Source organism: Candidatus Melainabacteria bacterium RIFOXYA2_FULL_32_9 (assembly GCA_001784615.1).
Classification (GTDB): domain Bacteria; phylum Cyanobacteriota; class Vampirovibrionia; order Gastranaerophilales; family UBA9579; genus UBA9579.
The window spans coordinates 1-57,671 of the sequence record MFRQ01000025.1 but is presented as its reverse complement, the minus strand read 5'-3'; the positions used below and the strand labels follow the sequence as shown (position 1 = coordinate 57,671).

The following is a 57,671-nucleotide window of genomic DNA, read 5'->3' as shown; positions in this document are numbered from 1 at the left end:
CATTCTTTTAAAACAAAAATGTTATTTATTTGAAACAAAATAGACTTAATCATTTTCGTATTATAGAATCAAACATACACAAAGGAAGTTATAAGGTTTTATCACATGTTAGAAGAAAGTCAGAAAAAAGTCTGGGAACAGATTCTGGTTAATTTATCGGGTAATATTGATTATCCGGCTTTTGAATCATGGATTAAACCTGCAAAATTTGTCTCTATTGATGAAAAAAGCCTTACTATATCAACCGTCAGTAATTTAAATAAAGAATGGATTAATAAAAACTATTCAGATTTAATCAAAAAAACCTTAAAAGAAGTTACAGGAAAAAAGCTAAATTTAAAAATAATTATTGATAAAACCACAGAAGAAACACTACAACAAAAACTACCTTTAGCTACAGCTCAACAAGAAAATAAAAATATCCCGTTAAACGAATTTCAAATAAACGCACTCAGAAGCACTTCTAACAACCTTAATTTAAAATACACATTTGATACTTTCGTAATAGGTTCACACAACAAATTTTGCCACGCAGCGGCTTTAGCTGTTGCAAAAAATCCTGGTAAAGCTCACAACCCTCTTTTTATATATGGAGGGGTGGGGCTTGGAAAAACCCATTTAATGCAGGCAATAGGGCATTATATCCTGGCTCATAATTCCAGTTTAAAGATTAAATATACTAATACAGAAACTTTCGCCAATGATTTGATTAATTCTATTAGAAATAACAATACTTCTGCTTTTAGAATGAAATATCGTCAAATAGATGTTCTTTTAATTGATGATATTCAATTTATTGAAGGAAAAGAAACTACTCAGGAAGAAATTTTTCATACATTTAACACTCTTTACGAATCTGGAAAACAAATTGTTTTAACAAGTGATAGACCTCCTAAAAATATATCAACACTGACAGAAAGACTTAGAAGTCGTTTTGAATGGGGACTTTTAGCTGATATTCAGGTTCCTGATATTGAGACAAGAATAGCTATTTTAAGAAATAAAGTTGAAAGAGACAAAATGTCCGTTCCAGATGAGGTATTAGCACTAATCGCTACAGCTTATCAAAATAACATTAGAGAACTGGAAGGGGCCTTAAATAGAGTTGTTGCTTATGTCAGTATAAATGATTGTCCAATGACTGTTGATGTAGTCAGAAATATAATCAATTTTTCAGGTGCAGGAAGTAATCTAACAATAGATAAAATAATAGAAACAACAGCAAGTTATTTCTCAATAGAACCAGCTGAGATAAAAGGGCAAAGTAGATCAAAAGAAATATCTCAGGCAAGACAAGTTGCTATATACCTGACAAGAGACATGACAGGATCCAGTTTTCCTACAATAGGTGATGCTTTTGGTGGTAGAAAACATACTACCATTCTCTATTCTTTTGAAAAAATGAAAGAAGAAATGCAGGTAAATAAAACGCTTTATGAAACTATAAGCGAAATCTCAAAAAGAATAACTTCTAATTGCTTATAATAACAAGTTTTTTATGAATTAATACCCAATAAAAAACGAACCGGTTAGGTTCGTACTGTCTGGAATTAAGAATAGCTGGAAGTATGAAAAAGATTACTATTATAAAACCAGATTCATACTTTGCTCACAATTCTCTATATGGATATAAAAAAATTGGACACCTGGGTTATTTTCTAAAAAAGGGTACTGTTATAGAATCCCGTATACCTAGTCTAGTATTGAATTACATGAATTGTTGGAGACGAAAAAACTATATATGATAAATATATTCATTGCAACAGCCTGATAATAAATAAAATCTTATATGTAATGTGCAAATTTGTTTTACACAAAACACAATAAAAATTTTATATTTTCTTAAGATCTTAGGGTTTTACATGGGTTGACAAATGAAGAATTTTGATAAATACTAGGAGTGTAAATAAAAAGTGTAGCGAGAACACTATTTAAAACGAGGCAGAAAAAATAGATCATGTTAGTACAAAAAATAAATCCAAATACCATACTCTCTAATAATAAAACTCAGCCAAAGCTTGACGTATCATTTGGTTATCGTGAAACTTATAATCCAATAGATGTAATAAATGCCGATGAATATGCAAGAAATAAATTTATAAAAGCTAGTCAGCCAATAAGCGGACCTGATTATGTTCAAGGTGAAAGATCAATAATCCCTTACCTATTAGATATGGTAAGAGGAACAATACGTGCAATGTCCAGTAATAGTTTATCTCCAGAAGCAAGAAAAGTTAGAGAAGGCTTGGACATTATTGCATAATTCCTAAAAGAGATCATAAGGCAGAATAAATTCTATAATCCCCCTTTAATTCTTTAATTAACTATAAAAAAGAGTTTAAAACTCTTTTTTATAGTTTGAATATAATTCGTAAGTGAAAATATTAATTTAATATGCCAGCTATGGTTGCTGACATATAAGAAGCCATAGTTCCACAAATTAAAGCTTTTATACCCAATCTTGCTAAATCTTTCTTTCTATTGGGAGCTAATTCTCCGATACCACCAATTTGTATTGCAATTGAGCTAAAATTTGCAAATCCGCATAAAGCAAAACTTGCTATAACTATAGATTTTGGAGAAAGAGCAGATTCTTTAATAAGAGGAATAAGATCTGTATAAGCTACGAATTCATTTATAACCATTTTAGTACCCATCAAAGCTCCAACAGAGTGTGCTTCATTCCAGGGGACACCCATTAACCATGCAAATACAGAAAATACAGTACCAAAAATATCTTTAATACCCAAATGTTGTAAATCAAGTCCAATAAAATCAAGAGAAAGGCCAATAATTGCCAGATGTTTACCTGCAAACCCGGTAAAAGCATCTAACATTGCAATTAATGCAATAAAACCTACTAACATTGCAACCACGTTTATTGAAATTTTCATTCCGTCACTTGCACCATGAGCTGCCGCATCTATTAAGTTGATACTTGTTTTTTTAATATCTAATTTAACCTCACCTTTGGTTTCAGATTCTTCTGTTTCAGGATAAACAATTTTTGAAACTACAAGAGCTCCTGGAGCAGCCATAATACTAGCGGCAAGTAAATACTCAGCAGGAACACCCATAGATATATAAACAGCCATTACACCACCTGCTATACAAGCCATGCTTCCTGCCATAGAAGCAAGTAACTCTGACATAGTCATGCCAGATACATATGGTTTAATCATAATCTGTGCTTCTACTTGTCCAACAAAAGCGCTAGCTGCGTTTGATAGGGCTTCACTACCACTTACTCCCATTAATTTGTGTACAAGTTTAGCTACAACGGAAATAATCCTTTGCATTAAACCTATATGATAAGAAATACTCACAAGAACAGCGATAAAAATCACTGATATTGTCAGCTGAAATACAAATAAATATCCCTGTCCCGGTCCAAAAGTTTGCTCAACTAAAGGTACATTAACTAGTGGCCCAAAAACAAATTCTCCACCTTCCAAAGCATAATCAAGCAGTTTTTTTACCACATATCCTAGAAAAGCAAATATTTTTTGACCAAGAGGAACTTTAAGAATAAATACAGCAAGGGATATCTGAATTAATAATCCTGAAATTACTAATCTCCAGTTAATAGCCTTTTTATTATTAGATAAAAGATAAGCAATCCCTAATATTGCGATAATTCCAAAAATTCCAAAAAATCTATCCACACCAAGCCCCTAACTTTACTTTGTAATTTAACAATATTGTACTGGAAAAGGGCTGAAAAATTACACGATAATCTAGAAAATATTAATTTTTAAAAATATTAGGTGATTTATATCACTTAACTTAAGTTAACGCTTAATGTCTTTGTAGTTGATAAACTTAGCTTAAAATTATCAGTTAGCGTTGGAACGCTACTAAAACATTATTTAAAATGCTTCGGAAACGGGATCTCTGTTAATGCAGTCCATTGCTATACCGGCTGTTTCAGCTAATTGTTTTGGGACATTAGGCAGGTTAGCTAATTGTCTTAAGAGATCTATAGAACGCTTAAACGTTCTTACAAGGTCTCCTTCACCAATTTCAAGATTTTTAATAAGTTCTTCCCATTCTCCTCCGTTAGCCCAAAATTCAATTAATGGTGAAAAATGTGGATTCAAAAGTATAGGAGTATTAACATCATGCTTCTTTTGAGCTTTCCATACTTTTTTTACTACTTCTCTGGATTCTATAATTGCTTTTCTAGCTTTTCCACTTAATTGGAATCTTGTATATAACTGAGTTCTCGGTTCTTCAGTAACAATAGCACAAATAACAGATGCTAATTCAGCATGAGATAAACCATCCAAAATTCCACTTAAGATAAGTTCTGCAAAGAATAATTCATTTTCTGATCTTATAGATGCAGTCATGACACCTTTTTCAGTAGGATATTTATCAACAAGATATTCTAAATCTTCTAAAACACTCATTAAATTAACAAATTGTCTCCAATAAATATCTCTTTCATATTCTATTTGTTCATTTACTTTTTTACTGCGACGTTCAAATCTTTCTGAAATATCAAGATTTCTAATATGTTTTTTATATTGTTTACACTGATTACATTTAGTTTTTTCTAGCTGCCTTAAAAGATCTTTAGTTTTGTTTTCATATTCAATAACTTCAGGAGATCCTTTTCTTCCGGCTTCTTTTGCTTGTTTTCTCAGGGTATTTGTAATTTTTCTATATTGTATATAAGTGTTCTTAAGTTTGTTATAGCTTATTAAATCTTCTTCTGTTAAACGATAAGGACAATTAATGTTTTTTAGCTCATCAATTGTTTCATTAATTTTTTCTTGTTCTCGAATCAAGAGTTTTAATCTTTCAGTAGAACTGTAATATCCGAAACTCTTAAGAATCAATTCTCTGGCATCTTCTACAGTAAATCTTTGAAGAAGATTTAAAACCATAGAATAGCTTGGAGTGAATTTGCTTTCAAGAGGATCAGAAGCAGATGAAGCTAAAATACCAACTTCCTCAGGTGATTGAAATGGAGTTCCAACAACAGTAACATAGCCAACTTCATCCATGCCACGTCTTCCGGCTCTTCCTGACATCTGTAAAAACTCACTAGCTGTTAAAATTCTATGACCTTCATCAGTTCTTTTACTGATAGAACTTATTACAGTACTTCTTGCTGGCATATTTATACCGGCAGCAAGTGTTTCTGTTGCAAATACAACCTTAATTAAGCCATGTTGGAATAGTTTTTCAATTAGAACTTTCCAGCCCGGAAGTAATCCGGCATGATGGCTTGCTACTCCTGAATAAATATATTCTAAATACTTATGTTTGCCTAAATAAGGATTATCTAGAATATATTCATCTATAATCTGTAAAAGTCTTTTCTCTTCAAACTTATTCAGAAGTCTTAATTTTGAACATTCAGCCATATTTTCATCACATTTTTTTCTGCTAAAAGTGAAATATATGGCAGGAAGCATATCTTTTTCGTGTAAAATTTCTACTAATTGAGAAACAGGAGCTTCTTTAACTCTTTTAACAAACTTTGGTTTAGGTTTTTCGGCCTTTATTTTTGAATTTAATTTGCCCCCTGGTGAGAAAAGAGGTAGAATATCATCCAATTTTGATGGTGAATAATAAAAATGTCTTAACGGTACAGGTCTAAAATCACTATTTACAAGCGCTGTCTTTCCATGAACAGTATTAATCCATTCTGTAAGTTTGTCTGCATTTGCAATAGTGGCAGAAAGGGCAACTATTTGAATATTATTGGGGCTATAAATTATGCTTTCTTCCCAAACAGTACCCCTTTGTTCATCATTCATATAATGGACTTCGTCTAAGACAACATATTGAACATTTCTAAGATTTTCCTCGATACGTCCCAGATTTGTTCCATAAAGCATATTTCTAAAGACTTCAGTTGTCATTACAACAATCTGAGCATCTCTGTTGATAGAAATATCTCCTGTTAGCAGGCCGACTTTACTTTCACCGTAAGTTCTTGAAAAGTCATTGAATTTTTGGTTACTAAGGGCTTTAAGAGGAGTTGTATAAAATATTCTTTTATTTGTTCCTAAAACTTTTTTAACTGCATATTCAGCTATAACTGTTTTACCGGCACCTGTTGGAGCACAAACAACCACGCTTTTACCAGTATTAATATGCTTAATAGCTTCAAGCTGAAAATCATCCAACTTAAAACCAAACTCTTTTTCAATCTGTTTTATTTCATTCTCATTCATTCTTCTAATTTTAGCACTTATCCTTTCTAAATACATAGAATAAATAATAAAAGAACGTAACAAGAAGCTGGATTTAGCTAAAATAATATTTTAACTACTTTTTATGCTTATAACCATTGCTATTTATACTTCATAAAAAATCTTAAAAAATTAAATTAAATATGCAATTTTTGTTTTATTTTGTTTTTATTAATAAAGATTATAAAAACAAGGATAAAACAAAGTGATTCTACAGGATTTTTCCAACAACAAATATATATATCCAAAAAATAATTTAAAAAATAACAGTCAAAATATTAATATTTCAAAAAATATTAATACAAATCAGACTTATCCAGTTAGTTTTGAAGGTTATATTTATGTACGTAGAAAAAACACTCCTTTTTTTCCTGAAACACTAACAAAACTTTATCCAGATAAAGAAATAAATTTTCAAATAAAAGAAACACACAATCGTTTTTATACGACCCAGCACGCTGAAGAAAGAATGAAAGAGAGAAACGTTTCAGTAAAAGACATACAAGATACGATAACCTGTGGACAAATTTATGAAGATAGAAAAAATCCTGGACAAATTGATTATAGTTATAAGCAACCAGATAAAAATAGAACTTTACTTATTCCTACGTATAAATCAACAGTTATAACAGTTATCCCTAAAGATCAAGATTATATGCGTCATAATACGAGAAGGTATAATAGAATAACGAATCTTGAAGAGGCTAGAAATAATAGATTTGAAAAAACAGGATAAAACTATACTTTCAAAATTTGGAACAATGTTGAGAAAAATCCTATTGTCCAGTAAAAAGTCAGAAAACCTCCAAGAGAGGGAATAATAAGTAAAGTTAGAGTTTTTCCAAAAGATAATTGATATGTTTTGATAATAGCTTTAATAACTAAAACCACAACCCATAACCAAACAAGTAATCCTAAAAATATAGCAAATATATCAGCTAATAATCCAGCTGTTTTTAATAATTCTATCGGGCCAAGAAATACCCAGGGAATTAAAGCAAAAGCTGAAAGAGTTAAAAATATCTTGATTTTGCCTGATTGGCCAAAAATACTTGCTACCAAATCAAGGAAAAAAGCAAAGAATAACCAGCTTAATAAGCCAAAAAGTAAAGCTCCAAATATACTGAGACTTAACCATATTAAAGTAGCAGTCCCATCAAAAGTTTTAAAATTTAAAACAGGATTTAATATACTAATGAATAAAACTATTAAAAATCCTTGAAAAAGAGGCGGATTTTCACGTAAATTATCAAAAGTCTTATCAGGTGAGAATAAAAGTCCATAAAAGCTGTCTAAAAAGTTGTTCATAGTTTAAGTAGTGCTCCTAAAACATCAAACGTTAACTTTAAAAATAGGTGATATTGTCACCCATGGTTTACTCCCATACAAATAAAGGTTGATGAGGATATTTTGAGCTTAAAGGAATTAATGATGAGGTTAAATCTTTTTTAGGCATAATAGATTCTGAAACCCCAAAAAGAAGTCCGCCAAATCCTGAAGGTACGTTATATTGTACAAGAGGAATTTCATCACGTAATCCTTTAAATTTTGCTTTTGCCATTTTTGTTACAGCTTCATGAGATTCGTGTAAACCTCCTAATTGATCAACAAAACCTAATTTTTGAGCTTGCTCTCCTGTAAGAATTCTTCCATCAGCATATTTTCTTAATGTATCAACAGTTAAAACAGCTTTCTTTACATCATAATTATCTGTTCTTTTTACTCTCCCTTGAATTATGGCATTTACAAATTGTTGATAAGTAGAGTTAATTATATTTTGAAGTAAATTTCTTTCATCGGGTAATATTGGCCTATAAGGAGAAGCCAGGTCTTTATATTTACCACTTTTTACAACGTTTGCTTGAATTCCAAGCTTTTGATTTAAAAGTTCTTGAACATTAAAAGTATTTATAATAACGCCAATACTGCCTGTTAAAGTTCCAGGTTCTGCAAAAATTCTATCAGCAGCGCTGGCTATGTAATAACCGCCACTTGCAGCTAAATCTACCATTGATACTACGACAGGTTTTTTCTTTCTTAATCTTAATATAGTATTATAAACTTCCTGAGACATAGCTACGGTACCACCGGGGCTGTCAATTCTAAGAAGAACTCCTTTTACAGAATCATCATTAATAGCCCTTCTTAAAGACTTTAAAACACTTTCTGCTGAAGTCATATCTCCTAATACTCCACCGGATGATTCATAAGAAATAGGACCTTGTAAAGTTATCAATGCTATTTTATTGCCTCCAGGCATGCCAAAGAAGTTAGAACTTTCTTGAGCGTTTTCTACTTTAGCTTTTTTAGGAGCGACAATTGTATTAACAGTTCCTACAAGAATACTGAATAAACATAAACCTATTATTATAAGTGCAAGAATTCTGGTATTCATATATTATTCCTTTTCCTCAGCTTATTAAGCAATTAGTTTTTCAAATTTTGAAAGTTGAGAATTTGTTCCGAGTGTAATTAAATAGTCTCCTGCTGTCATTACAGTATCTGGCGTTGGATTAGTTATAAACTCACCGTCTCTCCTTATTGCAATTATGATAACACCGGTTCTTTGTCTGAGTTCAGAAGATATAATAGTTTGATTTTCCAAAGGGGAACCGTGTTTTAATTTGAACTGTTCCATTTTTAATTCTAGTTCATGACCTTTAGTATGCATTACCACATCTAAAAAATCAACAACCAGGGGCTTAATTACAGAAGATACCATTCTTCTTGCGCTAATTTCGTATGGAAGTATTATAGTTGTTGCTCCAGCTTTCTTAAATTTATGTTCATTAGAAGCTTTGATACATCTTGATACTATTGTAAGTTTAGGATTTAAGCTTTTTGCTGATACTGTTAGATACAAATTATCAACATCATCACTTAAAGCACAAAATAAACCCTTTGCCTTTGTTATTTCAGCCTTTTCTAAAACACTGTCTTCTGTTGCATCACCAACAATGTAATTAATATTTAAGCCTTGAGCTGTTGTTTCAAAGTCAGGATCTTTATCAATAACCACGAACTCAAGTTTGCAGTTTTTTAACTGATTAACTATTTCAGATCCTGTTCTTCCATAGCCGCAAACAATGTAGTGATCTTTCAATTTTTTTAATCTTGTTTCCATTTTTCTCTTACTCAATACTTTTCCAAAATTAACAAAGAGAATGTATTCTGCGAATTCAGCAACAATATATAAGAATAACATTACTCCAAATAATATGTATATTATAGTGAATATTTTACCTGTTGTTGAAAGTGGGCCTATAAGACCATAACCAACCGTAGTCAATGTTTCAACACTCATAAAAAGAGCATCTAAAGGTTCCCATCCCTCTATTTTCATATAACTAACAGTTCCAAAAATAATTAGAACAATTAAAATTCCAATAGGCCTTAAAACAAGAGAAATTAAAGATATTCCTTTATTATTTTGTGAATTCATGAATTATTTATCCAAAATATAAATTTCTTATGAAATACTGCCGGTTTTTAATTTTTCCAGGTTTTCTTTAAGGATTTTTAGCATAGTGTTTTGATAGTTATCACAATTTTCCTGAGTTGAACCTTCAAATCTTAAAGTAAAAGTAGGTTCAGTGTTACTCTGCCTGATTAAAGCAAAACCACCGTTAAATACAATCCTTAAACCATCTATAGTTATAATTTTTTCAATTTTTGAACCAAACATATCTGGATTATTGTCTATTTCTTTTGCTAAGTTCTCAAGAACCTTTGTTTTTAATTCGTTAGGACATGGATTTCTTACTTCCCTTGAAGTATAAGCCTTAGGTAAGTTATCAATTAATTCAGATACTTTAAAATTAGGGTTTTTAGCTTTATTTTTAGCAGCTATTTCAATAAATCTGCAACCTGCATAAACGGCGTCATCATGCCCAAAGAAACGGTCTTTAAAGAATATATGGCCACTCATTTCTCCTGCGAGAATTGCGTTTTCTTCTTTCATTTTGGTTTTTATGTAGGCATGGCCTGTTTTCCACATTATTGCCTGTCCGTTATTTCTATTTATTTCATCAAATAATATTTGTGAGCATTTAACTTCTGAGATGAATACAGGTTTTTTATCTGTTTGTTGAGAATTTTCTAAAATATCAAGAGCAAAAAGAAGCAACAACTGATCTCCAGGTATGCTATATCCGGTATTATCAATTATTCCGACTCTATCAGAATCACCATCAAAAGCAATTCCAAAATCTGCATCAACTTCAGCAATTTTTTCTTTTAACAAAACAAGATTTTTTTCGTTAGATGGATCAGGATGGTGATTTGGGAAATTACCATCTGGTTTTGAGTAAATATCAATAACCTCACAGCCCAGTTTTCTGTATAACTCAGGTGCAACAACTCCACCTGTTCCATTTCCACTGTCTACGACAACTTTTACCCCTTTTCCGATTTCACCAAAAGAGTTAAAAACAAAGTTTATATAATCAGGCACCAGATTGTATTTTTTGTATATTCCTGGTCTGGAATTGTTTGAAAATTGACCTTTTTTTGTAATTTCTCTTAATTCAACAATTTCTTCTTCTGATAAAGATTGTTTATTGCAGGTCATTTTAAGACCGTTATATTCTGGCGGGTTATGGCTTGCAGTTACTATAAGAGAGCCTACTAAACCAGAAACCCCTTCTTTGTTAAAGTCATTATACTCGGAAAAATAACCAAAAGGAGTGGGTGCTATTCCTATATCAATAACATTCACACCACTTGATAATAGTCCTTTTATAAGCGCATCTGTTAGTTCAGGAGAATGTAATCTTGCATCCTGTGCTACGCTTACCCAAAAATTTACATCACCAGATAAAGACAGTTTTTTTCTTACATACTCAGCATATGCTTTGCCAACCTGTTCAAATAGTTCAGGTGTAATAGCACTTCCAACAAGGCCCCTTAAATCATTTTTTCCAAAAGCTTGGTCGTTAAATTGCATACCCACTTTAAAAACCTTTCCCACAAAGTCAATTTAATTTAATGATAAACAATAAAACAGTAAAAATCCAGAAAAGTTTTTCTCGTATTTTAGATCAATAATATAAAAAATTATATAATGATAATGTAGCTGATTTTTTAGAGTTTTTTATAAAAAGAGAATTAAGAAGATTGTTGGAAGTAATTAAAAATAAAATATCGGAAATTTCATCTAAAGATTTATTCTGGGCATGGTTGTTTATTTTACCTGCCTTTATTGGGACTTTGATTTTTATTATTATTCCTGTTTTTGGGTCTTTTGGAATAAGTTTAACAAAATGGAATCTTATTGGAAGCCCGAAATTTGTTGGTTTAGATAATTATATAGAGTTATTTCAGAATCCCGTTTTTTATGAAGTACTCTGGAATACTTTTTATTATGCTTTTATAACAACTATATTTGGAATAATACTTCCTCTTATTATTGCAGTAGCTATTGATAGAAAAATAAAAGGTACAACTTTCTTTAAAACAGCATACTTTTTACCGTTTATTACACCTATGATTGTTGTTGCAATTGTATGGGCATGGATTTTTGATCCTAATTACGGGATTCTAAACTGGATTTTAGGGGTTGGTGACAAGATAACCTGGCTTTATGATAAGAATTTTGCCATGCCGGCTATTATTTTAGTCAGTATCTGGAAAAATATTGGCTATAATATGGTAATTTTCCTTGCAGGTTTGCAGGCAATACCTGAATCTGTAAATGAAGCTGCTGAGATTGATGGAGCGGTTGGGGTAAAGAGATTTTTTACAATAACATTGCCCATGTTGAGTCCGACAATATTCTTTGTTTCAATTATGACAACCATATCTTCTTTTCAAGTCTTTGATTTAATATACCTGATGACAGAAGGTGGGCCTGAAAATTCGACCATGGTAATGGTTTACTGGCTTTATAAAAATGCCTTTGAATATTTTAAATTAGGTACAGCTTCAGCTATAGCGTATATTCTATTTATGATTATACTGGTATTGACTTTAATTCAATGGGTTACAAGAAAAAGATGGGTAATGAATGAGTAATTGTAAATATAAAAGTTCTATTGTCATTGCGAGGAACGCAGTGACGAAGCAATCTTACCTATTGGGTATTATTGCTATAAGTTGTAATCTAGAAAGATTGCCACGTCGGAGCTTCGCTCCTCCTCGCAATGACAAGGGATAAATAGGAAAGATTGATGATTAATAAACTAAAAAAACTTAATATAAAAGAAATTATTGCATATTTGATACTAACAATTGGTGCGGTGTCAATGCTTGTGCCATTTTTATGGATGGTGGCTACGTCTTTTATGGGACAAAAGCAGATTTTTAGCTATCCACCTGCTTTAATGCCAAATCCATTTATCATAAGCAATTATTATAATGTTACAAAAGTAATCCCTGTTGCTCAATACTTCTTTAATAGTGCTTTTGTTGCGATTTTAACTACTGTAGGACAAGTTATAATTGCCTCTATGGCTGCTTATGCTTTTGCAAGATTAAAATTTAAAGGCAGAGATGCTTTATTCTTAATATTACTTGCTACTATGATGATTCCTCCCCAGGTTAATATCGTCCCATTATTTTTTGTAATGAGAGAATTGCATTGGATAAATACTTATCAGGCTCTTATAGTACCAGGTTTATTTGGTGGTTTTGGGATTTTCCTATTAAGACAGTGGTTTAAAGGTTTACCTGCTGATTTAGAAGATGCAGCGAAAATTGATGGATGCAATCCTCTTCAAACTTACTGGAAAATAGCCATGCCGCTTGCACTTCCTGCCATTGCTACTTTAGGAATTTTTACTTTTATTACTACCTGGAACAGTTTTATGTGGCCATTAATTGTGACTAATTCAGACACAATGAGAACACTGCCAGTTGGACTTGCTGTATTTAAGGGAAGTTTTAGAGAAACAACCGAGTGGGGACAATTGATGGCATGTGCTCTTATTGCTGTAATACCTGTTGTTGGAGTATTTTTACTTGGTCAAAAATACTTTATTAAAGGTATTATGATGGGTGGGGTCAAAGAGTAAAGAAAGTAAATTACTAAATAAGAAGAGAGAAGAAAATTCTGATAAAAATAGCTTACGGATGCCGAAGCGTCAATAATATCTTGTAGGACTTTTGTTTGAGCCTGCTTTGCAGGCGAGTTAAGTCCGGCGTAGGTATTATTTAACAATCGAGCTTCGAGCAGCCGTTACTGTAAGTGGGTTTTTGTTTCTTTTTGGTACTTTTTCTTTATTTTTGTTATAGGTAAAAATAAAGAAAAAGTACATGAATAGTGCTCTACAATATTATAAATAAAAGAATTACTTTAAAAAGAGAACTTCTTAGGCCATCTATTTCCATGAACTCTAATGTTATTTAGAATTTTCTCTATCAATGAGTTCGATTTTGTAGCCTAAAATTTCTGCAATAACTTCAAATTCCTCAAAACGTAACGTTCTTTTTGATAATTTATTAGAAAGGTTTTGCCTGGAATATTTTTTACCGGTAAATTCAGTCATTCTTGAGGCTAATTCTGTTATTGTCATATTTCTTTTTAATAGAAGAATTTTTACTTGTTCTCTTGCAGGCATTTCGAACCTCAAAAATATTATATATAGATAATTAATATGATAATATGGGTTTTTCAGTTATTTTGAATTTTTTCAAATTGTATTTTATAGCCTAAAATTTTTGCTATAAGTCTAGCTTCTTCAAATTTAAGCGTTTTTCTTGATAATTTTTGAGAAAGATTATGCATAGAATAATTTCTGCCTGTTTCTGCTGTCATTTTTCGAGCAATATCAGTCAATGTAGAGTTCTCTATAGCTAATAAAACTTTTATTTGTTCCCTTATATTCATAATTTTATATTGACACAATTTAAAGGGAAAGATAATATAATCATTATAAAGCTGATTAATTATACAGAAAGCTGATATTATGCAACAAAACTTAACTGATAAAATATATCAGGAATTAGATATGATTCGCCTTTTATCAAAGATGTCCCATTTTGCCATACAAAGTGAAGCAGAGAATATTGATCAGGATAGTTTTATGCTGGTTTTTGAAGATATAGAGAAACGATGCTGGCAAGTATCAGAACTTATAGAGATTTTAAAAGTAAATTAAAATCTCTTTAGAATCTATCCGAAAATTCAAAAAATGATGCTTAGAGATTGCTTCACAAGATCGATTTTTACAAATATCCCAGCTGAAAGGTTCGCAATGACAGCAAAAATTTATTTGTCCGATAGGTTCTTAATACATAATCCCAGCAGCGCCGATTTGATGTAGTCTTATAAAATTAGTTTTACCTGCAGCTAAATATGGTAATCCTCCGGTGATAATAACCTTGTCGCCGGCATTTAAAAAGGTCTCTTTTATGAGCATTTTATCCAAGTTTTTAAGTGTTTCCTCTGTAAAGCTTTTTCCAAAGTCCATTTTATAAGGAAAGACACCCCAAAAAAGATTTAATCTCCTGCAAATTTTTTCATTATCTGATAAAGCAATTATCGGAACAGATGGTTTTTCTTTTGATAAAAGTCTTCCTGTAAAACCTGATCTTGTAAAAGCAATAATTGCACTAATTTCTATTTCTGATAACATTCTTACTACTGCTGTTGCAATAGCTTGAGATTCTACTTCGTAAACTTCTCCTTGTCCCCAGAGAGAAACATTATGTTTGTAAATATTACTTTTTTCTGTGTCTTTTGCTATTGAACTCATCATATTTACAGTTTCTACAGGATATTTTCCAATAGCTGTTTCACCTGATAACATAATTGCATCTGAACCATCAAGAATAGCATTAGCAACATCACTTGCTTCAGCTCTTGTTGGAGTAAGCTGTGTTATCATAGATTCAAGCATTTGAGTTGCTGTAATTACAGCTTTTCGTCTGCAATTTGCTGTACATATTAATCGTTTCTGGACCAAAGGCACATATTCAGGTGATATCTCTATTCCTAAATCGCCCCTTGCGACCATAATTCCGTCTGATGCTGAAATTATATCTTCAAGATTATCAAGGGCTTGAGGCTTTTCTATTTTTGCAATAACAGGGATATCCCCACCAAATTTATGTATATAATCTTTTGCTGTAGTTATATCAGCTTTTGATCTGACAAAAGATAAAGCAAAGTAGTCAACATCGTGTTCTATTCCAAATTTTATGTAATCAATATCTTTATCTGTGATAGCAGGTAAGTTTATTGACTCTTCTGGGATATTTACCCCTTTTCTAGAGATTAATGTTCCGCCATGAATAACATTGGCTTTTATCGAATCAATTGAGGTTGATAGGACTTTAAGGTGTATTTTTCCATCGTCGAGAAGAATTCTGTCATTTTTTTTAACATCATTTACTATGCCAGGATAATCAACAGGAATTACATCAAGTTTATCCGTTTCCATAGATGGAATTATAGTTATTTCCTGATTATCCTTAAGTTCAATTGGTTCTTTTAAATTCCCAACTCTAATTTTAGGTCCCTGAAGGTCAAGAATTATAGCTATATATTCATCTAGAGATTTAGAAACTTTCCTGATTATTTCAATACTGCTGGCATGTTCTTCTTTTGTACCGTGAGAAGAGTTTATTCTAAATACTTTTGTCCCTGCTTTAATAAGATCGTTAATTTTATCTTCTGTATTAGAAGCAGGTCCAATAGTTGCAATTATTTTAGTTCTTGTTGAATATTCCATTATAACCTCAGATATAAATATCGATAGAAACTTATTATCAGTATATGATATATTAGTCGATCATTTTAAAAAAGTTATAAAAATTTATGGGTGATAATATCACCTAACTCAAGTTAACATTTGATGTTTTAGGAGCATTAATAAAGAATGTTTAAGCTTTATAAAGCTGATTGGATTTTGCCTGCAAATGGGCAAATAATTGAAAAGGGTGCTGTTTTAGTTAAAGATAGCAAGATTTTTGATGTAATTAATCAGAATGATCCAAGAAATTTTGAAAATACTGATGAAATCATAGACTATGGAAAAGCTGTAATTACACCGGGCTTTATTAATCTGCATACACATTTACAATTTACCAATTTAACAACAAATATTGATCAAATTAGTAATTATAATATACAAAATCAATCCCCAGGTGTTTTTATAAACTGGATAACAGAGTTAATAAGCCAGTATTCAAAATGGAATATGTCTCAAAAAATCAATTCTCTCCAAAAAGGGATAGAAGAGGCTCTTTTATCAGGGACAACCTGTGTTGCACAAATATCTAAAGAGCCTGAATTCTTTGATATATTTAATACCAGCAAAATTAGAACATATCTTTTTTTGGAAACGTTCTCGAATAATGAAGAATCAAGTAATGTAGAATTCAAAAGCTTAAAAGAAAAAATCAATATAATTCAACAAAATAAGTCTGAATTAGTAAATTTTGGAATTTTTCCACATTCAATTTATAATGTTCATCCTGTGTTATGGAAAAAAATATCAGAATTTGCTTGTGAGAATGATGTTTTAATTCAGACACATTTAGCAGAATCACAAGCAGAAATGGATTGGCTTAAATATGGTTATTCTGATATTGATTTAATTCATAAACTTGTTGGCTGGGATAAAATAACTCCAAGTAAAATCAATATAAATCCGGTTCAATATCTTGAGAAATTGGGTATATTAGAAATTTTAAACGGTAATTTAATTCTTGCGCATCTAAATCAACTTCAAGAAGAATTTTTTGAAAAGCTATCAGAATTCGATATTAAAATAGCTCATTGTCCTAGAAGTAATATAATTTTACACAATAAAACAATTGATATTGATAAAATCCTGAAATTACACAACTTATTCGATAAAATAGGGGTTGGAACTGACAGCAAATTCAGTAATTATGATTTAAGTTTAATTAACGAGGCTAGATTTATTAAAAATAGTACAGGTTTGGATTCATTAAAACTGCTTGATATGTTAACAATAAATGCAGCTAAAATATTAAAGCTTGATGATAAAATAGGTAGCCTAGAAAAAGATAAAGAAGCAGATTTTCTGGTTTTTGAGCTTGATAATAATGAAACATACATGGATTTTATAGAAAAAAAGGGCCCTAATATGGTTTATATCCAAGGAAATCAAATAACTAAAAGTAAAAGATTAGTTTAATATTTTAAAACGGTATTTATAATGGTTTTTAGTCATAAAACAACTGAATATAAACTGGATAATGGTTTGAAAGTTTTATTTCAAAACCATCCTTGTTCTCCTTCAGCTACTTTCATGGTCTGGTATAAAGTTGGATCCAGAAATGAAACACCTGGTAAAACAGGTATCTCTCACTTTTTAGAACATTTGAGCTTTAAGAAAACAGAATTTTTTGACAATGGGCAGGTTGTAGCTGAAATAACCAGGAATGGCGGAGCTTTTAATGCCTTTACCTCAAGGGATTTTACCAGTTATTATGAATCTTTTGCTACAAATAAGCTTGAACTTGCAATGATTATTGAATCACAAAGAATGCACAAACTGATTTTACAGGAAGATGATAGGGAAAAAGAAGTTGGCGTGATTTTATCAGAGTTAGAAAAAAATCTTGATAACCCCTATAGTGTACTCGAAGTTGGTTTAAGGGAAAAAGCTTACATCCATCATCCGTATAAGAACCCTATTATAGGCTGGGAAGAAGATATAAAGTCTATTACACTTGATGATTTAAACGAGTATTATAATAATTTTTATGCCCCAAATAACGCTACGATAGTAGTTGTAGGAAATTTTGATCAAAAACAAACTCTTGAGTTGATTAAAAAACATTTTGGCTCAATTCCTCCAAAAGAAATCAACTATAAAATTACAAAAGAGTCTCCTCAAAAAAGCACAAGAAGAACAATAATCAAAAAGCCAGGAAGCAGCCCTATAGTTAAGCTGGCTTACCATATTCCATCAGCTCAAAATAAAGATATCTTCCCCCTTATAGTCTTTAGTGAAATGTTAAATATTGGTGTTAGCGGTAGAACATACCAATCTTTAGTCGAAACACAAATTGCTACTGATATAAGTGTGAGTGCTGAAGTATCAAAAGATCCGGGGTTATTTACTATAATAGCTACATTATTTCCCGGTATCAGCCATAAAGAAGCAGAAAAAAGAATTTTAAACGAGATAAATAGCATTATAGATAGTAGACCACCAACAAAAGATGAAATAGAAAAAACTAAAAGGCGTATTACTTCAAGTTTTGAATTTAATAGAGACGGTACTTATAAGCTTGCGTATTTATTAGGGTATTATGATACCGTAGATACGTATAAATTTGTTGATAATTACGTTGACAATATCCAAAAAGTAACTATCGATGAGATTAAAGATGCTGTTAAAAATTATCTTGATATATCAAATGCAACAATAGCGGATTTTATTCCTTCTCATGCAGAACCTAAAAAGTTCGTTGCTACTTACGATTACACTCCACATGAGACAATACATCATATATATAAAACCCCTCCAATATTAATAGAGGATAAGATTACGGCTGCTCCTATAAGTTTTTCTAAAAAGACGCTAAATAATGGTATGAAAGTTCTGTTTACTGAAAATAAAACTAGCAATACAGTAAAATTATACGGAACAATCTATGCCGGGAATATGTTTTCTTCTCTGGTTAATCCTGCTTTACCTTCTGTATGCGGTGGCATGTTAAATAGAGGATCAAAAGGAAAATCTAAGTTTGAAATAGCAGATGAAGTTGAAAGTAGAGGAGCTTCAGTTGGCATTAGTAATATAGGGGAAGCTGTTAATTTTTCTTTATCTTCTACAACTAACGATTTTCCTTTTATTTTAGATATTTTGGCAAAGATTTTGATGGAGCCTTCTTTTCCTGAGGATGAATTTGATAAATATAAACATCTTTCAATAGCTGGAATGAGGCAGAAAAAATATATTCCAGCCTATCTTGCAAGGTTAGCATTCAGTCAAATGGTGTATCCAAGACATCATGTGCTTTATTCTTATGCTTTTAGTACTCAAGAAAAACAGATTAAGCAAATTACACTTGATGATGTCAGGAGTTTTTATGAGACTTTTTATTCATCAAATACTGTAATACTTGGAATAGCAGGAAACTTCAAAGCTGAAGAAGTTTTTAAGTTGGTCGAGGAAAGATTTGGGCACTGGGAACCCAAGAAAATGCCCGAACCACAAATTAAAAGAATATCTTTACAGAAAAAATATAAAGAAAAAGCAATCTTTGTAGAAGGCAAAACAGAAGCAGAAGTGATTTTTGGTCACTTTGGAAATTTGGCTAGAAAAGATCCTGATTTTCATAAAGCTACAGTTATGAACTTTATTCTTGGAGGAAGTGGAGCACTATCTAGCAGAATAGGTAAAAGAATCAGAGAGGATTTAGGGCTTGTTTATAGTATTTCCTCAGGATTTAATGCTCTTATGATTCCAGGTTCCTGGTCAGTTAGATTTGGTGTTGATACGCATTATGCAGATATAACCATACAGGCTTTAAAAGAAGAACTAGTGAGATTTATTGAGGAAGGTATTACAGATAGTGAGCTCGATCTTGCCAAATCCTGTTTAATAGGATCATATCCGTTAAGGTTTGCAAATAACAGCGGAATAGCAAAGTCTTTATTAATAAATGAATTCTATGAACTTGGGGACAATTATTTAAATGAATATCCGTCTATAATAGGTGAAATTACTAAGGAAGATGTAAATCAAGCTGCAAAAAAATACATACATCCTGAAGTTGCATCTGTGGTTAAAGCCGGAAATTTTAAATAAAAAGGTTTGAAATAGATATATAGTTTTAAGAATTAGATCAGTATTAAAATTATAAAAGACTAATATTTCATTATAAATTATTAAAGTGTTAGATTGGGTTATTCTTTGCGTTGTTATATAAATATTTTGTGATCGAGCACTAGAAGTAAGATTTGTAAATAATATGTTAGGAACAATCCCTGTCATTGCGAGGAGGCAAAGCCACAGTGACATTGTCAACAATCTTTCTTTAATATACAAAATCATTGATAATATGTTTGTGCCTCTGGCACCGTGGCAATCTATACAGTGCGCTATTTAAGATTAAAGTTATACATTGGCAAGATCCTCACGTCGCTTCGCTCCTTAGGATGACAGTTTGGGAGATTTTAGCATATTATTTGTCGATATACACACTAGTTTTCACCAATTATACAATTATAACCAAGTACTTATTAGTTTAGTCATATGGTTATACCTATATCAGTTATTGTTGGTTGTTTATCCGTTATGATACTGTTATTACAGGCAATAGAGCCATTTTGCCCGCAAAACGTTCTAATGGAGTTGTAGAATGAATATTACTGATAATTCTAGAAAAACAAAGGTATTACTGATTCAACCTTCCCAAATAGATGATGATGGAAGTATAAGAAAAAATACCAAAGGTTTATTTCCAAGGTTAGCCTTGCCACAACTTGCAGCAATAACCCCAAATGAGTTTGAAACCAGCATTATAGATGAATTTATTGAAGATATAAATTTTGATGCAGACATTGATTTAGTAGGTATTTCTACAACTACAGCTCAAGTTCCAAGAGCTTATCAAATTGCTGAAGAATTCAGAAAAAGAGGTAAAAAAGTTATTTTTGGAGGAATGCATCCTTCCTTATTACCTGATGAAGTTCAATTATATGCTGATAGCATTCTTATAGGTGAAGCTGAATACTTGTGGAAAGAAGTTCTAAGTGATTTTAATCAGGGAATATTAAAACCAAGGTATGAAAATACAACAAGCATAGACTTAACAAATATACCGTCTCCAAATTTAAATAAACTTTCTTTAGATAAATATGCTGTTCTATTTAAACCCATACAAACAACCAGAGGTTGTCCTTATAATTGTGATTATTGTTCAGTTACAAACTTTTTTGGAAAAACTTACAGGCATAGATCTATAGATGATGTAGTCAGAGAAGTTGAAGCTCTTGATTCAAAATACATTTTTTTCGTTGATGATAATATAGCTGCAAACCCTAAAAGAGCTAAACAGTTGTTTAAAGCGCTTACTCCCTTGAAAATAAAATGGACTTCACAATGCTGCATGAGTATTATATATGATGATGAAATGCTTGAGCTTGCAAGAGATAGCGGTTGTATCAATTTAATGATGGGGTTAGAGAGTTTATCTCCTCAAAGCCTTGAAACAGTGAATAAAAAATCCATTAATAAAGTAGATGATTACTTCTATATGGTGGATAAGCTTCATAAATACGGCATTACCTTAATGGCTTTTATGATTTTTGGCTTTGACTTTGATGATGAAACTGTTTTTGATAAAACATGTAAATTCGCTGAAGATGCAAAAATTGATTTTCCCTGCTTCTGGATTTTAACCCCTTATCCTAATACACCTCTTTTTGACAGAATGGAGTCAGAAGGAAGAATTATTCAGCGAGACTGGTCTAAATACGATTGTAATCACGTTGTATTTCAACCCAAACTAATGTCTCCTAAAACATTACAAGATGGTTATAATTATGCCTGTAAAAGGGTTTATTCCATTCCTAGTATTATGAAAAGATTTATTCTCCCTTCTTCATTTACCCCAACATTCAATAGAGCAAAAAGTCTTTTAGGTATAATGCCGCCTTTACTTACACAATTAAAGTTATTTAGGGAAGGCAGTATTAGAAAATGCTTCCTGGCAGCAAAATATAGTTCACATCTAAATTAAAATAGTAGTGCTATAACGTAAATTGATAGCTTTAAATTAAGTCTATCTGTTTCAAAGACTACAATCTGTAACTTAAATTAGGTGATATTATCACCAAAAAATAAGCTTCCTTATTAAGGAAGCTTATTTCAAACATTTTAAAAATTTATGCAAGTAAATTTAATTTTTTATCTTCTGATAAATTTTCTTTTCTCAAAGTTAAACCAGCAATAATTTCTGATGCTACACGTAATTGATTTTCTTTTTTGTCTAAATGTTCTTTAACAGTGTTTACACTCTTGTCTTGCAGCCATTTTTGAACCTTGCCTGAATCCTGATTTTCTACAAGTAATTCTTTTGTTCCAGGGTCATAATCTAACAACCTGGCAACTTCCACATTGTGATCTTTGTTTTCTTTCACAATAGTAGTGTTTTTAGGTAAAAAATAAGCCTGATTTCCCCTAATAGCTTCCATTCTTACTTTAACTCCAATAACCCTCGTTTATAGTTACCTATCTATTCTACACTAATTTTAAAAAAAATTAAGTATATGAATGTACTACTTTTTATAATTTTTACAAAAGTCTACATAGTGTAAAAAATTAATCAGGTATAAATTATTAGAAGAATAGGCTTTTTTCGCTTAAAATAAGCTTAATAATTTAGCTGATAGATGAATTTTAAAATATTTTAATTTGTTTATAATTTAAAATAGTTGGGAGGTACCGAAATTAGTAGTAGGCGCCTCCCAATGCTTTATGTAAAATTTATTCTGTCAGGTAATAGCCAGATGTATAAATTATTATAGACTCTTTACCTATTTGGTTTTTAAAATTATTTGAACATGGGATAACTTCATAATATGATCATAAAACTAATTAATAGTATAAGGAGTTTGAAAGAATGAAGGGTAAAAGATTAAAAATTCAATTATTATTGCTATTGCTTATGAATTATTTCACTTTTGCCTTGATTACTAATATTCCTGGTATTTTACTGCCATTTTGGAAAGAAGATTTTGCATTAAGCAGTACTTTGGTTAGTTTTCTGGGATCAGCATTCTTTTTAGCATATGGTTTAACCTCATTACCCCAGGGAATATTGCACGATAATATTGGAAGTAAGAAAACCTTGTTATGGGCAGTTTCACTTGTGCTAGTTGGTTCTATGATATTTGCATTTATGCCGAAATACGAAGTTGGATTAATTTCATTATTTATAATTGGAATTGGGGTAACAGCCCTTCAAATAGTTGGAAATTTATTAGTAAAAAAAGTGGATGATAATCCTGCTAAATACTCTCGTAATTTAACATTAGCTCAAGTTTTTTGCGGAATAGGCGGGGCTGGTGGTGGATTCCTTATTGGTTATTTAATTAAAGACCTTGGATTTCAGTGGACATCCATATATTTTATTTTCGGAGGTTTAGCTCTGTTACTTGCGGTATTTGCATTAACCATTAAAATTCCTGAAACAGCTGTAGAAGCGGGTTATTCTAAACCTACTAAAGAAGATTATTTAAAACTTCTTTCAAATCCCTTAATGTTTCTTTTTGCTTTAGGAATTTTTATTTACGTGGGTATTGAAGTAGGCATTGCAACCTGGATTTCAACATTTTTAATGGAAAATCGAGCCGTTGATATCTTGTTAGCTGCTAAAATAGTATCTTTATATTGGATTTTTCAATCAGTTGGTCGTCTTATTGGTGGTTTTGTTTTAAATTATTTGCCAGCACCAAAAGCTTTAATAGAATATGCTTTAGCAGCTTTAGCCTGCTTAATAATTGCTGTAGTAGCTCCAACAGCAAATCTCTCTATGATAGGATTTATAGCTGTTGGTTTTTTCACTTCAATTATGTTTCCAAGTATATTCTCATTAGCCGTTAATTCCTTTGATAAAAGACAGGAAGGAACAGTGGCAGGAATACTTTGTTCAGCTATAGCGGGTGGTGCAATAACTACACCGGTTATTGGTTTTATTTCAGCATTAACTAATTCATTGACATTGGGTTTATTGGTAGCAGGTACAGTATCCTTCTTGTATATTGCCCTTGTTGGAATAACAACTCTAAGAAAGCCTGTTTTAATTCCTGTGGATTCAGGGATTACAGAATCAAACATTAATCCTGAGGTTAAAGAAGAAATCACAGCATAGTTCAGCAAAGAATTTGAAGAATTTTCATCAAGAAAGATAATTTTTCTTACATAAAACTATAAAGATCTTCATAAAATAGCAACAAATTATATTAATGGGTTTTCATGCGAAGTAAGATAAAGAATAATTACTAAATATTAAATTAAACGAGGTAATAGAAATGAATATAAGCTCATTTCTCTCCACAGCTAAAAACACATCTCTTGGAATTTCAACAGCTTGTATGATTGGAAGGCCTATAATTACTATGTCTAATAATAAAGTTCCTATTGAAACCAGGAAATATACAGCAACAAGAGAGTTTTTCACGGAGCTTTTTAATATACCTATTATATATTTATTTGTATCAGCTGCAGAAAATCTCGTTTCTAAGCTTGTAGCCAACCAACAAGGAATAAAAGATTTTTCTAAAGAAATGCTGGATAAAATAAGATTAACTGAAATGACTAAATTGGGAGTTCAAGATCAAAAAGTGAAAACAGCTCTATTGCTTACTTCATTTGTTGGAACAGCTGCAACAGTAGCTGTTATTACGCCATTATTAAATAATGCCTTGTTAGGTAAAATTATTGATCGTTTACCAATGGGCAAAAGTAAAAAGCAAGAACAACCTTCTCAAGTAAATGCAAATGTTTTTGAAAAGTTTAATAAGTTAAAGCTAAATGGATAATTAAAATAAATAAAAAGAGCCTTGATTTAATCAAGGCTCTTTTTGTATTTTAGAATATTAAGTATCGATATTTTTAACGTAAACAGCATTTGATTCAATAAACTCTCTTCTTGGTTCAACTCTTTCACCCATAAGAATATCAAATAATCTGTCACATACAATAGCATCTTCGACAGTAACCTTTAAGAGAGTTCTGTTTTCAGGATTCATTGTAGTTTCCCAGAGCTGCTCAGGCATCATTTCTCCAAGACCTTTAAATCTCTGGATATTAAGACCTTTTTTACCTCTTTCCTCAACTATTCTTCTTAGTTCATCAAACGAATTAATAGCTATTTCTGCTTTATCATCTAATACAAGATTTAAACTCTTTTCTTCTTCTAAGAGGAAAGATCTAATTACAGGATATGCTTCTTTAATTCTATTAAATTCAATACTGTTTATAAGTAAAGAAGTAATAGAACCAGGCTCTTCAAAATTAGAAGAATCTATAAATATACTATTTTTGCTTGTTTCAGTATCAACTTTAACACCAGCTTTATAGTCTAATTTAGCAACATTATAATTTGCTTCATGATCACGGAAGTAATGATTAAGATATTGTGCAATTTCTTCAAGTTTTTCAGCTGATTCGAAGTCAGCTACTGTAATACCAGAACCTATTAAACCTCTTATTACAATTTCAGGCGTGCCATTAATAACTGGATTTCTAAATGAATTATAATAATTAGACATATTGGCAAGCAATTTAGCCAAATCATCACCCTGACAAGATTTGTTTTTCTTGGAATCAAATAAGAATAAACCTGATATTCCACGATCTCTTAAAAGCTTGTCTAATGCTCTGTCATCGTATAAATATTGTGATTGCTTACCAACAGTAACTTTATAAAGAGGTGGTTGTGCAATATATACATATCCATTTTCAACTAATGGTCTGGCATATCTAAAGAAGAATGTTAGAAGTAATGTTCTAATATGTGCTCCATCAACATCAGCGTCTGTCATGATGATGACTTTATGATAACGGAGTTTCTCCATATCAAATTCTTCTTCATCTTTACTAATACTTATTCCAAGTGCTTGAATTAAAGATTGAATCTCATTATTGTTATAAATTTTATCTATTCTTGCTCTTTCTACGTTAAGTATTTTACCTCTAAGAGGAAGAATAGCCTGGAACATTCTATTTCTTCCTTGTTTAGCGCTTCCTCCAGCGGAATCACCCTCAACTATATATATTTCGCACTTATCAGCTTCTCTGCTACTACAATCAGCAAGTTTTCCCGGTAATGTGGAGTTTTCAAGAACACTTTTTCTTCTTGTAAGCTCTCTGGCTTTTCTTGCTGCTTCTCTTGCACGTGATGCTTGAACTGCTTTTTCTATAATAGCTTTTCCACATTTTGGATTAAACTCAAACCATTCTTGGAGTTTTTCTATTATGACTCCTTGAACAATGCTTTGAACCTCACTATTACCAAGCTTTTCCTTAGTCTGTCCTTCAAACTGAGGTTCAGGAACTTTAACACTGACTATAGCTGTCAAACCTTCTCTAACATCATCACCAGATAAATTATCATCATTTTCTTTAAGGATGTTATTTTTTCTTGCGTAGTCATTTAAAGATCTTGTAAGAGCATTCCTAAGTCCGGTAAGGTGTGTTCCACCGTGATGGGTATTAATATTGTTAGCAAAGCTTAAAATTGTTTCACTATAAGCATCAGTATATTGAAATGCTACTTCAACATAAACATCATCTTCAGACTTTTCAATATATATTTCAGGATGAAGAGTTACTCTATTATTGTTTAAATACTCTACATAACTAGCTATACCACCTTCAAAATGATATATCTCTTCTGATTCTGTTTCTTCATCAAAAAATATAATTTTCAAACCTTTATTTAAGAAAGCCATCTCTCTTAAACGACTTGAGATTACATCTCTATCTATGCTTGTAGTTTCTTTAAATATTTCCGGATCTGGCCAGAAGGTTGTTTTTGTACCTTTTTTATCTGTCTCTTTTGTTTTTGTGACAGGTGTATTAGGTTCCCCTCTTAAATATGTTTGTTTATAAACCCAGCCGTTTCTGGAAACTTCAACGACCATTTTTTCAGAAAGTGCGTTTACAACCGATGCACCAACACCATGAAGTCCGCCAGAAACTTTATAACCGCCATCGCCAAATTTTCCTCCGGCGTGGAGTACAGTATGTACAATTTCAAGAGCGGATTTTCCGGAATCCGGTTTTATTTCTGTTGGAATACCTCTACCATTATCTTCTACAGTTACACTTTCATCTTTATGTACAATTACTTTAACTTCTGTACAATAACCGGCAAGAGCTTCGTCTATAGAATTGTCTACGATTTCGTAAACTAAATGATGTAAACCTCTTTGACTTGTTGACCCGATATACATGCCAGGTCTTAATCTAACAGCCTCTAAACCCTCTAATACACGTATATTACTGGCATCATAAGTCTGAGATGTTTTTTCAACCATTGTTTATAGCCTCTGTTTTCTTAAATTCCGTATAACTGATTTATAAAAAAATCTATTACCCTACACTTAATTTTAACATACATCGTTGTTTTGGGCCAATGTAACTTTACATATCACTCAACAAAGTCTGCAAAATCGAGAAAAACGTATTTATATGGAATACTTTAAACCTCTAATTAATTCACAATTAGTGTATAACGAAAAAAGACCCTCTACAAGCTTTTTATCGTTAGTATATGTTTTTACGATATTACAATTCATTATAAAGACAGTGGAAAAATACTTATTTCTTAAATAAGGATATTAATAAAGTTTTATCCACGAAGTTCCTGGTGATACCAGATTTAAGGAAGGTAATATAAAAGCAGTTTTATATTCATCATTATTAATTCTTTTTAACTGATTTAATAATCTTGTAGCTTTGCGTTGATATTTTAAATTTTTCAGCTCTTCTTTCTTTTTTTGAATATCTTCTTTTAATTGAGCATATTTTTTCTTACATTCATCAGACCATTCTTGGTAGGCACATCCAGGAGCAAGAACAAGAAAAGGAGAATCAGGAAAATCTCTGCATAGTGAGGGTCTATCTTCGTAAATCATACAACTGTTATTATCAGCAAGAAATCTACAATAATAAAAAACTATATTATCTGCATTAACTTTGCCGCATTTCTGTTTTTGAAGAACTTCGAGATTTTTCTCAACAACTCTCTCATTTAACTTTCTCACATCTTCAAGACTTGAATAAGGAATAAATATGGACAAATAATCTCTTGCAAATTCATCATTTTCAGCAGCTTTTTTTAGTAAAAGTACTCCTGGGGTTGAAGGCGAAGAAAATCTGCAACAATTGCCTGTTTTTTTACATTCAGGAGAAGTAACATCTAATAATTTTGACCATTTATTCATAAATATCTCTAATATTTATTATATTGCTGAATTTTTGTACTACTGATTGGAATATAACCTGGAATAATTACTATTTTTTTCCCTCCGGGAAGTTGAAATTCCAGTCCAAATAAAACAGTTTTATATTGATAAGATAATTGTGTAATAACCCCCCTTGTTAAAGGGTTCCTATAATCAATAACAAACCTAATTAGTGGTTCTCCGTTTGGTGCAGCACCACTTTTATATTCATATGCAGCAAAAGGTTCTTCGGATTCATTATCTAGAATGATTTTTGAAGATGTTGATAAAATGTCTGAACTTAATCCCAATGATGATAAACGAGATGCAACATAATCAGCTGCTTTATCAGCTGCGGTATTTTGACCTCCTGAAAGAGGAATATATTCATCAGTAGCAATAACAGCTGATTCAAGAGCTATTTGTTGAACAGCTTGAACATTTCTCCAGAATAAAGCATATTCTATTATTCCAAATAATAAAACCAGTAAAATAGGTATTACTATTACAAATTCTATTAAACTTTGCCCTTTTGTTCTCATTTTTTCTTTCTTAATCCGTCTGTAGTCCTATATGATTTATAGTATCAGATTTTATATTAGCTGCAATTATGTAAAAAAATTATTTTGATGATGCCTAGATCGTAAAACGGAATAACCCTCTAAGCCAACCCCAGATTGTTTTAGAATTAGGAATTAATGCCATATCATAATATTTATCATAGCTGTTGATTATATTTCTTGGGATTTCTTTAGCATCTCTAAGTAAGAAGGCTATCATTTCCAAATACTCGTCTTGTTCTCTGGCATATTCTTGATCCGTTCTGTTTTTTTCATCTGCTTCATAATGGACTAAGGCATGCCAGGCACATTGTATTGAGGGATCCGTAATATCCGGGGGAAAAAGCTGTATTGCTTCTCTTACACATAATGTTTTTAGGATAACTTTGAAAATTAATTCTGACACCAATTTTCTTGCTTCAATAATAGATAAAATTTTCTCTTTTTTTCCCATATTATTTTATATCATTGAAAACGAATAATTATCTAGTGGTGACAAGTAAATTCTCGTCTTTAACTTTCTCAATTGCCCTTAAAAATTCACTAAAATTATCATTATAATAGCGTTTTAATAAATTTTTAATTGCTGTTTCACCTGCTGATTCTCTTGAAATTTTAGATCTGTAACAATATTTCTTACCTTGTTTAACTCTTGTAACAAGCTTCTTTTCAACAAGGCGATCTAAAACCGTTTTTACAGTTGTGTATGCCCATTTTTTATTGTTTACATTTATTTTAAACTGGATATTAGCAACATTTATTTCTTCATGATAATTTTCTTCTAAATTCCAGAGAGCATTTAAAATGATATTTTCAAGATTGCCCTGTTTTGTGTTCATGGTTTAAATTCTCCAGACTTGTATATATAATAGTATACGCTTTTTTGATAAAAAATACCTATAAAAAAGTTATATATTTTTAAATTTTTTACAAACAATCAATAAAGAGTTTTATTTATATTTTACTAACTCTAATTACCAAATCTCTAAAAGGCTATTATTGTTCAATAATCAACATCAAAATCCAAAATTTCTATAAAAAATAATTTATAAGCCAATATTAAAAATGTCTGGTTATTTAACCAGACATTTTTAACTATCTATTACTAAAAGCGACAGGATCGGGGTCAAAGCCTACTTCTCTTGGACCAAAATTAAAACTCGATGAAGACGATTGAGATTTTGTGGAAGAATTTCTTGAAACAGACCTGTCTCTGTAGATTATTAATCCATTACTTAATTTAACCATTTCATAACTAGAGTTGTTTTCTGGTTCATCGCCGCTTACGTTTTTTTGTAAATTACCTGTGTTTACTATTGAAGTTGTACCACAACCTGTAATAATAAAGGTTGATGCAACAATAATACATGTTATAACTTTTAATTTAAACCATTGCCATGTCATAGCAACCGGCCTTTAAGTCTTTTATCTTTATTTAAACTTTCAATATTAAGTATAAACCTTTTCATGCTAAAGTTCAACATACTAAAGTTAGAAATTTTTAACTAAAATAAGTGTATTTAGAATACTTATAAGTAAATTTATTCATTTATAATGTTGAAATAAACATCTTTTAATCTCTTTTTGCTCACATGAGTATAAAGTTGAGTAGTTGATACGTCACTATGACCCAGAAGCTCTTGAACAACTCTTAAATCCGCCCCATTTTCAAGTAAGTGAGTAGCAAAGCTATGCCTTACAGTGTGTGGAGTTATATGTTTATTAATAAATTTACCCAGGTTTCTTATTATGTTGTAGACTTCCTGTCTTGTAATTTCCGTGCCATTTTCCGTAAGAAAAAAAGAGGTTTTATTTAAGTTATATTTGCGTAAAATGAAATTTCTTTCTTTTAAATAAACATTTATAGCTATTTTGGCCTCTTCTCCAATAGGGACAAGTCTCTCTTTTGAACCTTTTCCAAAACATCTTACATAATCCTGTTCAAGGTTTACATTGGAAAGCGCTAAATTAACCAGCTCTGATACACGTAAGCCTGCTGCATACAATAATTCAAAAATTGCTCTATCAAGACTTGTAAGGTTCTGAGAAAGGATGTTATTAATCTCGTTTGTTGTTAAAACTTTTGGCAAATGTCTGCTTAATTTTGGTTGTTCAAGAGTAAGGGTTGGGTCATGATTTATCAATTCCTGCGATATCATCCACTTAAACCAACCTCTTAATGAGGCTATTTTTCTAGTTATACTGGTTGGAGCATATCCGGAATTTCTCATTTCTCTAATGTAAGAATTAACTATAGAGCGAGTTATATTTTCAAAGTTATTAATATCGTTTTTATCAAGAAATCCAATAAAAGAGGTCAAATCTCTTCTGTAAGCCTGTTCAGTGTTATTTGAAAGACCTCTTTCAATAAAAAGATACTCAATATATTCAGATAAATAGTCAAAAAAATTGTTCGATATTTTTGTCATTAACTTTTCTCAAGTAATTTAAACTTTTAGCTTTACCTGACAAAATTCTAAATCCGTTTCTTAAATAGGTAAAGTTTATTAAGTTTATATTATAATTGTGTGATAAGAGTAAGAATCTGGAGAAGAATAGAAAGAGTTTGGCATGCTAGATATAAGACTTATCAGAGAAAATCCGGATAAAGTTAATGAGCTTTTAAAAAGACGAAATCCCGAGTTATCGATAGATAGCGTAATTGATATAGACAAGCAAAGAAGAGAAGTTCAAGTTAAAGCTGATAATTTAAGAGCTGAAAGAAAAAAGCTTTCACAGGAAGTTGGAGGCTTAAAAAAAGCCGGGCAGGACACAACGGAGCTTCAAGAACAGGTAAGAAAAATAGGTGAAGAAATAAGACAATTAGAGGTTTTAGAAGCAGAACTTAATGAAGCTCAAAGAGATATGCTTCTTGGAGTTCCTAATATTCCGGCAGAAGAAACACCAGTAGGTGTTTGTGCAGAAGAGAATGTGGTAATTAAAACTATAAGCGAAGCTCCAAAGCCTTCTTTTAGAATTAAACCTCACTGGGAAATAGGTCTTGATCTTGACCTTATTGATTTTGAACGTGGTGTAAAGATAGCAGAATCAAGATTTACTATTTATAGAGGAGCTGGAGCAAGACTTGAAAGAGCAATTATAAACTTTTTCCTTGATCTTCACACAAGAGAGCACGGATATACTGAAATATTACCTCCTTTTCTTGTAAATGCTGCATCCATGACAGGAACAGGACAGCTTCCAAAGTTTAAAGAAGATATGTATAAATGTGAGGGAGAGGATCTTTATCTTATTCCTACAGCAGAAGTGCCTCTTACTAATATTTATATGAACGAAATACTTAGAGAAGAAGATCTTCCTCTTTATATGACCGCATATACACCTTGCTTTAGAAGAGAAGCTGGATCAGCCGGTAAGGATACAAGAGGACTTATAAGACAGCATCAATTTAATAAAGTTGAGCTCGTTAAACTTTGTACTCCTGAAACAAGCTTTGAAGAACATGAAAAATTAACAAGAAATGCAGAAAAAGTTCTTGAATTATTAGAACTTCCATATAGAACAATCCAATTATGTACGGGAGATATAGGTTTTAGTGCTCAAAAGTGTTATGATCTTGAAGTTTGGATGCCATCATCTGAAGGTTATAGAGAAATTTCAAGCTGTAGTAACTTTGGAGACTTTCAGGCCAGAAGGGCTAACTTAAAATATAGATCCAAAACAACAGGAAAGCCTGAATTTATGCATACTATTAATGGTTCAGGATTAGCAGTAGGAAGGACTTTTGCAGCTATTCTTGAAAATTATCAGCAAGAAGATGGCTCTGTTAAAATACCAAAAGTATTACAATCATATTTTGGTAGTGAAATTATTCGTTAACTTATTTCTGATTATCAAAAATATGGCTTCAGTAAATCCAGGAAATAATGTAACATGTTTCCTAGATTCTTTTTTGTAAAAACAAACTTATTGATTCATAAAAACTGTCTGGAGAAAAATTTTATGAACATCGAGTCAGAAATAAGAGAACAGGAAAATTCATCTTTTCAGCCATTTGATATTGAAGCATTTCTACAATTATCTGTCAGTCAGGGAATTTCTGATGTGCATCTCAGAATCAATGCGCCTCCTATGGTCAGGAAAGATGGAATTATGATGAAAACGAAATTAGCTCCATTAACTGCTGAAGATATGAACCAGGTAATTGAGAAAATTGTTCCTCAAGAAGTGCGCGCTAAAATAAGTACAAATTATGATGTTGATTTTTCTATAGAAATGCCTGGGGTTTCCAGATTTAGGGCTAATATTCTCCATGATTTGGGCAAAATTGGAATGGTTCTAAGGGTTGTTCCTTTTGAGGTTCCTTCTATAGAAGCTTTATCTTTACCACCCGTATTAAAGAACTTTACAGGATTAAATAATGGTTTGATACTTGTAACAGGGCCTACAGGTAGTGGTAAAAGTACAACTCTTGCTTCAATACTTGATTATTTAAATCAAAAATATCAAAAACATATAATCTCTCTGGAAGATCCTATAGAATTTATCCATACAAATAAAAAATGCATATTTACTCAAAGACAACTTGGAATAGATACCGATAGTTTTCCAAATGGCTTAAAATATGCGTTAAGACAAGATCCGGATATAATATTAATAGGTGAAATGAGAGACAGAGAAACAATATCAAGTGCTCTTAAAGCAGCTGAAACAGGTCACCTTGTATTTTCCACTCTTCACACGACAGATGCTGTTCAGACAATAAACAGAATTATTAACGCTTTTGAGCCTCACGAAAGGGAACCTATCAGATTGCAAATAGCAGCTACATTACAAGGAACTATTGCCCAAAAGCTTGTAAAACGTGCTGACAATAAAGGACGAATTCCTGCAACAGAACTTTTAGTTGTAACTCCTGCAGTAAGAGATTATATTGCAAGAGATGAAATAGAGAAAATCTATGAACTTGTAAAAGCAGGTGATTATAATGGCATGATGAGTATGAATATATCATTACTAAGACTTGTACAGACAGGATTAATTACTCAAGAAACAGCTTTACAGTCTTCAGATACACCTACAGAAATGGAAATATTACTTAAAGGTGCTTATCACGGAGTTAATAATTCATAAATAGATTTACATAAAAAGGCTTGAGATAAGCTCTCAAGCTTTTAATAGCCCGTCTATTAAGCTGGGTTAGTTGAAACTGTTTTACAGTTACAGAAAATTTTATTTATTTTATTCACAGTTCTTTCTCCCGGGCCTACCCTTAAATCCAATTCTTTCATTAATACACTTGTCCGTGCCATTTCTCTCCTCTTATCTCTCTCTTATGATATATTTTTTATATGCTATATAAATATAAAAACTTAAAAACCATGAAAATTGCCTCTTTTTGAATGTTTTTCTTTGGAACTTAATAAATGATGAAATTAAGAACATAAAAATTTTTTATTACGCCTTATTGCTCACTCGTAGTGTGTTCTCTATGTTTATCTGCTTTTTCAGGATCAAGATAAGAATACTGTTTAACATATTCAAATCCAAACTTATCCAGATATAGATGTAAAAACTCTCTAAAACCTATTGAGAACCATAAAGGAGCAAAGTAAATTCTTTGACAAATTGCAGAACATAATTCATTAACTTTTAATATTTGAGAAGGAGTCATTCCTTCAAGTACATCATAATGAAGTCTGGTTGATAAATCTTCTTCATCTTCTCTAATGTTTGCTATAGAGAATTTTTCAGGCTCTTCACGCATTTTTGTATGTTTTCCTAGTGAGAAATTACTTAATCCATATGAGTTAATTATTTCTTTATTGTCGATGATCATATTTATCGTCGTCATTGCTTCTTCAGAAGTTTCTGTAGGAAAACCAAAGAATAAGAAACAGAAATTCCATATTCCAGAATCATTTGCAAGTTTTAAAGGTTCAAATCTATTATCTATATCAATACCTTTATTAATTAAATCCATAATTCTTCTAGAACCGCTTTCTACGCCCCACATAGTCATCCTGCATCCTGCTTTGTATGCAAGGTCTAAAAGCTCTTTTGTAAAACCTTTTTCTGTCCTGGCATAAATAAACCATCTTACATCCAGATTATTATCAAGTATAGCTTGACTCATTTTTCTTAAATATGACGGAGAAATAGCTTCATCAATAAACTCAAAGTGCTTTATACCATATTTTTCATTTAATACTTTCATTTCCGAAATTAATTTCTCACAGGATTTAATATTATAATTTACGCCGAAATCGTGGTCGCAAAATGTACATTTTTTCCAGTAACAACCTCTTGAGGCTTGTATTGGTAATACAATTTCCGGAGATAAATAAGCTTTTAGATCAATTCCTGCTAGGTCGGGATCAGCGATATCATCCAGTTTTTTTGACTGACATTTCTCATTTATTACAACCTCTTTATCTTTTAGATAAAGTAAATTGGGTATTTGTGATAAGTCTTGATTTGTTTTTATGGATTCAATCAGTTTTATAACAGGTATTTCACCTTCTTCGTATGTAAGAGAATGACAGAAATGCTCGAAAAATTCAGGTTTATCTTTTAAAGTATTTATTACTCTTGTGAAAAAGTTTCCACCAATAGTTATATGAGTATTTTTTAAATTATCTTTTAATAATTTTGCTAAAGTTAAACCACTTACTACTTGAGAGAAAGCATTAATAGAGATTCCTATCATTTTTGGGTTTAAGTCAGATATTGAAGAAAAAACCAGCTCATAATAATCAATAAAAGGATTCTCATCTTTATTGCTTGTAGCCTCAATTACAGATTCTAAAGTCATCTTGTGATTTCTATTTTTGAAATCTCTCAGCATAATTTTTGATGGAAAATACGGTAAGCTAGCTATATCAAGACCTTTTGTAATTATATTAAAAGCCCACGCCATTTTTTGGGGGTCATAAATTTCTTCTGTTTGCAGGATATTTTTGGCTTTATTTATATTATTTATTACTGTGTCCCAATAAAGTTCATATTTTTCGATTTTACTTTCTATCTCATGATAAAGATCACTTGCTCCTGAGAAAGCATTTACTCCTTCATCAGCTATTGAATTTATAAATTCTTCTCCAAGTTTCTCATGTCTATTATTTACTGCGACTCTGCACCAGGTTAAAAACTCAGGAGACAATATTCTATGAAAAAAATCTATATTTAAATCTTTAATAATACAGCTATATCCAGCTCTCTTTAACTCACCTGCGAGTATTGGTAATGCATAATACGGACTTAACGGTGTCCATTGAGGAGGTAAAATCATAAGGACATCAAGATCATTAAATTGAGAATCTTTATTCATTCTATTATTCTCCTAATTAAGTTTATTAAAGTCTGTATATTTGAAGTATAGGAAATTTTTCAATAAAAAAGAATAGATTTTAAAAGGGAAGGAACTTGAAATATATATTTCAAGTTCCTTAGAATCTTATTTTAAGTATCTATTGCTGCTTGTTTGCTAATTGCATAATAGCAGCTAATAAATTCTTAATTTCTGTTTCTGATAATTGCTGTGGATTTTGTGCTTGATTGACCATTCCATTAAGTTGAGAAGTTCCTTTTGTTTGTGTATTAGCGACATCTAAAGCCGGGGTTTGCTGAGCAGGGTTAGCTGCTGCTGGTTGAACTCCTTGTGCTGCAGGTGGTACGTCGTCACTACAGTATTTACAACCTTTTCCTTTGCAGGCTGGACATTCAGCTTTATTCCAAACAGGTTGTCCTGTTTGATTAAATTTAGCTATTCCTTCTTGTATGTCTGTTTTTTGAGGTGCTGCCGCTGGTGTTGCTTGTCCTGCTTGAGCGTTAGGGGTTGCGGCTGTTTTTTGAGCGGTTGGATCTTGAGCATTTGCACCAGCTGCTTGATTTATGTTGTTTAACCCATTTTGTGCTCCATTAGCTGCTGCTTGACCACCTACGGATAATACTTTGTCATCTTTTCCGTTCATTTCACCGTCGCCACCGGCTTCTATTTTTACTAATCCATGTTTGGCGGATTTAACTTCAAGAATATCCCCTTTTTCGATTTTTTCTCCGTCTTTTTCTTTTCCGTTTTTATCTTTTACTGTAATTTCATCTTTTTCTTTGGCTGCCTTAGCCCATTCTTTTAAGTTTCCTCCTTTATTTTCTATACCCATTTCAGTATTTAAATCATCAACTATTTTTTCACCTTCTTTTTTAGAGACAGCCCCTTCTTTAGGTGTTTCGTTATTATTGTTAGCATTTGCTGTTGGAGCAGCGTTTGCAGCAGGGGCAACTGTAGCATTTGCATTTGCAGTAGGAGCTGCAGCATTATTAGGAGTAGCCATTAATGCCATTTTCGGTGAGAAAATAGAACCTGTATCTACACCCAAATTTGATAAAGACTGTCCTGATGATTGAGATAGATTTTGGATCTGATTTGATATTTTAGCCTTTGCATCTGGGGTTTGAGCTGATCCTAATTGAGTTATCAGTTTACTTATTTGTGATTTTAAGTCTGTCTGATCCTTCAATTTGTAAAAATCTTGCATTGGATTACTACCAATCGCATTTACCATACTTGTGTCCCTCCAATCTTTTTCTAACCTTTGACTAACTCTTTTTAACTCTTAATTGTCTCCATCTCCGTTGCCATTTAGTCCCATAAAATGAAAATTGCCAGTCTCTTTTTCAAAGTCCTGGCAAATCTCATTTATTTTGTTTATTGTTTTCTCTACTATGTCTTCCCCCAAATCCAACTCTCTCATTAACACCTTGATTCGTGACATTTTCTCTGCCCTCCTTTTCTTCTTATACTTAATTATGTCCCTCATATGTTATATAAATATAAAAACAATAATACCATGAGAATTGTCTATTCTTCATGGTTTTGGTTAATATTTGTCTTTTTTCTAACTTAAGACACTACTTAAATAAGCATGTCATTATTGAAAAGTGAATATTGACCAATAATCGTTTTTACAAAGCAATCTCAAAGCAAAAATTTATGTAGCTTGTACTCTGACTCTTCTTAATTAATGAAACAATCTATTAGGTTTGAATTTGTGAAAATCCTGACAAGCTCCCAAACTACTCTAAAAGCCAGTTATTTTAACCAGAATTAATTATAAATTTTTTAAGATTCTTGATTTTATTCTCTTTTTTAAAGAATATTTATCATATAATAAGCAGTAAAATTAGATGATAAAATATATTACAAGCCACAAACCATGGTTTAGTTGAGGATTATATGAAAGAAAAGTTAGAAGAAATAAGAAATTTAGCATTAAAACAGATAGATGAAACTGAAAATCTTGAAGAAATAGAAAATATAAAAGTAAAATACCTTGGAAGAAAAGGTGAATTAAACACAATAAGACGTGGAATAAAAGATTTATCCCCCGAAGAAAAACCTGTTATAGGTGAACTGGCAAATACTGTCGCTTATGAAATTGAGAATAAATTAGAGAATAAAGGTGAAGGACTTTATAAACAAGCTATAGCACAAAAGCTGGAAGCAGAAAAAATTGATGTAACTTTACCTGGTATATATAAACCTTATGGAAAACAACATCCTCTAACTTCAACAATTAATGAAATCATTAATATATTTCAGGGACTTGGTTTTTCTATAGTTGAAAATCAAAATAGCCCTGAAGTAGAGACTGAATACTATAATTTTGATTCTCTTAACTTCCCGCCTGAGCATCCTGCTAAAGATATGCAAGATACATTTTATACTAATATTGCCCCACAAGTGCTTTTAAGAAGCCAGACCTCAAATTCTCAAATTAGAGAAATGCAAAAGAAATCTCCTCCATTAAGAGTTATAAGTCCGGGAAGAGTATATAGATCTGAAGCTGTCAGCAGTCGTAAAAATAATCTTTTCCATCAGGTAGAAGGTTTTTTGGTCGATAAAGACGTAACTTTTGGAGATTTAAAAGGAATATTAAACGAGTTTATAAGACAATATTTTGGACAATCAAGACCTACAAGATTTAGAACAAGCTTTTTCCCTTTCACAGAACCAAGTGCAGAAATTGACGTTCAATGCATAATATGTTCAGGTAAAGGATGTCGCACTTGCTCAGGTACTGGCTGGCTTGAAATCCTGGGTGCAGGCATGATTGATCCTAATGTACTTAAAAATGTAAACATCGATCCTGAAATATATACAGGTTTTGCATTTGGCATGGGAGTGGAAAGACTTGCTATGCTGAAATTTGCAATCAATGATATAAGGCTTTTCTTTAATAACGACGTACGTTTTCTGGAACAGTTTTAAGATAACTTATAATTATGTTAAGGGTTGATAATGCCAAATATAGTACCTATAGAACTAATAGAAAATAAAATTTATGTTATAAGAGGTCATAAAATCATGCTTGATAGTGACCTGGCTAATCTCTATAATGTCGAAACAAGAGTACTTAATCAAGCTGTAAATAGAAACATAGAAAGATTCCCAGATGACTTTATGTTCCAACTCACTGATGAAGAGTGGAAAAATTTGATATCACAATTTGTGATATCAAACAAAAGTAGAGGGGGCAGACAAAAACGACCTTATGTATTTACAGAGTATGGGGTATTAATGCTTTCCAATGTTCTTAACAGCAAAAAGGCTATAGTAGTAAGTATACAAATAGTTAGGGTATTTACAAAATTAAAAGAAATAGCTCTTACAAACAAAGAATTATCTCAAAGGCTTGATGAACTTGAAAATAAGTTTATAAACTATGCCAAAGAAACAAGAACAGATGTCAACGATATATTTAGACAGTTAAATCAATTATTAGAAATTACAAAACCAACTAAAATTCAACAAATAGGCTTTAAAGTTGATAAATAGGCAAGAAAAGGAAAAAATATGCAAGTTTCATTAGAATGGCTAAACGAATATGTAGATATAAAGAATATTTCATCTGAAGAAATAGCTCATGGGTTAACCATGAGCGGGTTGGAAGTAGAAGAAATAGAAAAAACAGGTGCTGAATTTTCAAATGTAGTTGTAGCAGAAATTTTAGAAATAAAACCACACCCTAACGCTGATAAATTACAGCTTGCGACTATTTTTAACGGCAAAGAAGCAAAAGAAGTGGTGTGTGGAGCAAGAAATATTGCAAAAGGACAACTAATACCCTATGCAAGTGTAGGATCTGAAGTTAAAGACAACAAAACCGGAGAGATATTTACCCTGAAGCCTGCTGTAATTAGGAGTGTGGAATCACAAGGAATGTTGTGCTCAGCTGAAGAGCTTGGTCTAAAAACCTCAGACTTTCAAGAAGAAGATGGTATTTTAATCCTAAATAGATTTAAAGAAAACTTAAAACCAGGACAGGATATTAAAGAAATATTAAATATTCAGGAAAATTCCATTATTCACGTGGCACCGACCGCTAATCGTGGTGATGAGATGTCCGTTATTGGTATAGCAAGGGAAGTATCAACGATCTTCAATAGAAAGCTTAAATACCCCGAAATTAAAAATACACAACTTCCTGAATATTCTGATTTTAAAGTAGAAATAAAAGATGAAGATACCTGCAAATATTATGCAGCAGGTATTATAAAAGATGTAAAAATAAAATCATCTCCAGCCTGGCTTGTAAGAAGACTACAGGCTTCAGGAGTCAGAAGTATTAATAACGTTGTAGATATAACTAACTACGTAATGATTGAATACGGTCAGCCTCTTCATGCTTTTGATTGGGATAAATTAGAAGAAAATTATCTCTCTGTTAGAAGAGCTTATCCTGGTGAAAAAATAATTACTCTAGATGAGATTAAGAGGGATCTAACCCGTGATTCTGTCTTAATAGCAACAAATAAAGGGCCTGTTGGATTAGCAGGATTAATGGGAGGATACAATTCAGAAGTAGACAAAAATACTAAGAATATTGTCCTTGAATCTGCATATTTCACTCCTCCGACAAATAGAAAATCTGCAAAAAGCGTAGGTTTAAGAACAGAAGCCTGTGCAAGATTTGAAAGAGGAGTTGATATTGAGTCAGTAAAACCTGCTTTATTAAGGGCTATAGACTTGTTAGTAGAGTTAGCTGATGCTAAAATCTGTGGAATATCAGAAACAGGTGATAATAAATTACCCGATATTGAAATAACCTTAAGATTCAACCAAATTAAGAGAATTTTAGGAATTGAAATACCCGGTAATAAATGTATTCAAATATCGGAACATTTAGGATTTGAGCTTCTAGGCAAGAATGATTTCTCTGCCAAGTTTTTGGTGCCAAGTTATAGAGTTAATGATGTTACCAGAGAAATCGATCTTATAGAAGAAATAGGTAGAATTTATGGCTATGACAAGATTGAACCTACTTTACCAAGGAAAACTCAAGCTTCTGAGATAAGCAAAGAAACCGAAACTATTAACCATATAAATAAACTGCTTCTAAGTAGTGGATTAAATGAAATTGTAACTTCATCTTTGACAGGGACACCTTTGCTTAACTGGATTGGAATGAATTATAATGATAATGAAGCAGTTAAAGTCTCAAATCCACAATCCGATGAATATACAATGCTCAGACAAAGTCTAGTTCCTAGCATAGTTCAAATCGTTAAATATAATTTTGATCAGGGACAGAAAAATATATGGATCTATGAAATTGGAAAAACTTTCTTCTTAAAAGGAATTCCTGATCAAAGAAATTCTGGTGTAGAAGAAAATAGAATCATATCCGGTGCTATTACTGGAAATATGGCTTCCAGTAAATGGCATAATCCTCAAGAAACAGATTTCTATACTTTAAAAGGAATTGTTGAATCTTTAATAAAAGATTTAGGCTTAGAAAACAGAGTTGAGTATCATCCTGTTTCTAATATCTCATACTTGCATCCAGGAAGGACAGCTGAAATAAGGCTGCTTGGCAAAACACCAGTCTCTTTTGGAACCTTTGGAGAGTTGCATCCTGATACAATGGAAAAATGCAAATTAGCCCAACCTGTATACATTTTTGAGATTGATCTTGAGAAAGTATTATCTAATATTACCTATACTGCACCAAGATATAAAGAATTGCCTTTATATCCTGCGGTTTATAGGGATATAGCATTTATAATCCCTCAAAATATCTCATATCAAGATATTGCAAAAACAATCAAAAAAGTATCTTCAAATCTATTTAAAAAAGCAGATATTTTCGATGTATATCAGGGTAAGCATGTTCCTGAAGGTTCAAAGAGTTTAGCATGTAGAATAACTCTTCAGGACCCGAATGCCACTTTAACTGATGAAAAAATAGATGTTGAAATAAGTAGAATTAAAGAAGGACTAAAAAAAGCTTATTCTGATATCAACTTTAGAGAGTAGCTGAGTCAAAATGACTGGTCTAAATACTAGGTATGATCTTGCCATTCTGGTGACACAGCCACTTTTCAAAGTAATCTATTATTCAAACAAGAACTTAATTATATGCAATGATATAGGCACATTCTCAGATAAATAATTCTTCCATTGAGGACTTATATGTGTGCGTTAGCACTGAAGGATATCAATATTAAGTGTTATGTTAAAAGATATATTGCAAAATAAAAAATGTTTTAAGCTGATTTGTGGAGCTGGAAATGAGAATATAGAAGAAGTAGAAAAACTCGTGGCTCTTTATGCAAAGGCTGGCGCTAATTTTTTTGACTTATCAGCAAGTGAAGAGGTTATGGAAGCAGCATTAAGAGGACTTAAAAGAGTTGTTCCCGAAAGTGAACTCAAAAATTACCACTTATGTGTAAGTATTGGAGCAAAAGATGATCCACACTTTAATAAAGCAGTTATTGATAAATTAAAATGCGTTTCCTGTGGTAATTGTATAGAAATTTGTCCACAAAAAGCCATTATTCTTAAGAACAATGAATATCTAATTAACGAGAAACGTTGTATTGGATGTGGTAATTGTAAATCAACCTGCTTAACTACTGCTATTTCTTTTTATTCTAAAAATACATCTTTTGAAGAAATTCTCTCACCTATTGCTAAACATAATATTAGTTGTATCGAGCTTCATGCTTCCAGTAATAATGAAGAAGAAATATATGAAAAATGGCAGAAAATAAATCATAATTTTGATGGAATCCTGAGTATTTGTCTTAACAGGGCTCATTTTGGAGATATCAGGTTAATTGAGCTTATAAAACATCTATTAAACGAAAGAAAAGACTTTTCCACAATTATTCAGGCTGACGGTTGTGCAATGAGCGGACTAAATGATGAATATAAGACAACTTTACAAGCAATTGCTATGGCAGAAATTATTCAAAATGCAAATTTACCTGTATTTATTATGATATGCGGCGGAACTAATTCAAAATCATCCGAATTTGCAAAACTTTGTAATCTTGATATCCATGGAGTAGCAATAGGATCTTTTGCACGCAAGATTGTCAGACAATATACCATTCGTGAAGACTTTTTTGAAAATCAGGAAACATTTAATCAGGCTCTTAAAGTTGCTAAAAATCTTGTTGATAAAACCCTTAAATATCTAACTTAGGTTATTATATTAATAAAAGGAATCTATTCTTATTATGAATATATTATTAACCGGTGGAAGTGGTTTTATAGGAAAAAATATTTGTGAATCTTATTTGTCAGATAAATACAATATTCTTGCCCCAACTCATGATGAACTAGATTTAATCGATGATATCCAAACTAGAAAGTTCTTCCTTGAAAATAAGATAGATGTAGTTATTCATTCAGCCTGCAAACCCTGTCATCGTAATGCAAAAGACCCTAGCAATATTCTTTATACTAATGGAAGAATGTTTTTTAACCTTTTAAGAAATTCATCCTATTACCAGAAAATGATTATATTAGGATCAGGAGCTGCTTACGATACTAGATATTCTATTCCCAAAGTAACTGAAAAATACTTGGATACTTATATTCCTGTAGATGAACTTGGTTTTCAAAAATATATTACAGCAAAACAAATAGAATTAATGGATAACGTGATTGAACTTCGCATATTTGGAATATTTGGTAAATATGAAGATTATGCTATAAGATTTATCTCTAATGCCATCTGTAAGACTTTATATGATCTGCCTATAACAATAAAACAAAATAGAAAGTTTGATTATATTTATATAGATGATCTAATGCCAATACTCGATCATTTTATTTTCAATACAGGCAAATATAAAGCCTATAATGTTACACCAGACAACACTATGGAACTTTGTGAAATCGCAGAAAAAGTTATAAAGGTATCTGGAAAAGATCTTCCAATAACAGTTGAACAACCTGATCTAGGTTTAGAATATAGTGGAAACAATGATCGTTTATATGAGGAAATTCCTGGTTTAAATTTTATCTCTATTGATGAAGCTATAGTTAAGTTGTATAACTGGTATTCAAAAGATTTCCATTTAATTAACAAAGAATTTTTACTGATTGATAAGTAAATTTAATGAAATGATAATATAATGAGAACAAATAATATAATTTATAAGAATTAAAATATAAATAATGCTATCTTGGATTCAATAAGGGATAATAACTTTGAATAGCTTAGAAAAAAGAATGATTGGAGTACTTGAGAACCTCAAGGAAAATTATCATGTAATCGGAGTAAAAGCCGAGTTTGAAGCTGAAGGTACACGTCTTGAAGAAGCTCTAAGATTAAAAGAGGTAGTATCAAAAGCGGGGCTTGACCTAACCATTAAAATTGGCGGATGTGAAGCATTAAAAGATATGTATGAAGCCAGAGTAATAGGTGTATCAAGAATAGTTGCACCTATGATTGAATCTTCTTATGCATTAAGAAAATTTTTAACTGCCTCAAAACTAGCTTTTTCACCAGATGAACGTGAAGAAATTGATTTTTTAATTAATATAGAAACTATCACTGCTTTTAAAAACTTGGATGATATTTTGAACTCAGCTTCTATTAATGAGTTAGACGGCATTATTCTAGGCAGGGGAGATATGTCCGAATCTTTAGGCCTTACAAGAGATGATATAAATAAACCTGAGATTCTTGAAATAACTAAAAGTGTCTTAATGAAAGCAAAAGAAAAATTTTTAATATGTGGAATCGGAGGAGGAGTCTCAGGAGATTCCTTGCCATTCTTTAGAAACCTACCTATAGGATTTTTGGATTTTTATGAAACCAGAAAAGTTATTTTCAAATGTCCCGCAGCTACTGATAAAAATGCATCTGAAGGCATATTAAAAGCTGTAGGTTTTGAACTAATGTGGCTAAAAAACAAGGCAAATTATTACGGACTAATATATAATGAAGATAAAGAACGCATAAAAATCCTTGAATCACGTTATGAATCTTCTATTTTGGCTGCTGGAGGACTTATAGAATAAATAGCAATGATAAAAGTATCTGATTATATCGTTAACAAACTTGCCCGGTACGGAATAAAACATGTTTTTATGATTTCAGGGGGAGGTGCAATGCACCTCAATGATTCTTTTGGTAAATGTACAGATATTCAGTATATTTGTAACCATCACGAACAGGCTTCTGCAATGGCTGCTGAAGGATATGCCCGAGTAAATCAAAAACTGGGTGTAGTCTGCGTAACAACAGGCCCTGGTGGAATTAATGCTTTAAATGGTGTATTTGGCCAATGGACTGACAGTGTTCCTGTTTTATACATTTCAGGACAGGTAAAAAATGAAACCACTTTATCTTCCTGCCCGGAACTAAACCTGCGGCAGCTTGGTGATCAGGAAGTCGATATAGTAAATGTAGTTAAACCTATTACCAAATATGCTGAAATAGTTAAAAATCCTCATGAAATAGGCAGGGTGCTTGATAAAGCTATATATATTGCAACTCATGGCAGACCAGGTCCTGTCTGGATTGATGTTCCTATTGATGTTCAGGCAGCTATGGTTAATGAAGACCATTTAATAAGATATGATAAGTCTGAAGATGCGATTAACACTAATATCACAGAATTAAAATCTAAAATTGATGAAATAATAGAACTGCTAAAAATTTCTAAAAGGCCTGTAATAATAGCAGGTCATGGAATTAGAATATCAAATGCACAGGAAATGCTGCTTGAGGTTCTAGAAAAATTAAAGATCCCTGTTGTGACAACAATTAACGGATTTGACCTAATTCCTTCGAATAACAATTTATTTGCAGGACGAATTGGAACTGTTGCTACCAGATCAGGCAATTTTGTATTACAAAATTCTGATTTAGTTATCTCAATAGGTTCACGTAATAACGTCAGACAGATTAGTTACAACTGGGAATATTTTGCTAGAGCAGCCAAAAAAGTATTAATAGATATAGACCCGATAGAATTAAAAAAGCCTACAATCTCACCTGATATCGCAATAAATGCTGATGCTGGAGATTTCCTTACAGCATTCAAAAAAAGAATAGAAAAAATCCAACTTCCATCCTGGCAAAACTGGATAGAATGGACTAAAAAGAGAAAAGAGCTATATCCTGTTGTACTGCCTGAGTACAAAGAACTAACTGAATCCGTCCACCCCTATTACTTTATGGAGATATTAAGTAAATGCTATAAAGATGATACTTTGACTGTTGCTGGTAATGGAACTGCTTTTCTGGTTATGTTTCAGGCTGGTATTGTCAAAAAAAATCAGAGATTTATCTGGAACTCAGGCAATGCATCAATGGGATATGATTTACCTGCTGCAATTGGGGCCTGTTTTGCAAACAACAAGAAAGATATTATATGTCTTGCAGGTGATGGAAGTATAATGATGAATATTCAGGAGCTTCAAACTATTTATCATTATCAACTGCCTATAAAATTATTTATATTAAACAATGATGGCTATATATCAATAAAGCAAACTCAAACCAACTTTTTTGATGGTAGATTAACAGCTTGTAGCAAGGAATCAGGTGTAAGCATGCCAGATTTTATTAAGATAGCCGAGGCTTTTAATTTGTCTACTGTTAAAATTGAGACACAACATAATCTGGAAGAACAAATCCGATCAATCCTAAACACACCCGGACCAGTAATTTGTGAAGTAAAACTCACTCCTGACTATATATTTAGCCCAAAACTTACTTCAGAACATCTTCCTGATGGTAAGATGATATCAAAACCTCTGGAAGATATGTACCCTTTTTTAGATAGAGAAGAGTTTAAAAGTAATATGCTAATACCTGAGGCATATAATGGATAAAAAATTCATAAAATTCTTATTTATAGGTGCTTTGAATACTTTTTTTGGATATTCTATGTATTCCCTTTTCTTACTTCTAGGTTTTCATTATTCTGCTGCGGTTTTATTTTCCACAATATTAGGCGTGCTTTTTAATTTTAAAACTGTTGGAAAGCTTGTATTTAGAAACTCCAATAATACCCTTATATTTAGGTTTATAACAGTCTATACAGTTATATTCATACTAAATATAATCTCTTTAAGTATTTTTAAGATGTATAAAATAGACCTACTTTTAGCGGGTGCTATAGTAATACTGCCTCTAGCTGTGCTATCCTTTGTACTAAATAAAAAATTCGTGTTTGAGGGTAAAAATTAACATGAAGCTAATTAGCGTAATGACCCCGTGTTATAACGAAGAAGAGAATGTTGAAGATATCTACAGCAAGGTAAAAGAAATCTTTAATGGACTGGAAGGTTATCAATACGAACATATTTTCATTGATAATTGTTCGAAAGATAAAACTGTAGACATATTAAGAAAAATAGCCGAAGAAGATAAAAATATAAAAGTAATAATTAATGCTAGAAATTTCGGACATATTCGCTCTCCATACTATGCATTACTCCAAACAAAAGGGGATGCTGTGATATCTCTTGCAGCTGATTTTCAGGATCCCCCCGATCTTATTAGAGATTTTATTAAAAAATGGGAAGAAGGATACAAACTTGTTCTTGCAGTCAAGACTGAAAGCAAAGAACCAGGCCCTATTTTCTTTATAAGAAAAATATATTATGACCTGATAAACAATTTATCAGATAAAGATGTCGGCTTAGTAAAGAATTTTACAGGATTTGGTCTGTACGACAGGATTATAATTGATATATTAAAGAATATTGATGATCCATATCCATATTTTAGAGGACTTATCTGCGATATAGGTTTTGAAAAAGCCATTATAGAGTTTGTGCAACCGGAAAGAAAAAAAGGTATTACCAAGAATAATTTTTATACCCTATATGATATGGCAATGCTTGGAATAACAAGCCACTCAAGAGTTCCTTTAAGGATAGCTACTTTTCTTGGTTTTGGTTTGTCTATTTTGAGTTTACTGGTAGCTTTAACTTATTTTATATATAAATTGGTATTCTGGTATAACTTTAATGTAGGGATGGCACCTCTCGTTATAGGATTATTCTTCTTTTCATCCGTACAATTATTTTTTATCGGAATAATTGGAGAATATATAGGTTCAATACACACCAGAAGCCTAAAAAGACCTTTAGTTATTGAAAAAGAGAGAATTAATTTTTAATTTCCCATTTAAAAAATATTATCCAGAATACACATAATTTATATTTTGATCGTGATCCAGCATTAAATAGCAATATAGCAGCTTAAAGACTTATTTAAGCTGCTATAATCTTATATTTATGCAAATTTTGGCTAAATAATATTCTCTCTAATTGCTTTAACAGCTGCTTGAACTCTATCATCTACGCATAGCTTTTGTAAAATACTGCATACATGGGCTTTTGCCGTATGAACACTTACAATAAGCTCTTTTGCAATTTCTGTATTACTCTTTCCTTTAACAAGCAGTTTGAGTACTTCAAGTTCTCTTTCTGTTAATTGAGCTCTTGCATCAGGAGCTTCATTCGAATATAAAACTTTTGTTGATTCTGGTTTTGGGAATAAGTTTAAAGCAACTTTTGCAATAGAAGGATCTAACCATGCGGCGCCTTGACTAACAGTCTTAATAACATTCACAAGTGTATGTGGTTCTATATCTTTTAAGCAATAAGCATTAGCACCAGAACCTAAAGCTGCAAGCACTTCTTCATCTCTATCATGAGAAGTTAAAATGATAACTTTTATATTTTCATCAAATGTTTTTATTTGTTGAGTAGCTTCTATTCCGTTTATTTCTGGTAATCCAAGGTCCATAAGTACAACATCAGGTTTCAATTCCTTAATAACTTTTAAACCCTTTTCTGCATCCTCTGCCTCACCTACTACAATTACACCTTCATACTCATTAAGAGAAGATCTTAAACCAACTCTAGTTAGTTTGTAATCCTCAACAATGACAATTTTTACTTCTTTAACTTTTGTACTTATCATAACCTACTCCTATATAACAAACGTAAAGCCACAGATTTTATACTTGTATAATTTATTACCTGATTTGAGATTCAAAAGTCTATTACTATATTAGTAAAATAGATATATGACTTTCAAAAAATTACCCACATGGATATTTATAATAAAACCAAGTGTCCATTTATAAGAATATAAAAACAAAAATTATACTAAAATTGCCAATTATTTTTTAATATATTTAAAGTTTCACCTACTATGTAGAAAGAACCAGATATTATAGTCAAATAAGAGGTTGAATCACAATCATTTTGTGCAAATAAATAAGCTAAACTTATAGATTTTTCTAAAGAACTAATTGAATAAACTTTTTTCGTAAAGTTTGTTAACATATAGCTTTCTTTGAGAATATTGGGATCAACAGCATTTTGCGACCTGGATTTTGTAAATATAACTATATCTTGAGGGTTAAATAAAACCTCTATTATTGATTTATAATCCTTAGTATTTAATGATGAATAAATCCATATTATTTTTTTATCAGGAAAATAATAGTCTAAACTCTCTCGGAGGGATTTAGCTCCTGATAAATTATGTGCACCATCTAAAACAAGATTTTTTTCTTTGATATATTGTAATCTACCTGGCCAACTAACTTTCTCCAGTCCTGATTTCACTTTCTCTGATGGTATTAAAAAACCTTGATTATTCAAAACTTCTACTGTTTTTAGAACTAAGGATAGATTTTTTATCTGCCAGAGTCCTAATAAAGGCAAATTATATGTATCATTCTCTAATATTATCTTACTGTTTTCCTGCTTATAGATTGAAGGATCTACTAAAACCAGCTGGCTCCGATTTTCTTCTGATATATTAGCAAATATATTAATTCCATTATTATTTTTTAGCGTAATAACAGGCACATTATTTTTAATAATACCGGCTTTTTCATATGCAATTTGCTCTATAGTATTTCCAAGTCTATCAACATGATCAATATCTATTGATGTTATTACTGATATTAGAGGTTTCTTAACTATATTAGTCGCATCTAATCTGCCTCCAAGGCCTGTTTCAAGAACTACAAAATCAACTTTATGTTCATTAAAATAGAGAAAAGCAAGTACAGTTAGAATTTCAAACTCAGTCACATGGATATCATGTAAATTAGCCAGATTAACTATTCTAAAAACCAGTCGGGCAAAATCTTTTTGTAGAATATCCTGCCCATTTATCTTTATTCTTTCTGTATAGTCAATAAGATGAGGGCTTGTATAAAGACCTGTTTTATAACCAGCTTCAGTTAAAATTGAAGCCAACATAGCACAAGTTGAGCCTTTTCCATTGGTTCCAGCAATATGAATTACTCTTAAATTATCCTGAGGATTTCCTAAAAGATCTAAAAGTTTACTTATCCTTTCCAGGCCTAATTTTATATGAAATTTACCCTGTGAAGTCAAAATAGACAGGGCTTTATCGTAAGTATAAAGCCCTTCTGTTTCTTGGTACATTTGTGTATTTATGTCAATGCCTGCCAATTTATCCTACCAATGATTTAAGTAACTCTTCAACAGCCTGATATTGTTGATTTATTTCGTTAATACGCTCATTCGTCTGTTTAACAACAGTTTCAGGAGCACTTTCAACAAATCTAGGATTATTTATTCTTGCTTCTAATCCTTTCTTCTCTTTTTCAAGAGCCTCAATTTTTTTCTTCTGTCTTTGAGTTTCTTTATCAATATCTATAAGACCTGCAAGAGGTACTATAATTCTTGAAGTGCTAACAACTGCGGTTGCAGATTGAGCCGGTATTTCCTTTGGCATGCCAAGATTTACTTCCATCTGATCAACTCTGGCAATTAAACTGACATAAGGTTTTGAAAGCTCAAAAATCTCTTTTTCACAGCTATCTTCAGAATATACCTGAATATTTAATCTGCTTGAAGGAGGAATATTCAAGGTTTGTCTGATATTTCTCAAGCTTCTTATAGTATCTATAACAATATTCATACTGTTTTCAGCAGTTGTATCTTCTAATTCCTTATCAGGTTGAGGATACTTAGTTAGCATAATAGTATTACTGTCATCCTTATAGGCTTTACCCGGTAAAAGCTGCCATATTTCTTCTGTTATATGTGGCATAACAGGATGTAGCAATCTTAAGGTTCTTTCAAGGATAAATCTAAGAACTCTTTGAGTGTTAGCTCTTTGAGACTCATCTTGTAATTGAATTTTTGCTATTTCTAAATACCAATCACAATAAGTACTCCAGAAAAATTCATATAGCACATGCGCTGTTTCACCAATTCTAAAGTCAGCAAAATTCTTATTAACTTCTTTAACTGTTTCATTATATCTATGTAAAATCCATCTATCAGCGATAGTTAGATTGCTCGTATCTATTAAATTATCATCCATATCCTGAAGATTCATTAACACAAATCTAGAAGCATTCCAGATTTTGTTAGCGAAGTTTCTTCCATACTCAAACCTGTCATCAGAGACTTTAATATCCTGACCACCATAGGTTACAAGACTGGTTAAAGTAAATCTAAGCGCATCAGAGCCATATTTATCAATAATTTCAACAGGATCAATGGTATTACCTTTGGATTTACTCATTTTTTGACCATGTTCATCACGGATTAAACCGTGAATATAGACATTTTTAAATGGAGATTTATCTGTAAACTGGTATCCCATCACAACCATTCTTGCTACCCAGAAGAAAATAATATCAAAACCGGTAACAAGAGTACTTGTTGGATAGAATTTATTAAAGTCAGGAGCATTAGTATCCGGCCATCCCATTGTTGAAAATGGCCATAATGCAGATGAAAACCAGGTATCTAGAACATCTGTATCCTGAGTAATGTTTGAACTAGGGCACTTAGTACACTTTTCCGGTTTTTCCGTAGCGACAATCATTTCTCCACAATCATCACAATAATATGCGGGTATCTGATGTCCCCACCATAGTTGTCTACTAATACACCAATCTCTGATATTCTCCATCCAATCAAGATAAATCTTAGTCCATCTTTCAGGAATAAAGTTTAGTTCTCCGGTACTAATAGCTTCAATAGGTCTTTTAGCAAGAGGTTCCATCTTAACAAACCATTGCTCTGAAAGATAAGGTTCGACAGTTTCACCACAACGTTGACAATGACCAACATTATGTTCATGAGGAACAACTCTGACCAATAAGCCATGTTTTTCAATCATTTCAACGGCTTTTTTTCTTGCTTCATATCTGTCTAAGCCTCTCAATTCATGAGGAACAAGTTCATTATCGACCAGCTTACCGTCAATATCCATAACCCAAAGAGGTTTTAAACCATGACGTTTTCCAATTTCATAATCATTAGGGTCATGGGCAGGAGTTATTTTTAAAGCTCCTGTACCAAATCCTATTTCAACAGCTTCATCAGCAATAATTGGAATTTCACGTCCTGTTAATGGCAATGCAACTGTTTGTCCAATCATATCACTATATTTGAGATCATTTGGATTAACTGCAACAGCAACATCACCAAACATTGTCTCAGGTCTTGTTGTAGCAACTACAATAGCTCCATATTTATCTTTTAAGGGGTAGCTAATCTCCCATAAATGCCCTTGCTCTGTTACATATTCAGTTTCTATATCACTAATTGCAGAACGACATCTTGGACACCAATTAACTATGTATGAGCCTTTATAAATTAAACCCTTGTTGTATAAGTCAACAAAAACTTCTTTTACTGCTTTTGAGCAACCTTCATCAAGGGTGAATCTTTCTCTTGATAAGTCAAAAGAGGCTCCTAATCTTTTGAATTGGCCTAAAATTCTGCTTTTATGGTCATTAGCCCAATCCCAGACAACTCTTAAGAATTTTTCTCTTCCAAGATCATGTCGTGATAAGCCTTCTTCCCTCAGTTTTTTTTCAACAACGTTTTGAGTTGCAATACCAGCATGATCTGTACCCGGAAGCCATAACGCTGCATACCCCAGCATTCTATGATACCTTATTAAGATATCCTGCAAGGTTCCATCAAGAGCATGCCCCATATGAAGAACCCCTGTAACGTTTGGAGGAGGTATTACAATACTATAAGCAGGATTAGGATTACTTACATCTGCTTTAAAGCAGTCATTTTCTTCCCAAAATTTATATATTTTTTCCTCAGTTTCCTTTGGATTATATGCCGTTGGTAATTCTTTCATTAACAAGACTCCATTTTACTTTTAAATGTTAACTATCCTTTTTCCATAAAATATCATAACCATAATCCTTAGTTCAAATGATTTAAAGTTAAAATCAGATGATTTTAAGTTAATATTTTTTTATTTTGTTAGCAAGAACCCATTTATTGTATGCTATTATAAATAACTTAAAGATATATTTACTTTAAAAAGAGGAGTTGAAACATGCTTAAATATAAGCCGAAACAATTATTTTCACTTATATTAGCTGCATTATTTACCTGGTCGGGTAGTCACAACTATATTTTAGCACAAAATTCACTTAAACTTACCCCAAAAACACCAACCATTGTTGAAAAAACCACAGTTACTAATATTCCAGAGGTAGAAATAGCCCCTGAACTAGAAAAAAATATTAAAGCTTCAATTATAAGTGTATATGGAGAGGACAAATTAGACGCAGTTTACAGTAATGTATTAAAACTCATTAAAAAAGCAAGAGAAGAGCGTAATGATAAATTAAAGCAAGATGATATTAACAGAAGCTCTGATTGGTATAAAGATGAAATCGTTTATATGTTTTATGCTGATCAATTTGGAGTTAAAGATAAAAATTCCGCTAACACCTTTGAAGGTCTGATAGGAATGTTAGATTACCTAAAAGACTTAGGAGTCACAACATTATATATTCTTCCATTTATGGATTCACCAATGGGCGATGCAGGTTTTGACGTAAAAGATCCTAAAAACGTAAGAAAAGACCTGGGAGGAATGGAAGAGTTTGAAAGATTTGCTATGATAGCAAGGGCAAAAGGATTTAAAATTAAGGCTGATTTAATTTTAAATCACTTCTCAGATCAACATAAATGGTTCCAGGATGCTCTAAAAGGTGATTTAAGCAAGTTAGATTACTTTGTAGCTACAAATAAAGCACCTGCTTATAAAAGATATCGTGATGAAAATATAGGCATAATAGCAGAATACCAAGAAGATAATGGTTTAGTATCAAAAAGAAGAGTTATTTTCCCTGAAATTTGCGAGAACAACTACAGAAAAGTTACGATTAGTGGAAAAGACTATTATGTTTATCATACATTTTATCCATTCCAGCTAGATGTTAATTGGGAAAATCCTGAAGTATTATATTATATGCTTGATGCAATTGCATTCTGGGCAAATAATGGTGTGGATATATTTAGATTAGATGCAATTCCATACTTTATAAAAGAAAAAGGAACAAATGCTGAAAATTTACCAAAAACTCACGACACAGTTCAGCTCCTTAGCTCGTTCTTACAAGCAATTGGTCCAAGATCAGTATTGCAAGCTGAGGCTTGTCAATGGCCAAAGGATATTTTGCCTTATTTTGGTGAAGAAAATAAAATAAAAGTAAATAATGACAAACAGTTAACAAGAACCGACGAAGTTCAAATAGCTTATCACTTCCCTTATATGCCAGCTATATGGGCATCATTAGTTACAGGTGATAAAGAGCACTTCTGGAAAGCTTATCAAAGTACTCCTCAAATTCCAGATTCTTCAACCTGGGCAATATTCTTGAGAGTTCATGATGAATTAACTCTTGAAATGGTTGATATTGAAACAAGAAAACTTATATATGACAAACTCATTTCAAAAGGCGCTCAATTCAGAGAAGGTTTTGGTGTAAGTGGTAGAATTGCTAACTTCCTGGATAATGATCCTTCCAAAATTGGATTAGCCTATTCCGTTCTTTTATCACTACCTGGTATACCAATAATCTACTATGGAGATGAAATTGGTGCACAAAACAATTGGGAATACGCTAAAGAATTCGCTAAAAAGCGTGAAGCAACTCAAAAAACCAAAGGCGAAAATTTAGAAGTAAAAAGCTACTTTGATAGCAGAGATATAAATCGTGGTCCTATCGAAAAAGCTATGTTCTATAATGCAACAAGAAATAAAAGCGATTTAAGCAATCAAATATACAGAACAATAAGAAATCTAATTAAAGTTAGAAAAGAGAATTCTGTACTAACAAAAGGAACATTAACCCCGGTAAAATCTAACCAAGAAAGCATTTTCTCTTACTTAAGAGAGAATGACACAGAACAGGTATTGGTCGTACATAATTTATCAGATAAGCCTGTTAAAACTACTCTTGATCTACCAAGAGATGTTGTAAATAAAATAAGTAAAAGTCATCTAAATGATCTTTTAACTAATAAACAAGTAAAAATTAAACAAATCTCTAGCGGGTTAAAAATCACCCTTAAGCCATACCAATCTTTGTGGTTTAAATTATAAAATCTGATATTAAATAAAACTAGTTTTAATCTCCTCTTAAACTAATCAAAATATAGATTAAAGAGGAGATTAAATTTTGAAAAAAAATGATAAAATAAACATATACTGGTGACAAAATGTTAACCGATAAATGAAATAATATGGTTAAAACCAGTATGCGGAAGGTGGCTAAACCACATTATTAAGTTCTCAATTATTTTAACGAGTACTTTTGTACCTTTGGTACCGGAAAAAGCGGGTAGCAAGGCTGCACCATTAAAGTCTATAATCATGGTCTTAATATCAAGATTGATGACTTTAGAAAAGGTGACTCTGTCACCCGGTTTTATCAAAGACTAACTAATTCTGGTATAACTATTATAATTATTGTAACAATTTTGTTAAAAGCTCAATATAACTAGCAAAGTTCATGAATTTTCGGGTTTATTCATGTTGAGAGGTCTGGGATTAAAACTACAAATTTGTTGTAAACTAAGTCCAAAAGGAGGAAGATCGAATAACGTGGAAGCGAGATACGGCATTAGCGAAAATATCAATAATGCAGATCAGACTTTAAACTTAGCTAATCAGGCTAAGCTTAGAGCTACTTCCCATAAATATTCACGAAATTTAACTCCTTTAACGCAAAATAAAATTGCCTTTACCGGTTCTACAGACAAATTCTTAAGCTCTCTTGGTCAAGCAGGGAAAAACCCGACATTTCCTCTTGTAATAAGTGCTTTAGGAGCACTGTTATTTAGGGTTCCTATCATAGGTTCAGATAGAAAGACTCCTAAAGAAGAAAGAACCTATGCTGCAACCTGGCTAGCTGTTATGTCAGCAATAGGCCTAGGAGTTCAACTTGTTCTTAATAAGCCTGTAGGAAAGTTCTCAGATACTATTGCTAAAAACTTTTTAAATATTAAAAAACCAACTACGGCCCAAGAATTAACCAGAGTTGCCGGAGCCTCCAAAGTATTTGAATTTTTATCCTGGGTAGCTGTACTAAATACCGTAAATATTGTTATTGCCAGATACTTAAAAAGGGGTATGGACTTTATAAATGAAAAGCTAAAAGGAAAGCCTCCTTCTAAAGATTCTGAAAAACCCACAACTCCTGAAGAAAAAGACAAACAGAAAAAAATAGATAATTCAATTTTTGCGTGCCTTGCTGCTATAGGTGGTTTTGTTGGATTAAATATGGTTGGACGCCTAACGGGTCGTGGCCCAATAGCAACTAAATCTATAATTAGTGCAGGAAAAAAATTAAATCAAGCTTTTAATATTTCTGGAAATTTAAAAGATTTATTATCAAAAACCAAAGATTCACTAAGTAATCTTTCCAAAGACAATGGATTCATAGGCAAAATATCTAAAAACTTGAAAAAAGCAATGGCATGGCCTCGTAGTGAAAAAGGCCTTAATTGGTTTGCCAATCAGGCTGACGCTCCAGACAAATGGCTTGATCGTGCGATATTATCAAATATGATAATTCGTCCTTTAATTCTTCTACCAACGGGGCATTATTTTACAGTTATCAGCTCCTTTGTTAATGAAGCACTGGCTTTAATGGCTATCAAAAAAATAGGTAAGCCCGTTGTTGATAAACTTACACCAAAATTAGTTTCTGCCTTAAAAATATCTGCTGATAATCCAAATGCTGCAGCTGGTGCTGGAGTTTTACTGGATCAAGGAATTAAAAATATAGGTTTAGTTTGTATTGGAATGGGATTTTTAAATAATGTAATATCCCGCAATATGCTAAAAATGTTTAAAAAGCCTGAGGAAGATAAAAAAGAAAACAGCTCTACAAATAACCTTAAATATTTTAGCAATCCTTCCGTAACCGTGAAATCAGGCCCGCCTAAAGATATGGATGCCTGGTTAAAAAGTCTTAAATATAGACCAGCTAGTAATTATTTTAATACTAAGTCATCTGCATCTCAGAATTAATATTTATGCCCTGAAATATGCGATTTTAGATATTTAAAATTTAAATAAATGTCCGTAATAATCTGTTGACATCAAATAGGTAAACGGATTAATATAATTATGCTTGCGAATACCCTCAAATATTTAATCTTGAAAAATATAATAAAGATTAAATAAGAAACAATTTAATAGAAGTTAAGTCTTATAATATAAATTGTTTCAATACAAACTTCCTAGGTACGTCGGGATGGCGGAATTGGTAGACGCGCACGTTTGAGGGGCGTGTGGAGAAATCTGTGAGGGTTCAAGTCCCTCTCTCGACATTTTTAAGCAGGAAAAGTGGCGTTGCCTCTGAAAAACAGGGGCTTTTTTATTTGTTCTTTTTGTCTAAAATAAACATAATAACTTGAGTTGCTAAATAGGCAAATTTAGCTTCTGTATTAGATTATAAGCA

46 protein-coding genes and 1 tRNA gene are annotated in these 57,671 nt (G+C 31.8%); 25 read left to right on the top strand and 22 right to left on the bottom strand.

What is annotated here, in order from left to right:
• Positions 1–105 precede the first annotated feature (105 nt).
• Positions 106–1,485, top strand: coding sequence for a hypothetical protein (locus A2255_05640; protein OGI22886.1), 1,380 nt, complete (start codon positions 106–108; stop codon positions 1,483–1,485).
• Positions 1,486–1,957: 472 nt separating this feature from the next.
• A complete protein-coding gene (locus A2255_05635) occupies positions 1,958–2,263 on the top strand; it encodes a hypothetical protein (GenBank protein OGI22885.1) in 306 nt (101 codons plus the stop codon).
• A gap of 121 nt (positions 2,264–2,384) precedes the next feature.
• Here A2255_05635 and A2255_05630 read toward each other — a convergent pair whose 3' ends face one another.
• Positions 2,385–3,665, bottom strand: a complete 1,281-nt coding sequence (locus tag A2255_05630) for a Na+ dependent nucleoside transporter domain-containing protein (GenBank protein ID OGI22884.1) — start codon at positions 3,663–3,665, stop codon at positions 2,385–2,387.
• Positions 3,666–3,869: 204 nt separating this feature from the next.
• Complete coding sequence (locus A2255_05625; protein ID OGI22883.1) at positions 3,870–6,191, bottom strand: hypothetical protein; 2,322 nt, start codon at positions 6,189–6,191, stop codon at positions 3,870–3,872.
• 223 nt (positions 6,192–6,414) lie between these two features.
• Here A2255_05625 and A2255_05620 point away from each other — a divergent pair, with 223 nt between their 5' ends.
• On the top strand, positions 6,415–6,945 hold the full coding sequence (locus tag A2255_05620; GenBank protein ID OGI22882.1) for a hypothetical protein: 531 nt from the start codon (positions 6,415–6,417) through the stop codon (positions 6,943–6,945).
• Positions 6,946–6,947: 2 nt separating this feature from the next.
• Here A2255_05620 and A2255_05615 read toward each other — a convergent pair whose 3' ends face one another.
• The 4 genes from A2255_05615 to A2255_05600 form a co-directional block, all read right to left on the bottom strand.
• Positions 6,948–7,517, bottom strand: a complete 570-nt coding sequence (locus tag A2255_05615) for a hypothetical protein (protein ID OGI22881.1) — start codon at positions 7,515–7,517, stop codon at positions 6,948–6,950.
• A gap of 67 nt (positions 7,518–7,584) precedes the next feature.
• Positions 7,585–8,604: a hypothetical protein gene (locus A2255_05610; protein ID OGI22880.1), complete on the bottom strand. Its 1,020-nt coding sequence runs from the start codon at positions 8,602–8,604 to the stop codon at positions 7,585–7,587.
• 24 nt (positions 8,605–8,628) lie between these two features.
• Positions 8,629–9,651, bottom strand: coding sequence for a hypothetical protein (locus tag A2255_05605; protein OGI22879.1), 1,023 nt, complete (start codon positions 9,649–9,651; stop codon positions 8,629–8,631).
• A 27-nt stretch (positions 9,652–9,678) separates the two neighbouring features.
• Positions 9,679–11,154 carry a hypothetical protein gene (locus A2255_05600; protein OGI22911.1) on the bottom strand — a complete coding sequence of 492 codons (1,476 nt, stop codon included), beginning with the start codon at positions 11,152–11,154 and terminating at the stop codon, positions 9,679–9,681.
• Positions 11,155–11,336: 182 nt separating this feature from the next.
• On the opposite strand from A2255_05600, the gene A2255_05595 reads away from it, so the two are divergent.
• Positions 11,337–12,221, top strand: a complete 885-nt coding sequence (locus A2255_05595) for a sugar ABC transporter permease (GenBank protein ID OGI22910.1) — start codon at positions 11,337–11,339, stop codon at positions 12,219–12,221.
• Positions 12,222–12,376: 155 nt separating this feature from the next.
• Positions 12,377–13,219, top strand: a complete 843-nt coding sequence (locus A2255_05590) for a sugar ABC transporter permease (protein OGI22878.1) — start codon at positions 12,377–12,379, stop codon at positions 13,217–13,219.
• A 327-nt stretch (positions 13,220–13,546) separates the two neighbouring features.
• Here the strand turns inward: A2255_05590 and A2255_05585 are convergent, their stop codons facing one another.
• Both A2255_05585 and A2255_05580 read right to left on the bottom strand, forming a co-directional pair.
• Positions 13,547–13,765, bottom strand: a complete 219-nt coding sequence (locus A2255_05585; GenBank protein OGI22877.1) for a hypothetical protein — start codon at positions 13,763–13,765, stop codon at positions 13,547–13,549.
• Positions 13,766–13,818: 53 nt separating this feature from the next.
• Positions 13,819–14,034, bottom strand: a complete 216-nt coding sequence (locus A2255_05580; GenBank protein OGI22876.1) for a hypothetical protein — start codon at positions 14,032–14,034, stop codon at positions 13,819–13,821.
• A 79-nt stretch (positions 14,035–14,113) separates the two neighbouring features.
• Here A2255_05580 and A2255_05575 point away from each other — a divergent pair, with 79 nt between their 5' ends.
• Positions 14,114–14,305: a hypothetical protein gene (locus A2255_05575; protein ID OGI22875.1), complete on the top strand. Its 192-nt coding sequence runs from the start codon at positions 14,114–14,116 to the stop codon at positions 14,303–14,305.
• A gap of 129 nt (positions 14,306–14,434) precedes the next feature.
• Here the strand turns inward: A2255_05575 and A2255_05570 are convergent, their stop codons facing one another.
• A complete protein-coding gene (locus tag A2255_05570) occupies positions 14,435–15,880 on the bottom strand; it encodes a pyruvate kinase (protein OGI22874.1) in 1,446 nt (481 codons plus the stop codon).
• Between the two features lie 147 nt (positions 15,881–16,027).
• On the opposite strand from A2255_05570, the gene A2255_05565 reads away from it, so the two are divergent.
• The 3 genes from A2255_05565 (at position 16,028) to A2255_05555 (ending at position 21,878) form a co-directional block, all read left to right on the top strand.
• On the top strand, positions 16,028–17,314 hold the full coding sequence (locus A2255_05565; protein OGI22873.1) for a hypothetical protein: 1,287 nt from the start codon (positions 16,028–16,030) through the stop codon (positions 17,312–17,314).
• Between the two features lie 21 nt (positions 17,315–17,335).
• Positions 17,336–19,942 (top strand): hypothetical protein, encoded by a 2,607-nt coding sequence (locus tag A2255_05560; GenBank protein ID OGI22872.1) that lies wholly within the window; start codon positions 17,336–17,338, stop codon positions 19,940–19,942.
• Positions 19,943–20,495: 553 nt separating this feature from the next.
• Positions 20,496–21,878: a hypothetical protein gene (locus A2255_05555; GenBank protein OGI22871.1), complete on the top strand. Its 1,383-nt coding sequence runs from the start codon at positions 20,496–20,498 to the stop codon at positions 21,876–21,878.
• 145 nt (positions 21,879–22,023) lie between these two features.
• Here the strand turns inward: A2255_05555 and A2255_05550 are convergent, their stop codons facing one another.
• Positions 22,024–22,332 (bottom strand): hypothetical protein, encoded by a 309-nt coding sequence (locus A2255_05550; GenBank protein ID OGI22870.1) that lies wholly within the window; start codon positions 22,330–22,332, stop codon positions 22,024–22,026.
• A gap of 428 nt (positions 22,333–22,760) precedes the next feature.
• On the opposite strand from A2255_05550, the gene A2255_05545 reads away from it, so the two are divergent.
• Together A2255_05545 and A2255_05540 are read left to right on the top strand one after the other, a co-directional pair.
• Positions 22,761–24,011 carry a hypothetical protein gene (locus A2255_05545; protein OGI22869.1) on the top strand — a complete coding sequence of 417 codons (1,251 nt, stop codon included), beginning with the start codon at positions 22,761–22,763 and terminating at the stop codon, positions 24,009–24,011.
• 160 nt (positions 24,012–24,171) lie between these two features.
• Positions 24,172–24,681: a hypothetical protein gene (locus A2255_05540; GenBank protein ID OGI22868.1), complete on the top strand. Its 510-nt coding sequence runs from the start codon at positions 24,172–24,174 to the stop codon at positions 24,679–24,681.
• A gap of 57 nt (positions 24,682–24,738) precedes the next feature.
• Here A2255_05540 and A2255_05535 read toward each other — a convergent pair whose 3' ends face one another.
• The 7 genes from A2255_05535 to A2255_05505 all read right to left on the bottom strand — a co-directional run bounded on the left by A2255_05535 (position 24,739) and on the right by A2255_05505 (position 31,081).
• The gene (locus tag A2255_05535; protein ID OGI22867.1) at positions 24,739–27,183 is read right to left on the bottom strand and encodes a DNA gyrase subunit B; all 2,445 of its coding nucleotides are present in this window, start codon (positions 27,181–27,183) and stop codon (positions 24,739–24,741) included.
• A 303-nt stretch (positions 27,184–27,486) separates the two neighbouring features.
• Positions 27,487–28,092, bottom strand: coding sequence for a hypothetical protein (locus A2255_05530; protein OGI22866.1), 606 nt, complete (start codon positions 28,090–28,092; stop codon positions 27,487–27,489).
• 8 nt (positions 28,093–28,100) lie between these two features.
• A complete protein-coding gene (locus A2255_05525) occupies positions 28,101–28,634 on the bottom strand; it encodes a hypothetical protein (GenBank protein ID OGI22865.1) in 534 nt (177 codons plus the stop codon).
• Positions 28,635–28,728: 94 nt separating this feature from the next.
• Positions 28,729–29,106, bottom strand: coding sequence for a hypothetical protein (locus A2255_05520; protein OGI22864.1), 378 nt, complete (start codon positions 29,104–29,106; stop codon positions 28,729–28,731).
• A gap of 28 nt (positions 29,107–29,134) precedes the next feature.
• The gene (locus A2255_05515; GenBank protein OGI22863.1) at positions 29,135–29,491 is read right to left on the bottom strand and encodes a hypothetical protein; all 357 of its coding nucleotides are present in this window, start codon (positions 29,489–29,491) and stop codon (positions 29,135–29,137) included.
• A gap of 256 nt (positions 29,492–29,747) precedes the next feature.
• Entirely contained in the window at positions 29,748–30,056 is a 309-nt protein-coding gene (locus tag A2255_05510; protein OGI22862.1) for a hypothetical protein, read from the bottom strand.
• A gap of 137 nt (positions 30,057–30,193) precedes the next feature.
• Positions 30,194–31,081 (bottom strand): hypothetical protein, encoded by an 888-nt coding sequence (locus A2255_05505; GenBank protein OGI22861.1) that lies wholly within the window; start codon positions 31,079–31,081, stop codon positions 30,194–30,196.
• A gap of 142 nt (positions 31,082–31,223) precedes the next feature.
• Between A2255_05505 and A2255_05500 the strand changes: the two genes are divergently transcribed.
• On the top strand, positions 31,224–32,492 hold the full coding sequence (locus A2255_05500; GenBank protein ID OGI22860.1) for a serine--tRNA ligase: 1,269 nt from the start codon (positions 31,224–31,226) through the stop codon (positions 32,490–32,492).
• A 180-nt stretch (positions 32,493–32,672) separates the two neighbouring features.
• A complete protein-coding gene (locus tag A2255_05495) occupies positions 32,673–33,746 on the top strand; it encodes a hypothetical protein (protein ID OGI22909.1) in 1,074 nt (357 codons plus the stop codon).
• Positions 33,747–34,077: 331 nt separating this feature from the next.
• Here the strand turns inward: A2255_05495 and A2255_05490 are convergent, their stop codons facing one another.
• Positions 34,078–35,943 carry a hypothetical protein gene (locus tag A2255_05490; GenBank protein ID OGI22859.1) on the bottom strand — a complete coding sequence of 622 codons (1,866 nt, stop codon included), beginning with the start codon at positions 35,941–35,943 and terminating at the stop codon, positions 34,078–34,080.
• A 139-nt stretch (positions 35,944–36,082) separates the two neighbouring features.
• On the bottom strand, positions 36,083–37,177 hold the full coding sequence (locus tag A2255_05485) for a hypothetical protein (protein ID OGI22858.1): 1,095 nt from the start codon (positions 37,175–37,177) through the stop codon (positions 36,083–36,085).
• 671 nt (positions 37,178–37,848) lie between these two features.
• Between A2255_05485 and A2255_05480 the strand changes: the two genes are divergently transcribed.
• The 9 genes from A2255_05480 to A2255_05440 all read left to right on the top strand — a co-directional run bounded on the left by A2255_05480 (position 37,849) and on the right by A2255_05440 (position 48,050).
• Positions 37,849–38,883, top strand: a complete 1,035-nt coding sequence (locus tag A2255_05480; GenBank protein OGI22857.1) for a phenylalanine--tRNA ligase subunit alpha — start codon at positions 37,849–37,851, stop codon at positions 38,881–38,883.
• Between the two features lie 30 nt (positions 38,884–38,913).
• A complete protein-coding gene (locus tag A2255_05475) occupies positions 38,914–39,450 on the top strand; it encodes a hypothetical protein (GenBank protein OGI22856.1) in 537 nt (178 codons plus the stop codon).
• Positions 39,451–39,468: 18 nt separating this feature from the next.
• The gene (locus tag A2255_05470; GenBank protein ID OGI22855.1) at positions 39,469–41,931 is read left to right on the top strand and encodes a phenylalanine--tRNA ligase subunit beta; all 2,463 of its coding nucleotides are present in this window, start codon (positions 39,469–39,471) and stop codon (positions 41,929–41,931) included.
• 196 nt (positions 41,932–42,127) lie between these two features.
• Positions 42,128–43,105 carry a hypothetical protein gene (locus A2255_05465; protein OGI22854.1) on the top strand — a complete coding sequence of 326 codons (978 nt, stop codon included), beginning with the start codon at positions 42,128–42,130 and terminating at the stop codon, positions 43,103–43,105.
• A gap of 34 nt (positions 43,106–43,139) precedes the next feature.
• Positions 43,140–44,021 (top strand): epimerase, encoded by an 882-nt coding sequence (locus tag A2255_05460; GenBank protein ID OGI22853.1) that lies wholly within the window; start codon positions 43,140–43,142, stop codon positions 44,019–44,021.
• A gap of 97 nt (positions 44,022–44,118) precedes the next feature.
• Entirely contained in the window at positions 44,119–44,934 is an 816-nt protein-coding gene (locus A2255_05455; protein OGI22852.1) for a citrate lyase beta subunit, read from the top strand.
• Positions 44,935–44,940: 6 nt separating this feature from the next.
• Complete coding sequence (locus tag A2255_05450; GenBank protein ID OGI22851.1) at positions 44,941–46,755, top strand: hypothetical protein; 1,815 nt, start codon at positions 44,941–44,943, stop codon at positions 46,753–46,755.
• On the top strand, positions 46,748–47,113 hold the full coding sequence (locus tag A2255_05445; GenBank protein ID OGI22850.1) for a polysaccharide biosynthesis protein GtrA: 366 nt from the start codon (positions 46,748–46,750) through the stop codon (positions 47,111–47,113). Before A2255_05450 ends, A2255_05445 begins: the two co-directional genes overlap by 8 nt.
• A gap of 1 nt (position 47,114) precedes the next feature.
• Positions 47,115–48,050, top strand: coding sequence for a dolichol monophosphate mannose synthase (locus tag A2255_05440; protein OGI22849.1), 936 nt, complete (start codon positions 47,115–47,117; stop codon positions 48,048–48,050).
• Between the two features lie 131 nt (positions 48,051–48,181).
• On the opposite strand, the gene A2255_05435 is transcribed toward A2255_05440, so the two are convergent.
• The 3 genes from A2255_05435 to A2255_05425 form a co-directional block, all read right to left on the bottom strand.
• Positions 48,182–48,859 (bottom strand): hypothetical protein, encoded by a 678-nt coding sequence (locus tag A2255_05435; protein OGI22848.1) that lies wholly within the window; start codon positions 48,857–48,859, stop codon positions 48,182–48,184.
• A gap of 188 nt (positions 48,860–49,047) precedes the next feature.
• Positions 49,048–50,346: a hypothetical protein gene (locus A2255_05430; GenBank protein OGI22908.1), complete on the bottom strand. Its 1,299-nt coding sequence runs from the start codon at positions 50,344–50,346 to the stop codon at positions 49,048–49,050.
• Positions 50,347–50,374: 28 nt separating this feature from the next.
• Complete coding sequence (locus A2255_05425; GenBank protein ID OGI22847.1) at positions 50,375–53,041, bottom strand: valine--tRNA ligase; 2,667 nt, start codon at positions 53,039–53,041, stop codon at positions 50,375–50,377.
• Positions 53,042–53,245: 204 nt separating this feature from the next.
• Here A2255_05425 and A2255_05420 point away from each other — a divergent pair, with 204 nt between their 5' ends.
• The 3 genes from A2255_05420 (at position 53,246) to A2255_05410 (ending at position 57,540) form a co-directional block, all read left to right on the top strand.
• Positions 53,246–55,306, top strand: a complete 2,061-nt coding sequence (locus A2255_05420) for a hypothetical protein (protein OGI22846.1) — start codon at positions 53,246–53,248, stop codon at positions 55,304–55,306.
• Positions 55,307–55,807: 501 nt separating this feature from the next.
• Positions 55,808–57,238 (top strand): hypothetical protein, encoded by a 1,431-nt coding sequence (locus tag A2255_05415; protein OGI22845.1) that lies wholly within the window; start codon positions 55,808–55,810, stop codon positions 57,236–57,238.
• A gap of 220 nt (positions 57,239–57,458) precedes the next feature.
• Positions 57,459–57,540: transfer RNA gene (locus tag A2255_05410), tRNA-Leu, on the top strand.
• The last annotated feature ends 131 nt before the right edge of the window (positions 57,541–57,671 follow it).

Coding starts and splice junctions, on each gene's coding strand:
- A2255_05640 (OGI22886.1), top strand. CDS start 106: ATGTTAGAAGAAAGTCAGAAAAAAGTCTGGGAACAGATTCTGGTTAAT.
- A2255_05635 (OGI22885.1), top strand. CDS start 1,958: ATGTTAGTACAAAAAATAAATCCAAATACCATACTCTCTAATAATAAA.
- A2255_05625 (OGI22883.1), bottom strand. CDS start 6,191: ATGAATGAGAATGAAATAAAACAGATTGAAAAAGAGTTTGGTTTTAAG.
- A2255_05615 (OGI22881.1), bottom strand. CDS start 7,517: ATGAACAACTTTTTAGACAGCTTTTATGGACTTTTATTCTCACCTGAT.
- A2255_05610 (OGI22880.1), bottom strand. CDS start 8,604: ATGAATACCAGAATTCTTGCACTTATAATAATAGGTTTATGTTTATTC.
- A2255_05605 (OGI22879.1), bottom strand. CDS start 9,651: ATGAATTCACAAAATAATAAAGGAATATCTTTAATTTCTCTTGTTTTA.
- A2255_05600 (OGI22911.1), bottom strand. CDS start 11,154: ATGCAATTTAACGACCAAGCTTTTGGAAAAAATGATTTAAGGGGCCTT.
- A2255_05590 (OGI22878.1), top strand. CDS start 12,377: ATGATTAATAAACTAAAAAAACTTAATATAAAAGAAATTATTGCATAT.
- A2255_05585 (OGI22877.1), bottom strand. CDS start 13,765: ATGCCTGCAAGAGAACAAGTAAAAATTCTTCTATTAAAAAGAAATATG.
- A2255_05580 (OGI22876.1), bottom strand. CDS start 14,034: ATGAATATAAGGGAACAAATAAAAGTTTTATTAGCTATAGAGAACTCT.
- A2255_05575 (OGI22875.1), top strand. CDS start 14,114: ATGCAACAAAACTTAACTGATAAAATATATCAGGAATTAGATATGATT.
- A2255_05570 (OGI22874.1), bottom strand. CDS start 15,880: ATGGAATATTCAACAAGAACTAAAATAATTGCAACTATTGGACCTGCT.
- A2255_05565 (OGI22873.1), top strand. CDS start 16,028: ATGTTTAAGCTTTATAAAGCTGATTGGATTTTGCCTGCAAATGGGCAA.
- A2255_05560 (OGI22872.1), top strand. CDS start 17,336: ATGGTTTTTAGTCATAAAACAACTGAATATAAACTGGATAATGGTTTG.
- A2255_05555 (OGI22871.1), top strand. CDS start 20,496: ATGAATATTACTGATAATTCTAGAAAAACAAAGGTATTACTGATTCAA.
- A2255_05550 (OGI22870.1), bottom strand. CDS start 22,332: ATGGAAGCTATTAGGGGAAATCAGGCTTATTTTTTACCTAAAAACACT.
- A2255_05545 (OGI22869.1), top strand. CDS start 22,761: ATGAAGGGTAAAAGATTAAAAATTCAATTATTATTGCTATTGCTTATG.
- A2255_05540 (OGI22868.1), top strand. CDS start 24,172: ATGAATATAAGCTCATTTCTCTCCACAGCTAAAAACACATCTCTTGGA.
- A2255_05535 (OGI22867.1), bottom strand. CDS start 27,183: ATGGTTGAAAAAACATCTCAGACTTATGATGCCAGTAATATACGTGTA.
- A2255_05530 (OGI22866.1), bottom strand. CDS start 28,092: ATGAATAAATGGTCAAAATTATTAGATGTTACTTCTCCTGAATGTAAA.
- A2255_05525 (OGI22865.1), bottom strand. CDS start 28,634: ATGAGAACAAAAGGGCAAAGTTTAATAGAATTTGTAATAGTAATACCT.
- A2255_05520 (OGI22864.1), bottom strand. CDS start 29,106: ATGGGAAAAAAAGAGAAAATTTTATCTATTATTGAAGCAAGAAAATTG.
- A2255_05515 (OGI22863.1), bottom strand. CDS start 29,491: ATGAACACAAAACAGGGCAATCTTGAAAATATCATTTTAAATGCTCTC.
- A2255_05510 (OGI22862.1), bottom strand. CDS start 30,056: ATGACATGGCAATGGTTTAAATTAAAAGTTATAACATGTATTATTGTT.
- A2255_05505 (OGI22861.1), bottom strand. CDS start 31,081: ATGACAAAAATATCGAACAATTTTTTTGACTATTTATCTGAATATATT.
- A2255_05500 (OGI22860.1), top strand. CDS start 31,224: ATGCTAGATATAAGACTTATCAGAGAAAATCCGGATAAAGTTAATGAG.
- A2255_05490 (OGI22859.1), bottom strand. CDS start 35,943: ATGAATAAAGATTCTCAATTTAATGATCTTGATGTCCTTATGATTTTA.
- A2255_05485 (OGI22858.1), bottom strand. CDS start 37,177: ATGGTAAATGCGATTGGTAGTAATCCAATGCAAGATTTTTACAAATTG.
- A2255_05480 (OGI22857.1), top strand. CDS start 37,849: ATGAAAGAAAAGTTAGAAGAAATAAGAAATTTAGCATTAAAACAGATA.
- A2255_05475 (OGI22856.1), top strand. CDS start 38,914: ATGCCAAATATAGTACCTATAGAACTAATAGAAAATAAAATTTATGTT.
- A2255_05470 (OGI22855.1), top strand. CDS start 39,469: ATGCAAGTTTCATTAGAATGGCTAAACGAATATGTAGATATAAAGAAT.
- A2255_05465 (OGI22854.1), top strand. CDS start 42,128: ATGTTAAAAGATATATTGCAAAATAAAAAATGTTTTAAGCTGATTTGT.
- A2255_05460 (OGI22853.1), top strand. CDS start 43,140: ATGAATATATTATTAACCGGTGGAAGTGGTTTTATAGGAAAAAATATT.
- A2255_05450 (OGI22851.1), top strand. CDS start 44,941: ATGATAAAAGTATCTGATTATATCGTTAACAAACTTGCCCGGTACGGA.
- A2255_05445 (OGI22850.1), top strand. CDS start 46,748: ATGGATAAAAAATTCATAAAATTCTTATTTATAGGTGCTTTGAATACT.
- A2255_05440 (OGI22849.1), top strand. CDS start 47,115: ATGAAGCTAATTAGCGTAATGACCCCGTGTTATAACGAAGAAGAGAAT.
- A2255_05435 (OGI22848.1), bottom strand. CDS start 48,859: ATGATAAGTACAAAAGTTAAAGAAGTAAAAATTGTCATTGTTGAGGAT.
- A2255_05430 (OGI22908.1), bottom strand. CDS start 50,346: ATGTACCAAGAAACAGAAGGGCTTTATACTTACGATAAAGCCCTGTCT.
- A2255_05425 (OGI22847.1), bottom strand. CDS start 53,041: ATGAAAGAATTACCAACGGCATATAATCCAAAGGAAACTGAGGAAAAA.
- A2255_05420 (OGI22846.1), top strand. CDS start 53,246: ATGCTTAAATATAAGCCGAAACAATTATTTTCACTTATATTAGCTGCA.